Raw genomic sequence first — 54670 nt, 5'->3', positions numbered from 1 at the left:
TATGCGGCAAAAGGCCGAGCGCGCCGCGCATCAGCGTGGTCTTTCCTGCGCCGTTCGGGCCGATCAGGCCGACGAACTCGCCTTCGGCTATGGTGAGGGTGGCGCGGTCGACCACGGGGCAATCACCGCGGCGGATTGTGAGGGCGTCGAGGGTGAGGGTCATGCGCCCGCCCTCCGCGTCTTGTAGATCAGGTGGAGGAAGAGCGGCGCGCCGACGATGGCCATGAGCACGCCGAGCTTCAGGTCGCGTTCGGGCAGAACGAGGCGCACGGCGATGTCGGCCAGCAGCACCATGGCCGCGCCGCCCAGCGCCGAGGCGGGCAGGAGGACGGAGGGGCGCGCGCCGACCAGCGGGCGCAGCAGGTGCGGCACGACGAGGCCGACGAAGCCGATGGCCCCGGCCACGGCTGTGGCGGCCCCGACGCAGGCGGCGACGCCGAGGACCAGTTGCAGGCGCAGCCGGTCGAGGCGGATGCCGAGCGCGCCCGCGGCGTCTTCGCCGAGGGTCAGCGCGTCGAGGCCGCGGCCGAGCGGCAGCAGCAGCGCCCAGCCGAGCGCCATGAAGGGCAGCGCGATCCAGACATGGGAAAAGGACCGGTCGGCGAGCGAGCCCATCATCCAGAACACCGTTTCGGCGGTGGCGAAGGGGTTGGGCGAGAGGTTCAGCGCCAGCGAGGTCAGCGCGCCCGCCAGCGCCGAGATCGCGATGCCCGCAAGGATCAGCGTGAGCGATCCGCCGCGGGGGCCTGCGAGCATGAGGATCAGGAGGACGGCGACGGTCGCGCCGGTCAGCGCCGCGAGCGGCAGGGCAAGGGCAAAGGCCGCCGCCGCGCCGGTTTGCAGGGCGATGACCGCGCCCAGCGCGGCAGAGCCTGACACGCCGATCAGACCCGGTTCGGCCAGCGGATTGCGCAGGTAGCCCTGAAGCGCCGCGCCCGAGAGGCCGAGGCTGGCGCCGACCATGATGGCGAGCAGGACGCGCGGCAGGCGGATCTCGCGCATCACGAGGGTGATGGCCTCGCCCTGCCCGGTGAGAAGGGCGCGCAGGCTGTCGCCGATGCCGAAGCCCGCCGGGCCGGTGAGCAGTGACAGGAGCGCGAGGGCGAGGGTGAGCGCGGCAAGCGCGGGGAAAAGGGCGCGGGTCATGGGGCGGCCTCCAGCCGTTCGCGCATCTCGACCAGCGCGCGCAGGGCGGCCACGACGCGCGGCGTCCCGCAGGCCCAGTCGGGGCCGCTTTCGTGACCGGCCCCGGCGGCAATCAGCGCCTGCAGCGCGGGGTGGTCGAGCATCGCCTCGGCCTGGGACGCGCCGGGATAGGGGCGGTCGCGGATGATCAGGTCGGGGGCCGCCATGACGAGCAGTTCCATGGCGATCTGCCCGGTCGCGCTGGGCGCGATTTCGGTGGCGATGTTGCGGAAGCCCGCGCGCGTCAGCAGCTCATGCGCCATGGAGCCTTCGCCAAGGCTGTAGCCGTTGGGGAAGTAGATGATGGCGCGGGGTCCGGTGGTGGCGGGGGCGGCAAGGGCGGCCAGATCCGTCTCGAACCGGCGGATCAGGGTCTCGGCCTCGGCCTCGCGGCCCATGAGCGCGCCGAAGCGGCGGAGGCGGTCGGGGATGTCGGAAAGCTGCCGGACGCCCTCGACCTGCACCACCTCGACGCCGAGGCGGCGGAGCATGGAGAGGGCGGCGGGGTCCGACCATGGGTCGGCGAGGACAAGGTCGGGCCGGAGGAGAAAGATCTCCTCGGCGCTGCCGTGGTTGAGATGATGGCGCGCGGCCTCTTCGGCCATGGGGGAGGAGACGGGATTGGCGCTGATATGGGAGACGGAGACAAGCTGACCGGGCGCGGCCAGCATCAGGGCGAACTGGTCGGTGCAGAGGTTCATGGAGACGACACGGGCGGGCGCGCCTTCCGGCGCGACGCGAGCGGGCGCGCCCCCTGCGGTCGCGGGGGTCTGCGCGCCCGAAGGCCCCGCCGCGAGGGCGAGGCCGAGGAGAAGGGCGCGCAGGGCGGTCATGTCAGAACCGCGACCGAAGGCCGAGGTAAACGGCCCGGTCGGAGGTGCCGAAGCCAGGCGAGGTCTGGTACTCGGTGTCGAAGAGATTATCGACCCTCAAATAGGCTTCGACTCCGTCGCTAAGCTCGTAACCGACATTAGCATTCACGACGAAATAATCGTCGAGCTGATTGGTCGCGAAGGTAGAAACGGCGGTGTCGGCGGCCCCGATACCGGCAACCGAGAAACGCCACCCACTGTCGAGCTCACCTGCGACGCCAAGGCTGAGTTGGTGACGCGGCACCCGGGTCAGCCGGGCACCGGAGGCGGTTTCAGTGTCGGTATACGTATAGGTTCCGAAGGCGCTGATGCGCTCCGTCACGTCATAACTGGCCGCAAGTTCGACACCTTGTGTTGTCGTCTCGCCGGGGACTTGGACGTAGCAGCCGAAGGGCGAGGCGCAGAACGTTGCCGTGCCGTCGAACCCGATCAGGTCATTGACCTGTATCCAGAAGACGGTGGCGCCAAGCCTCAAGTCGCCGAAACTGCGCTCCATGCCGAGGTCGACGCTGAGGCTGGTTTCGGGCGACAGGCCCGGGTTGCCGTTGTCACTGAAGAGCTCGAAGAGCGAGGGGGCACGGGTACCTTGACCGACACTGGCCCGGATGACCGTGTCGGCGTCTGGCCGCAATGCCAGAGCGGCGCGCAGGTTGTGCTGTGTGCCGAAGCGCGAATGGTCGTCGATGCGGCCCGACAGGCTGAGATCGAGGTTGGAAGAGACCGCCCAGGCAATATCGGCGATTGCGGATGTCACATCGATCTCCGCTGACGAAACGCTGCCGAGTGAGGTGATGGACATGAACCGCTCTTTCGAGCGCTCAAGACCGAAAGACAAGGCGCTTTCGGGTGCAAATTCCCAGGTTCCGACGTAGCGCATCTCTGTCCGCTCGCCGATGAAGCGCTGGAAAAATCCCAGAGGGAAGAAACGTTCGGTCTCGTAGTCCGAGAGGCTGAATTCATGGTCGACTGCGCCGCCTTCGATTTCAGCGTAGAGGCGCGCACCGCGCTGCGTCACATCCTGTGTTTGTGGTCCATCGCCGTTGAACGGGCCGGGCGGCGCGCCGGGGCCTTCGTCGAACTCCGTGAAGCTGTCCTGCCAGAAGGTATCGACGCCAATCGTGACGGTGTCCGTCACATCGTATTCGCCCGAGAAACTGAGTGTGGTGGCGCGGTGGCCGTCAGCCTCGGTGTTCCCATCGCCTTCCTCGGCGGCCGAGAAGCCCTCGGTCACGAGACGAGTTGCCGAAAAGGCAAGCCCGCCGCGTTCGCCTCGCACCGCATAGGAGAAAGCCGCCTGTGCGGTGTCGTAGCTGCCGCCCTCGATCGAGAAGCCCAGCTCGTCACCGACCTCGTCCGGAATGGCCGTGGTGCGGATGTCGATGACACCGGCCACGGCTTCGGAGCCGTAGAGGGCGGATTGCGAGCCGTAGAGCACCTCGATCCGGCTGATGTTGGCCGTCGTGAGGCCGCCGAAATTGGTCTGGTTCTGGATCAACGAGGGATCGTTCACGTCGATCCCGTTGATGCGAACGGTGATGTAGCGTCCGTCTAGCCCGCGAATGCGGGGAAAAGAGTTTTGCCCGACAGGACCGTCACGGGTCACATTCAGACCAGGAAGCCTTGCAAGGTAGTCGGAGATCTGTACCTCGCCCGCGGCTTCGAGGTCTTCCTCGGTGATCACCTCGATGGAAAGGCCGCTACGGTCCGCGTCAAGCTCGGTCAGGTTGCCGGAAAAGACGATTTCGTCGAGCGAGAACAGGGCGGTCTGTGCCGGTGCCATGACCGGCAGAAGCAGCGCCAAAGGCAGCGCCACCGTGATCGTGTGTTTCATATGTCCCCCTCGCGGGCGCATCTGGCCCGCTTGGTCTGTTGCGATGTTCTTGAGGGGGGTCGACGGACCCCTCCCGTGAACGGTGAAGGTGTCACCACGACGGAAGGGTCCGTTGCCCATGGCGCCCACCGCGCCCGGACAGGGTGATCACTTCGGCAGGTCTCCTGACTCGCGGGTCGTCGCGGGAACCGGGCCTTCCCGGGGCAGGTCTTGCCCCAGTGGCATGTGCCGGTTTCGCTCGCCGCTTACAGTTGCGGGGGCAGTCGCGGAATTGCACCGCGTTCCCTTTTCACCGGACGGTTGAACCGTCCGGACCGAAGCACCCCTTTGGTAGCGCCGCGCGGGGGGAGTCGGCAAGGCCGGAGGCGACCTGTCGCGGTCCGTTTCCGAAAATGCCGCATGTGGCTTGTGCCCGTCTGCGCGATGCGGCTTGCTGCGGCGGAAGAGCGAGGGAGGGTGCGATGCCGATCACCGACTGGGACGATGCCTATGCCAATGCCGCGCATATTCCGGGGGCGGAGCGGTTCCTGGCCGACTGGCCCGTTCGCACCGCCGCGCTGCGGGAGCGGCGTGCGCCCGAGGGTCTGCGCTACGGGCCCGGCGCGCGTCAGGTGCTGGAGCTGTTTCGACCCGAAAGCGCCGTGCAGGGTCTGACAATCATCGTGCATGGCGGCTACTGGATGCGGTTCTCGCCGGACGAGTTCGGCTTTCTCGCCGCGGGGCCGCTGGCGCGGGGGCAGGCGGTGGCCGCGGTCCGTTACACGCTTGCGCCCGAGGCGCGGATCGCCGGGATCACGGCCGAAATCGCCGCCGCGGTCGCCGTCGCCGCCGAGGCGGTGGCGGGGCCGATCCACCTGGCCGGGCATTCGGCGGGTGGGCAGCTGGTGTCGCGGATGGGCTGCGCGGGGGTGCTGCCCGAGGCCGTGGCGGGGCGAATCGCCCATGTGCTGTCGATCTCGGGGGTGCATGACCTGCGCCCGCTGATGCGGACAGCGATGAACGAGACCCTGCGGCTGGACGCGGACGAGGCCGCGGCCGAGAGCCCCGCGTTGCTGACCCCGCGCGAGGGGCTGCGGATCACCTGCGCCGTGGGGGGCAACGAGCGGCCCGAGTTCCTGCGGCAGACCGATCTGCTGGCGAATGTCTGGACGGGGCTGGGGGCCGAGACGCGGGCCGTTCACTTGCCCGGTCTGCATCATTTCGACGTGATCGACGAATTGGCCACGCCCGAGGGCGCGTTGACGCGGCTGTTGCTGGATCAGAGCTTTTCGTAAAGCCCGCCGATGGCGGTCTTGAGGCTGGCGCGATCCTCGGGGCCGAGCTGCTGGAGCATCTTGCTCTCGACTTCGCGGGCGGCGAACTTGAGGCGCGTCACCTCTTCGTCGCCCTTGTCGCTGAGGCGCACGACCAGCCGCCGCCGGTCATCGGTGTCGCGCACGACCGAGATCATCTCGAGATCCTCGAGCCGGCGCTGGGCGCGGCTGACGCGGGCGGCGTCCATCGCGGTCAGGATGCAGAGGTCATGGCTGGAACAGGGCTGATTCGCGGGCAGGGCCATCATGATGCGCCATTCGGGCACCTGGAGGCCGGTGTCCTCCATGATCCGCTGGAACGCACGACTGGCGATCACCGACATCTGGAACAGAAGAAAGTCGGACAGGTCGAATGGAAGGGTATGGGCCTGGTCGCGCACGGTCCCTCCGATTGTGGCCGTGATGGGGGTTTCGCCTTGTAGTTTAGGGCTTTATGGCGGCCTGCCGCAAGCAATTTGTCAATCCGGTTGGACAGTTGCGCCGCTGACATATGGCAGCTTGGGTGTAGAGCGTTGTTTATGTTCGCCTAAAAGGCGAGTCGTTTTTTTGGCGCGCACCCGAAGCGCCGGGTGTTTCCGATGATGGACGCGGGCGGCCCTCTGTCGTCCGAAAGCGACGCTTCGGCCACATTTTCCGGCTTGCCGCGCTGCCGCGCGCCCCGTATGTGCAGCGGTGGGACACCCCTCCCCAACGAGGGGCGAATATCTGAGAGGGTATCAGATCATGGCACTTGACCACCCGGCGACAACGCCGGCCCAGAAACCTGTCGCCGTTCCGGCGAACCCGCGGTTTTCCTCTGGCCCTTGCGCCAAACCCCCCGTTTTCTCGCTGGACAAGCTGTCCGATGCCGCGCTTGGGCGCTCGCATCGCGCGGCGGTCGGCAAGGCCAAGCTGAAGGCCGCCATCGAAGAGACGCGGGCGATTCTCGGCGTGCCTGCCGAGTATCGCATCGGCATCGTTCCGGCCTCCGACACGGGTGCCGTCGAGATGGCGATGTGGTCGCTCCTGGGCGCGCGGCCCTGCACGATGATCGCCTGGGAAAGCTTCGGCGCGGGCTGGGTGACCGATGCGGTCAAGCAGCTGAAGCTCGACGCCAAGGTGATGACCGCCGAGTATGGCCGGATCGTCGACCTGGCGACCGTGGATTTCGACACCGATGTCGTCTTTACCTGGAACGGCACGACCAGCGGCGTGCGCGTGCCCAATGGCGACGCGATCCCCGCCGACCGTGCGGGGCTGACGATCTGCGACGCGACCAGCGCGGCCTTCGCGCAGGATCTGCCCTGGGACAAGCTGGATGTGACCACCTTCAGCTGGCAGAAGGTCATGGGCGGCGAGGCGGCGCATGGCATGCTGATCCTGAGCCCCCGCGCGGTGGAGCGGCTGGAGTCGTATACGCCCGCATGGCCGATGCCCAAGATCTTCCGCATGACCAAGGGCGGCAAGCTGATCGAAGGCATCTTCGTGGGCGAGACGATCAACACCCCCTCGATGCTGGCGGTGGAGGATTACCTTGTCGCGCTCGACTGGGGCAAATCCATCGGCGGGCTTCCGGCGCTGATGGCGCGTGCGAATGCCAATGCGCAGGCGATCTTCGAGTTCTGCGACGCGCGCGACTGGATCGACAACCTGGCCGAAGACCCGGCGACGCGGTCGAACACCTCGGTCTGCCTCAAGTTCACCGATCCGCGGATCGTGGACGGGGCCGGTTTTGCCAAGGCCGTCGCCAAGCGGCTGGAGGCCGAGGGCGTGGCGCTGGACATCGGCGCCTATCGGGACGCGCCCGCCGGTCTGCGCATCTGGTGCGGTGCGACGGTCGAGACGGCGGATATCGAGGCGATGCTGCCCTGGCTCGACTGGGCCTTCCACGCCGAGATCGCGGCACAGGCCGACGCGGCCTGACGGTGTGCCGGGCAGACCGCCCGGCTTACCCCCCAGGATAACAGATGCAGGCCGGGCTTCAGCCCGGCGTCTCTCCCCCCATTTCATCAAAGGACCACACCCATGGCCCCCAAGGTTCTCATCTCCGACAAGCTGTCGGACGCCGCCGTCCAGATCTTCCGCGACCGCGGCATCGACGTCACCTTCGACCCCTCCATCGGCAAGGACAAGGACAAGCTTCTGTCGGTGATCGGCGAGTATGACGGGCTTGCCATCCGCTCGGCGACCAAGGTCACCGAAAAGATCATCGCCGAGGCCACGAACCTCAAGGTGATCGGCCGCGCGGGCATCGGGGTCGACAATGTCGACATCCCCGAGGCGTCGAAGAAGGGCATCATCGTGATGAACACGCCCTTCGGCAACTCGATCACCACGGCGGAACACGCCATCGCCATGATGTTCGCCGTCGCGCGGCAGATCCCCGAGGCGAATGCCTCGACCCATGCCGGCAAGTGGGAAAAGTCGCGCTTCATGGGGGTCGAGCTGACCGGCAAGACGCTGGGCGTGATCGGCGCGGGCAACATCGGGTCCATCGTCTGCAACCGGGCGCTGGGGCTGAAGATGAAGGTGCTGGCCTATGACCCCTTCCTGTCCGAGGAACGCGCGACGCAGATCGGCGTGACCAAGGTCGAGCTGGACGAGCTGCTGGCCAAGGCCGATTTCATCACGCTGCATGTTCCCTATACCGAGAAGACGGCGAATATCCTGTCGGCGGAGAACCTGGCGAAGACGAAGAAGGGCGTGCGCATCGTCAACTGCGCGCGCGGCGGGCTGGTCGACGAGGCCGCGCTGGCCGAGCTGATCACGTCCGGCCATGTCGCGGGCGCCGCTTTCGACGTGTTCAAGGAGGAACCGGCGACGGAGAACCCGCTGTTCGGGCTGGAGAATGTCGTCGTCACCCCGCACCTGGGCGCGGCCACGACCGAGGCGCAGGAAAACGTCGCGCTGCAGGTGGCCGAGCAGATGGCCGATTACCTGCTGACCGGGGCCGTGTCGAACGCGCTGAACATGCCGTCCGTCACCGCCGAGGAAGCGCGGATCATGGGGCCATGGCTGAAGCTGGCCGAGCATCTCGGCGCGTTCGTGGGGCAGCTGACCGAAGAGGCGATCGAGGAGATCGAGGTCGTCTACAACGGTGTCGCCAAGGACATGAACCTCAAGGCGCTGAATTGCGCCGCCATCGCGGGGATCATGAAGGCCACGAACCCCGACGTGAACATGGTGTCTGCCCCGATCATCGCCAAGGATCGCGGGATCGAGGTGTCGACCACCACGCAGGACAAGACCGGCGTCTTCGACGGCTACATCCGGCTGGTGGTCAAGACCGAGCTGAAGACGCGGTCGATCGCGGGCACGGTCTTCAGCGACGGCAAGCCGCGGTTCATCCAGATCAAGGGCATCAACATCGACGCCGAGATCGGGGAGCACATGCTTTACACCACCAACAAGGATGTGCCGGGCATCATCGGGACGCTGGGTCAGACCATGGGCGAGAACGGCGTGAACATCGCCAACTTCACCCTCGGGCGCTCGGCCCGCGACGGGGAGGCCATCGCGCTGCTCTACCTCGACGAGCAGCCGCCGGCGTCGGTGCTGGAGGAGCTCAAGGCCACGGGCCTGTTCCAGCAGGTGCGCCCGCTGCAGTTCACTGCCGCCTGAGACGCGACGCACCGCACGGCCAAGGGCCCGCCGCATCCGCTTGCGGCGGGTCTTCGTTTTTCGCATTCTTCGCTGCAGTTGCAATGAACGGGGGCCACCCATGTCCGAGCCTTTCGTCCTTGACGGGTTCCTGCCCTACCGCATCGCCGTGCTGGCCGGTCGGCTCAGCCGGGAGTTTTCGCGGGTCTACCAGGACCGGTTCGGCCTGAGCCGTGCGGAGTGGCGCGTCATGGCGCATCTAAGCCAGGAGGCCGAGGTGTCGGTGCGCGAGATCCATGCGCGGGTGGACATGGACAAGTCCAAGGTCAGCCGTGCCGCCTCGAGGCTGGAGGAGGCGGGCATCGTCACCAAGCGCATCAGCGAGCGGGATCGCCGGTTGGTCGTGCTGGCCCTGACCGAGAAGGGCAGCGCGATGATGGCCGAACTGGCCCGTGCGGCGCAGGACTACCAGGCCGAGCTGATCGCGCGCCTGGGGCCGGGGGCCGAGGGGTTCCTGGCGGGCATGGCGGCGATGACGTCGCCGACCGAGGCCGCGACGCGACGTCATGCTGGCCCCGCGGAGGCGGCTGCGGGCCAATAGCGAAGATTCCAAGGGAGGGGAGAGAGAATGGACGATATCGTCATCCTGTCGGCTGCGCGCACCGCGATCGGCACTTTCGGAGGCAGCCTTGCCGCGACGCCGCCGACCGAGCTGGGGGCCGTGGTGGCCCGCGCCGCGCTGGAGCGTGCGGGCGTCGAGGGCGGACAGATCGGGCATGTGGTCTATGGCCATGTGATCAACACCGAACCCAAGGACATGTATCTGAGCCGCGTCGCCGCGATGGCGGCGGGCATTCCCGACACCGCGCCCGCGATGAACGTCAACCGGCTGTGCGGGTCGGGGGCGCAGGCCATCGTGTCGGTGATCCAGTCGCTTGCGCTGGGCGATGCGGAGTTCGGGCTGGCCGGCGGGGCCGAGAGCATGTCGAACGGGCCGCATATCCTTCCCGCTGCCCGCTTCGGGCAGAAGATGGGCGATGTGCGCGCGCTCGACATGATGATCGGCGCGCTGCATTGCCCCTTCGGCACCGGGCACATGGGCGTGACGGCCGAGAATGTCGCCGCCGAGCACGGGATCGACCGCGCGGCGCAGGACGCTTTCGCGCTGGAAAGCCAGCAGCGGGCGCGGCGGGCCATCGACGAGGGCCGCTTCAAGGACCAGATCGTGCCGGTCGAGGTGCGGGTGAAGCGCGACATGGTCGCCTTCGACACCGACGAGCATCCCAAGGCCACCACGGCCGAGGCGCTGGCCGGGCTGCGCCCCGCCTTCCAGAAGGACGGGAGCGTAACGGCGGGCAATGCCAGCGGCATCAACGACGGCGCGGCGGCGCTGGTTCTCGCGCGGGCCGAAGCGGCCGAGGCCGCGGGCCTCACGCCGCGGGCGCGGGTGATCGGCTACGCCCATGCGGGCGTGCGGCCCGAGGTGATGGGGATCGGGCCGGTTCCGGCGGTCGAGGCGCTTCTGGCGCGGACGGGTCTGGGCATCGGCGATTTCGACGTGATCGAATCGAACGAGGCCTTCGCCGCGCAGGCGCTGGCGGTGAACAAGGGGCTTGGCCTCGATCCGGCCCGCGTGAACCCCAACGGCGGGGCCATCGCGCTGGGGCATCCGGTGGGGGCCACGGGCGCGATCATCACCGTCAAGGCGCTGCACGAGCTGGAGCGGATCGGAGGCTCGAAGGCGCTTATCACCATGTGCATCGGCGGCGGCCAGGGCATCGCGCTCGCCATCGAGCGGGTCTGACGCGTCGCGCGGGCGATGGTGCCCAGCCTGCGCGGCGTTAACCGGTTGTTCAGCCTGTCCTGACACTCTGCCCCGCATCCGCGAGGGCGCGGGGAAGGACAGGCATGAGCATCCGGGGGTTCGACGACCGACTGGCGCGCGAACGGCGCGCGCGGCTGCAGGCCGAGCGCCTGCTGGCGCAGCGATCGGATGAGCTTTACGCCGCCAATCGCAAGCTGTCGGACCATGCTCGCGCGCTCTCGGAGCAGGTCATCGAACAGCGCGAGGAGAACGCGGCCCTCATGGGCCGGTCCACGCAGGCGCAGGCCGCGTTGCAGGCGGCGACCGAAAAGGCCGTGCTGGCCGAGCGACGGCTTTGGGACGCGCTGACCGCGGTCGAGGACGGCTTTGCCATGTTCGACCGCGACTGGCGTCTCGTCATCGCCAACCCCGCGTGGATGGCCGCCTTTGACGGCGCGGCCGATGTCGCGCCCGGCGCCAGCTACGAGGCGATCCTGCGGGTCGCCACCGAGGAGGGGCTTGTCGATCTGCAGGGCGAGCGGCCCGAGGCCTGGCGCCGCCGGATGCGCGCAAGGTGGGAGGGCGACAGCATCCCCCAGGTCGATATCCGCCTGTTCAACGGGGCCTATGTCCGGCTGATCGACAAGCGGACGCCCGAGGGCGACACGGTCAGCCTTGCCGTGGACATCACCGACACCATCCGGCGCGAGCGTGCGCTGGAGCGTGCGCTGGACAAGGCCAAGGCCGCGGCGCGGGCGAAGTCGGCCTTCCTCGCCAACATGAGCCACGAGATCCGCACGCCGATGAACGGCGTCGTCTCGATGGCGGCGCTGCTGCGCGAGACCGAGCTGTCGGAGGAGCAGCGCCTTTACGCCGAGACGATCCGCAGCTCGGGTGAGGCGCTGCTGGTCATCATCAACGACATCCTCGATTATTCCAAGATCGACGCCGGAAAGCTGGTGCTGCGGGCCGAACCCTGCGAGGTGGCGCAGCTGGTCGAGGAGATTTTCCAGCTGATGCGCCCCGGCCTGGAGGGCAAGCCGGTCGAGCTGCGGCTGGAGGTGGAGGCGGATCTGCCCACGCGGGTGATCGGCGACCGCGGGCGCATCCGGCAGGTGTTGACCAATCTCATCGGCAACGCGGTGAAATTCACCGAAGCGGGGGCGGTCACCGTGCGCGTCGCGCAGGCCCCCGAGGCCCCCGCGCCGGGCGAGGTGGCGCTGCGCGTCACGGTCGAGGACACGGGCATCGGCATCGCGCCCGAGATGCAGGCCCATGTCTTCGGCGAGTTCAACCAGGTGGAGGCCGAGACGACGCGCCGGTTCGACGGCACGGGCCTCGGGCTGGCGATCACGCGGCGGCTGGTCGAGGTGATGGGCGGCGAGATCTGGCTGCGGTCCGAGCCGGGGGTGGGGTCGTGTTTCGGCTTTGACCTCTGCCTTGGCGTCGCCCCGGAGGAGGCGGCGGGCAAGACAGCGCCCGCGCGCAGGCGGCTGCGGCTGCTGGCGGCCGAGGACAACAAGACCAACCAGCTGGTGTTCCGCGCGATGCTCAAGGGGCTCGACCTCGACCTCGAGCTGGTCGAGACCGGCTTGGCGCTTGTGGCGGCGGCGCGGCGCGACCGGCCGGACGTGATCTTCACCGACATTTCGATGCCCGAGATGGACGGGCTGGACGCCACCCGCGCGATTCGCGCGCAGGAGGCGGCGGAGGGGCTGCCGCCGGTGCCGATCATCGCCATGACCGCCCACGCGATGGACGGCGACCGGGAGCGTATCCTTTCCGCCGGGATCGACGCCTACCTGACCAAGCCCCTGAAAAAGGCCGAGGTGCAAGGGATGATCCGCGACCGCGCGCCCGAGGGGTTTTGCCCGGTCCCGGTGCTGCCGCGCATCCTGTCGGCGGGGTGACGCGCGGCGCGGTCAGAGCGCGGGGCGCCAGCCCGTCAGCGCGTCGGTCAGGCGGTAATGGCCTGTGTCGATGCCGCGGCGGTTCAGGATCGGGCCGTGGGTATACTCGCGGACCAGCGGATGCCCGGCCTCGATCAGGCCGAGGGCCGCCAGAAGCTGCGTGATCACCGCTTCGGAGGCGCGGGTCGCGCCGTCGGCAATCTTGACGGCAATGCCGATGCGATGCTCGGGCACGATCGCGCCAAAGACCGCCTCGGCCCCGGTCTTGATCGCGGCGCGGTGGCCCATCGCCTCCATCAGCCGCGTGCAGGAGCGGCCTTCGCCAGCGACCATCAGGGGGTGGGCCATCATCGCCTCGCGCAGGCGGACCATGGCGGTCTGGCGCGCATCCGCGCCGTCGTTGGCCGCAGCGAACTGCGCCAGCGCGCGGGCGAAGCCCTTGACGGTGGAGGCGAAGTTGGGGGCCGAGCAGCCGTCGATCCCGTAACCCGGGCAGGTTTCGTCGGTCAGCTCTTCCCAAGCCGTCTTCACCATGCGCTGCACGGGGTGGTCGGGGTCGACATACTCCGGCCCGGCCTTGAGGTGCCGGGTCACGGTCAGGAAGCCCGAGTGTTTGCCGGAGCAGTTGTTGTGGCACTGCCCCGGCGCGTGCTCGGCGCAGACCATCCGGTCGCGCGTCGGCTCGTGATAGGGGTAATGCGCGCCGCAGCGCAGGTCGGCGTCGCCAAGGCCGAGATCGGCCAGCCAGGCCGTGACCATGTCGCTATGCACCGTCATGCCGCTGTGCGAGGCACAGGCCAGCGCGAGATGCGCGGGGGTCAGGCCATGGGCGTCGGCGGCCCCGGTCTCGAGCAAGGGAAGCGCCTGGATCATCTTGGAGGAGGAGCGCGGCAGGAAGACCTTGTCGACATCGCCCAGACCCCAGATCAGGCCCGCATCCGCGTGCCAGACCGCGACATGCCCGCGGTGGTCGCTTTCGCAGAACTCACCGCGCCAGACCTCGACCAGACGTTCCGCCGTTTCGCCCATGATCCCATCCCCTTCACGACCCGGCGATTTTCCGCCACCGGGGCTTTTTCTGCTGACCGCTTTCCATTAGGTTCACTGTGGATAAGGTCTGCGGCTCGCCCTCTACCTGAATGAAAAACCGGGCACAGACCAGAGGCAGAAGGGGCGGAGGCTCTACTTATGAAACACTGGCTTGTCGGCGCGCTGGCGGGGACGGTGCTGATTGCCGTGGGTGGCATGGCACTGGCGCAGGAAGAATCCACCAACCGCGTGAACGCCGAGACGGATTGGTCGGTCTTCGTCGAGGATGATCCGACGCAATGCTGGGTCGTCTCGACCCCGCGCGAGACGGTCAACACCCGCGACGGGCGCGTCGTGTCGGTGCGGCGCGGTGAAATCCTGATGTTCGTCAGTTTCTGGCCCGGACAGGAGCGGCTGGGCGAACCGTCCTTCACCGGCGGCTATCCCTTTGCCGATGGCTCGACCGTGACGATGGAGATCGGCGATTCGACCTTTGAACTTTTCACTGAAAATATCCCCAACGACGAGGGTGAACTTGTGGGTTACGCTTGGCCGGCCTCTCCGCAGGATGACCAGCGCATCATCACGGCGATGAAGCGCGGCGCCGACGCGGTGCTGACCGCGCGCTCGAGCCGTGGCACGCAGACGCAGGATACGTTCTCGCTGATGGGCTTTACCGCCGCTGTCGAGGACGCCGAGGCGCGCTGCGGGAGCTGACCGGGCGCGGTCCGTCCCGGCAAAACCCTTTGCGCGGGGGCGCACATGGCTGTATGTGCCCCCAATCTTCAAAGGAATATGCCCCATGTCCGCCTCTGCGCCGATCACGCAGGATGTCCTGACCATTCCCCGCAAGCTGCCCGAGGGGCCCGTCAACCTTGTCGGGCTGACGCGTGAGGGGATGCGCGACGCGCTCATCGCCGCCGGGACACCGGAGAAACAGGCGAAGATGCGGGTCAGCCAGATCTGGCAGTGGATCTATGTCTGGGGGGTCCGCGACTTCGACGCGATGACGAACCTGTCAAAGGCCTATCGCGCCGAGCTGGCCGACCGTTTCGTGATCGAACTGCCCGAGATGGTGAAGCGCGAGGTCTCGGCCGACGGCACACGCAAGTATCTCGTGCGGATCGCGGGCGGCCACGAGGTCGAGGTGGTGTACATCCCCGAGGAAGATCGCGGGACGCTGTGCATTTCCAGCCAGGTGGGCTGCACGCTGACCTGTTCCTTCTGCCACACCGGCACGCAGAAGCTGGTGCGCAACCTGACCGCGGGCGAGATCATCGGCCAGGTCATGATGGCGCGCGACGACCTGGGCGAATGGCCCGAACCCGGCGAAGGCATGGGCGAGCGGCCGCGGCTGATCTCGAACATCGTGCTGATGGGGATGGGCGAGCCGCTTTACAACTTCGACAATGTGCGTGACGCGATGAAGATCGCCATGGATGGCGAGGGGATCGCGCTGTCGCGTCGGCGGATCACGCTGTCGACCTCCGGCGTTGTGCCCGAGATCGCCCGGACCGCCGAGGAAATCGGCTGCATGCTGGCGGTCAGTTTTCACGCCACCACGGACGAGGTGCGCGACACGCTGGTGCCGATCAACAAACGCTGGAACATCGAGACCCTGCTGGATGCGCTGCGCGCCTATCCCAAGGCCAGCAATTCAGAGCGGATCACCTTTGAATACGTGATGCTGAAGGACGTGAACGACAGCGACGAGGATGCCCGGCGGCTGGTCAGGCTGATCCGGGGCATCCCGGCCAAGATCAACCTCATTCCCTTCAACGAATGGCCCGGTGCCCCCTATGAGCGGTCGGACTGGGCGCGGATCGAGCGCTTCGCCGATATCGTCTACAAGGCCGGCTATGCCTCGCCCATCCGCACGCCGCGGGGCGAGGATATCATGGCCGCCTGCGGGCAGTTGAAATCGGCGACGGAACGCGCGCGCAAGTCGCGGGCGCAGATCGCGGCGGAAACCGGCACCGGCGGGTGAAGGTCACGCCCGTGTGGCCCCGCGACTTGCACGCGGTGCCCGGTGGTCCGCTTTCACAGCACCAGAAGACAGCGCCAGAAGCAAGAAAGGCGGCCCCGAAGGACCGCCTTTCCCGTAACCGAGTGACTTGCGTCAGATCAGTTGTTGGCTGCGACTGCAGCTGCGATCAGGATCAGTGCCAGCACCGGAACCAGGATGCCGCCAGCCGAGGAAGAGGTGTCTTCCACGATGACGACGGGCTCGATGACCGCAGGTTCGATGATGCCGCCTGCGAACGCGCCAGTGGCGACGACCGACAGAGCAGCAGCGAGAGCGAGTTTCTTCATTGTATCCTCCAAGATACGCCCATTTTCACGCACTATGCGCAAGGTCAGGGCACCCAAGACTGTACCTCGTGCCAATTCTTTAAACAGCAATGCCATGCGATTGCAATGCATCGGAAATTGGCCTGACAACAGGATTGCCCCGGTGTCGTCAAATAAGCAACACCTGAGTGGCGATGGTCGCGGGGTCGGGCGAATGCGCGGATCGGCCCTTCGAAAAGCCCTGTGCTTTCGCGCACGGCCGTGGTGTAGCCGCTGTCGCCGCGCGCGTCATCAACGAAATCTGAACGGTTTTTCGTAGGATGGGGCGGACCATGATGATGACACGCCGCCATATCCTGACCGCCTCGGTCGCGCTGCCTGCGCTGGCCGCGTTGCCCGGCTGCCTGCGGCCCGCGCCGCGGCCTGGCCCGAACGGGGTGACGCTGCCGGCGATCTACCGGATCGACCCGGCCGATGTCGCGCGCATCCGGTCGCGCGCGCGCGACGGCGTGAACGCGCAGCGCCATGCCGCGGATGCCCCGCCCGTGGCCCTCGATGCGGCGTTGAACGCGGCCGCGGCGGCCCATGCGCGGGACATGGCGGCGCGGAACCGGGCCGGGCATCTGGGCCCGGACGGCGCGACGCCGGTCGAACGGGCAGGGCGCGCAGGCTACCGCGGCACCGTTCTGGGCGAGACCATCGCGGAAAGCTACGAGGATGAGCTGCAGACCGTCACCGCCTGGTTCAACCGGGCCGATACGCGCGCGGTGCTGGTCGATCCGCGGGCGCGCGACATGGGCCTTGGTGTCGTGCAGACGGGGGGCGGCAAGATCTGGTGGTGCCTGTTGCTGGGCGATGGCGCCGACCGCGCCTGAGCGCCGGTGTCAGGCGTGAATGTCGATCACCGTTCCGTCCCGCACCGCGGCATAGATGTGCCGCATCTCGCGGTTCTTCACCGCGATGCATCCGACCGTCCAGTCGCCGCGATTCTTCCGCGGTTCGGGCGTGCCATGGATGAAGATGTCGCCCCCCGCGCTGACCCCGCGCGCCCGCGCCTGCGCGAGATCGTCGGCGTTGGGGTAACTGATTCCCAGCGACAGGTAGAAGGCGCTGTTGGGGTTGCGCCGGTCGATAAAGTAACGCCCTTCGGGCGTGCGCCCGTCGCCTTCGGTCGTCTTGTGCCCTTCGGGCGCGAAGCCCAGCGCGATGTCGTAGCTCTCCAGCAGTGTCCCGTGGTTCAGAAGGTGCATCCGCCGCGCGGATTTCTGCACCTCGATTCGGGTTACCGCGGGCCCATCATACGCGATGAAGCGCGACGGTTCGCAGGCCGCAAGCGCGGCGGACGAGGCCAGCAGGCCCAGCGTGGAACGGCGGGTGAGGACGGGGGTCATCTTGACTGCTCATGCCAATGATTTTCGCCCCGTATACCGCAGTCCGGGGGGCCTGTGCAGGGGTGTCATGCACCATCGGCGGAGAGCAGCGCAGCCAGCCCGGCGCGGTAGTCGGGATAGCGCAGCCGGATGCCCAGCTCCTCCTTCATGCGGCGGTTATCGACGCGTTTCGATTCGGCGTAGAAGCTGCGCGCCATGGGCGACAGCTCGGCTTCGTCATAGGGGACCTCGGGCGGAACGGGCAGGCCGAGCAGCTCGGCGGCATGGGCGATGACGTCCTGCGGCGGAGCCGGGTCATCGTCGCAGAGGTTGTAGACCGCACCCGCCTGCGGATGCGCCATCGAGGCGACAAGCACCTGCGCGATATCCTCGACATGGATGCGGCTGAAGACCTGCCCCGGTTTCACGATCCGCCGTGCCGTGCCCTCGCGCACCTTGGCGAAGGGGCCGCGCCCCGGCCCGTAGATGCCCGCCAGCCGGAAGATGTGCAGCGGCAGACCGTGCGCGTGGTACAGCGCCTGCCATTCGCCCTCGGCGGCGACGCGCGCGCGGCCCCGCGCGGTGGAGGGGGTGAGGGGCGTCTCCTCGTCCACCCAGCCGCCGGAATGGTCGCCGTAAACCCCCGTGGTCGAGAGGTAGCCGACCCAGACCAGCCCGTCAGCGGCGGCGACGATGGCGTCGCGCGCATGGGCAAGGACGGGATCGTGCCCGTCCTCGGGCCCCGCGGTGATCAGGACATGGGTGGCCCAATGCAGGTCCGCGGTCATGTCGGTGCCGGGGAAGACGCGGGCGGTCAGGCCCTCGGCCTCGAGCTGCGCGGCCTTGTCGGGGCTGCGCGTGGTGACACGGGTCTCGCCCGGCGCGGGGTTCATTTCGGCCACGAGGGTGCGGGCGGTGTAGCCATAGCCGAAGATCAGAAGCTTCATCTCAACCTTTCCACCGCCCAGCGGGCGGCCTCGGCGACCGTGGGGTCGGGGTCATCCATCAGGCTCTGCGCGGCTGGTTCGAGCCGTTTCTCGCCCGAGTTTCCGATCGCGTAGAGCACGTTGCGCACGAAGCGGTCGCGCCCGATCCGCTTGATGGGGCTGCCCGCGAACATCGCCCGGAACCCGGCATCGTCAAGCGCGGCCAGCTGTTCCAGCGGCGGGCTTTCCAGCTCGGCCCGCGCAGCATAGCGCAATTCCGTCGCCTCCGCCGCGAACTTGTTCCAGGGGCAGACGGCAAGGCAATCGTCGCAGCCATAGATGCGGTTGCCCATCTTCTCGCGCAGCTCGAGGTCCACAGGGCCCTTGTGCTCGATGGTCAGGTAGGAAATGCAGCGCCGCGCATCGAGCTGGAAGGGTGCGGGAAAGGCCGCGGTCGGGCAGATGTCGAGACAGGCGGTGCAGCTGCCGCAATGCTCATGCTCGGGCGGGTCCGGCTCAAGCTCGATGGTGGTGAAGATCGCGCCGAGGAAGAACCAGTTGCCCAGGTCGCGCGATAGAAGGTTGGTGTGCTTGCCCTGCCAGCCAAGGCCCGCGGCCTGCGCCAGCGGTTTCTCCATCACCGGGGCGGTATCGACGAAAACCTTGATCTGGGGCGGGGCGGAAAACTGCAGTTTTCCGGGACGCGAAACTGCAGTTTCGCGCTCGGCTGCGTCCAGCAGCCAGCGACCGACCCGCTTCAGCCGCTTCTTGACGAGGTCGTGATAGTCCCTGTTCTGCGCGTAGACACTGATCGTGGCCCGGTCGCGCCGCGTGATCGCCTCCAGCGGATCGCCCTTCGGCGTGTAGGGCTCGGCCAGCATGATGACCGAACGCGCCTCGGGCCAGAGCGCCGCGGGGTCGCTGCGCCAGCCCATGCGCTCGGCCATCCAGGCCATCTGCCCGTGCCGCCCCTGGGCCACGAACTCGGCCAGCCGCCCGGCGGCCTCGGGGATCGCGTCGGGCCGGCAGATGCCCACCCTTGCGAAGCCCGCCGCGCGGGCCTCGGTCAGGAGGGCGTGTTTCAGATCGGTCAAAAGTCGAGATTCGCGTAATGCGGCGGCTGGATGAAGCCGGGGATCTGGTCGGCGAGGATCGAGCGGAAGGCAGGCCGGGATTTCACCTTGGCATACCAGTCCTTGACCACGTCGGAGCGGTTCCAATCTACGTCCGAGATGTAATCGAGGCAGGACAGATGCGCCGCGGCGGTGAAATCGGCCATGGTCATCGCGTCGCCCGCCAGCCAACGCCGGTGATCCAGCAGCCATGCCATGTAATCGAGGTGATACTTGATCTGCTGCGCGCCGGTTTTCACGGCTTTTCCATCGGGATAGCCGCCGCGCATGATCTTCTTGTTCACGCGCTCGTAGACCAGGTTCGCCGTCACCTCGTGGTGGAACTTGTCGTCGAACCAATGCATCAGCCGCCGCACCTCGGCGCGGGCCTTGGGGTCGGAGGGCATCAGCGGCGGTTCGGGGCGTGTCTCCTCGAGGTATTCGCAGATCGCGTTCGATTCGGTCAGGTGCATGCCGTCGATCTTGAGAACCGGCACCTTGCCCGCGGGATTGCGGCGCAGGAATTCCGTGGTCGGTTCCCAGTATCTCTCGTCGATCAGCTCAACCTCGACACGTTTTTCGGCCAGGACCAGCCGGACCTTGCGGCAAAAGGGGGATAAAGCAAAATGATAAAGGCGCGCCATGGGGCTTTCGGATCCTCTCTCAGGCTGGCTCTCTATGTCGTGAAACGCCGGGAAAATTCAATTCGCAAAGCAACTGTCGCGCCCGTCAGCCGCAATCGTCGCGGCTCCGTCGGCGATGGACCGCGCGCGCCGGTCGACGAAATCCGACGGTGCGGAGGCGCTTCTCGCCTGCGGGTTTGGCAGAACGGCGGCCATTAGCGCGGCTTGCCGAAGCGTCAGATCGGCGGCGGCGATGCCGAAGTGATGCCGCGCCGCGGCCTCGGCGCCAAACACGCCCTCGCCGAACTCGGCGACGTTGAGGTAGACCTCCAGCACGCGGCGCTTGGGCCAGATCAGCTCCATCACCGGGGTGATCGCGGCCTCCAACGCCTTTCGCAGCCAATTGCGCCCGTGCCAGAGGAAGGCGTTCTTGACCGTCTGCTGGCTGATGGTCGAGCCACCGCGCAGCGCGCCATCGGCGATGGCGTCGCGGATGGCGGACATGTCGAAGCCCCAGTGCAGGCAGAAATTCGCATCCTCCGCCGCGACGGCGGCGCGTTGCAGGTGGATCGAAATCTCCTCGATCGGGACCCAGTCGCGCTCGACCCCGCCGAGGCGGCGGCTTTCGGCGATCATGTAGGCGGTCGTGGGAACAGGGACGAGGGCGTAGAGCCCGACCCAACCAAAGGTCAGCAGGACAACCGCGGCGGTGCCGCGGATCAGCCAGCGCCGCAACGTCTGCGCCGCACGGCGCAGGCGCGATGGCGGCGGCGCGGGCTTGCGCCTGCGCGTGCCGGTGTTCGCCTCTGTCGTCTTCGCCTGTGTGCCGGTCCCGGTCTCGGTCTTGCGTGCCACCCGTGCCTCTCGGGTTGTTCTGCCCCGGCGCACCCTAGCCCGGCGCGGGTGGCGAAACCAAGGCCATCCGGTGAACCACGCGGGATCAGAGCCCGCGCAGGCCCCCAAGCACCAGGTCGGTGGCCAGGTCGGCATAGGAGGCGCGGCTCATGCCCTTGTCGGGTCTATGCCACATGTAGACCCAGTTGAGCATGCCGAAGACACTCATCGTGACCGCCCCGCGGCGGGGGCCAAGACCGGGGCGGATCGCCTCGAGCGTCCGGCTCATGTCAGATACTATTCGGCGTTGCAGGGTCACAAGCGGCGTCTGCATCGGCCCGGGCAGAAGCGCCAGCGCGTCGAGCTGCAGCTTGTGCTCGGCATCGGCATCCTCGTATTCGGCGAGGATCGCGTGGATCAGGCGGCGCAGCCGCGCCTCGGGCGGGCCGTCGGGCGCGACACCCTCGACGGCGGCGGCCAGCGCGCCGAGATGCTGTTCGAGGATGTCGAACAGAAGCGCCTCTTTCCCGTCGTAATAGTGATAAAGCAGCGCCTTCGACACGCCGCAGGCCCGCGCCGCCCCCGCCATCGAGGCGCGGGCATAGCCCTCGGCCGCGAAATAGCGCGCGGCACCGGCCCGGATCGCCGCGCGCTTTTCGGCGTGGTCGCGCGCCAGCCCCCGCGCCATCAGCCGCGCGGGCGCTTGTCGATGATGCGCACCGCCTTGCCCTGGCTGCGCGGCACCCCGCCCGAGCCATGGGCCATGATCTCGACGGTCACGCCCACGCGCTCCTTGATGCGATGTTTCAGGCTCTGCGCGGCTTGTTCGAGCCTGTCTGTGCCCATAGGGCCCGAAGCGGCCTCCACATGCACGGTCATGGCGTCCATGCGCCCCTCCCGCGTCAGTTCGATCTGGAAATGCGGGCCAAGGCCCGGCGTGGCCATCAGCTGTTCCTCGATCTGGGTCGGGAAGACGTTGACGCCGCGCAGGATCATCATGTCGTCGGAGCGGCCCGTCACCTTCTCCATCCGGCGCATGTTGCGCGCGGTTCCCGGCAGAAGCCGGGTCAGGTCGCGGGTGCGGTAGCGGATGATCGGAAAGGCTTCTTTCGTGAGAGAGGTGAAGACCAGCTCCCCCTGCTCGCCATCTGGCAGGACCGCGCCGGTGGCGGGGTCGATCACCTCGGGGTAGAAGTGATCCTCCCAGATGTGCAGCCCGTCCTTCGTCTCGACGCATTCATTGGCGACGCCGGGGCCCATGACCTCGGACAGGCCGTAGATATCGACGGCGTGCATGTCGAAGGCCCGTTCGATCTCCTGCCGCATGGCGTTGGTCCAGGGCTCGGCCCCGAAGATGCCGACGCGCAGGGGGCTTTCGCGCGGGTCGCGCCCCTGGTCGCGGTATTCGTCAAGGATCGACAGCGCGTAGGAAGGGGTGACCATGATGGTCGAGGCGCCGAAATCCTCGATCAGCTGCACCTGCCGCGCCGTCATGCCGCCCGAGACAGGGACGACGGTGCAGCCCAGCCTTTCTGCGCCGTAATGCGCGCCAAGCCCGCCGGTGAACAGGCCGTAGCCGTAGGCCACATGCACCACGTCGCCCGGCCGCGTGCCGCTGGCGCGCATCGACCGCGCGACGCAGGTCGCCCATGTGTCGATGTCGCGCGCGGTGTAGCCCACCACGGTCGGCTTGCCCGTGGTGCCGGAGGAGGCATGGATGCGCGCCACCTGCTCGCGGGGCACCGCGAACATGCCGAAAGGGTAGTTGTCGCGCAGGTCCTGTTTCACGGTGAAGGGGAACTTCGACAGGTCGGACAGCTCGCGCAGGTCGTCGGGGTGGACGCCCGCCGCGTCGAAGCTGGCGCGGTAGAACGGCACGTTCTCGTAGGCGTGGCGCAGCGACCAGCGCAGCCGGTCCAGTTGCAGGCCCATGATCTCGTCGCGCGAGGCGATCTCGATCGGGTCCAGGTCCTCGCGCCTCGGGGTCCTGTCCTCCATCACGCGTCCTCCTCGAAATGTTGTCCGCTGATCTGCCGCGATGCACCGCGGAACAGCGCCACCTTGCGCCCGTCGCCGCCCGTCACTGTCACGTCTGTCAGACCCGAACGGCCTGTCAGAGCCACTTCCACGGCTTCGGCGCGCAGGATCTCGCCCGGTTGGCCGGGGCTGAGGTAGGTGATGGAATTGTGCTGCGCGACGGCAATGCGGTTGTGCGAATTGCAGGCGAAGGCGAAAGCCGAATCCGCCAGCGTGAAGATGAAGCCGCCATGGCAGATGCCATGCCCGTTGAGGTGATGATCCTGCACGGTCATCTCCATAACGGCGCGGCCCGGCCCGACGTCGATCAGGCGCAGGCCCAGCCACTGCGACGCCGCGTCCGTGGCCCACATCGCCTCGGCCGACCGGCGCGCGCGCTCCTCCTCGGTCATGCGCGACCCCTCCCTTTTTCGGAAAGCTTGACGCAAAGCCGACCGAGCGGTCAAGAATAATCCCCGAGGGAGGAACCATCATGCTTGACCTGCAGTCCTATGCCGCCGGGCGCTGGATCGGCCCGGACGACAGCGCGCGGATGATGCATTCCGCGATCACCGGCGAGGCCGTGGCGCGTGGCGGTGCGGCGCTGGATTTCGGGGCGATGATCGACCACGCGGTGCAGGTCGGCGGCCCGGCCCTGCGCGCGATGGATTTCCACCAGCGCGCCCGGATGCTCAAGGCGCTGGCGCAGTATCTCGATGCCCGAAAGGAAGAGCTTTACGCGCTGAACCCGCTGACCGGGGCCACCCGCGCCGATGGCTGGATCGACATCGACGGCGGCATCGGGACGATGTTCGCCTTCGCCTCCAAGGGGCGGCGCGAGATGGTCGAGGGGCAGATCCACATCGACGGCGGGTTGGAGCAGCTGTCGCGCAAGGGCAGTTTCCTTGGACAGCATGTCGCCGTGCCGCTGCAGGGTGTGGCGGTGCATATCAACGCTTTCAACTTTCCCGTCTGGGGGATGCTCGAGAAACTTGCCCCCGCGCTTCTGGCCGGCGTGCCCTGCATCGTGAAGCCGGCAAGCGTGACGGCCTACCTGGCCGAGGTGGCGTTTCGCATGGTGATCGAGTCGGGCCTGTTGCCCGATGGCGCGGTGCAACTGGTGATCGGTGGCACGGGCGACCTGCTTGACCGGTTGGGGCCGCAGGACGTGGTGAGCTTCACCGGCTCGGCGGATACGGGGTATGCGCTGCGCTCAAACCCCCGGCTTTTGCGCGCAGGCACGCGGTTCATCGCGGAGCAGGACAGTCTGAACGCCACGATCCTCGGCCCGGACGTGACGCGGGACGCGCCCGAGTTCGACCTCTTCGTGACGGAGGTCGCGCGCGAGATGACCACCAAGGCGGGGCAGAAATGCACCGCGATCCGCCGGATCATCCTGCCCGAGGCGATGATGGACCCGGTGGCCGAGGCGATTGCCGCGCGGCTGGCGACCACCCGCATCGGCGATCCGCGGCTCGAGACGACGCGCATGGGCGCGTTGGTGGGGCAGGAGCAGAAGGCCGATGTCATTGCGCGGCTGGCCGCATTCGCGGGCGAGGTTCAGCCGGTCTTCACCGGTGAGGCCCTGGGCATCGAGGCGGAGAACCCCGAGGCCGGGGCCTATCTGAAACCGGCTCTATACTGCTGTATAGACCCTGACGGAGCCACCCAAGTGCATGAGGTCGAGGCCTTCGGTCCCGTCGCCACCCTGATGCCCTACCGCGATCTGTCCCATGCCGCGCGGCTGGCCAATCGCGGCGGCGGCTCGCTTGTCCTGTCGGTCATCACCCATGACCCCGCGGTCGCGCGTGCCGTGGTGCAGGAGGCCGGGCCGTGGCACGGGCGGGTCTACATCAACGACTGCGACAGCATGGGCGAGGCGACCGGCCACGGCTCGCCCCTGCCGCACATGACCCATGGCGGGCCGGGCCGCGCGGGCGGGGGCGAGGAGCTGGGCGGCATCCGCGGCGTGATGCATTACATGCAACGCGTCGCAGTGCAGGGCAGCCCCCGGATGCTCACCGGCGTGACCGGCCAATGGGTGCCGGGCGCCGAGGAGATCGCGGCGCCGACCCACCCCTTCAAGCTGACCTTCGACGAGATCGAGATCGGCCACACGATCGTCACCGCCCCGCGCGAGGTCACGCTGGAGGATATCGAACACTTCGCCCATTTCACCGGCGACACGTTCTACGCCCACATGGACGAGGTCGCCGCTGCGGCGAACCCGTTCTTCCCCGGCCGGGTCGCGCATGGCTACTTGCTGCTCAGCTTTGCCGCCGGGCTGTTCGTGCAGCCCGATCCGGGGCCGGTTCTGGCGAATACCGGGCTGAACGGGCTGAGGTTCCAGAAGCCCGTCAGCCCCGGTGCCCGCCTCCATGTCCGATTGACCGCGCGGCGCAAGACGCGGCGCACCGACAGCTATGGCGAGGTGCGCTGGGCCGTCACGCTCTACGATCAGGATGACGCGCAAGTCGCGGATTACGAGCTGTTGACGATGGTGGCCTACGCGGTGTGATCCGTGGGGGCCGCGTGGCGGTCGAACGCGGCCTTGGCGCGGGCCCATGCGCCGGTGTCGATCCGGTCGAGGGTCAGCAGAGTCGGCAGAAGCTGCGCGGCGTAATCCCGCGAGCTTTCGACCGGCAGGAGCGAGGGCAGGTTGTCGATCGCCATCACGTCGAGCGGCGGGTCGTCATGGCTGCGCAGCGCGGGCGCGGCCCAATCCGTCGTGCAGTCGTAGACCTTGATCGGCGAGAAATCCGAGGTCGGGTCGCAGGCGATGTCGCCCACCACCCGCAACGCGCGGGGTGCGGTCTTCGCCGTCTCGGGCAGGAAGACCGGCACGCCGGGCATCGCAAGGATGCAGTTGAGAAAGATCTCGTGGGCCAGGATCTCGGGGAAGGGGCCGCCATGGGCGGTCTCGGCCATGTCCCAGAGCGTCGTCTCGATGCCCGTCGCGCGGCAGAAATCGGCGGCACCGGTGCCGACGCGGCCCTTCGCGCCGATGATGATGGCGCGGGGGGCGAGGGTTTCGGCACGCAGGGCCGTGGCGATCTCGTCGGTCAGGGTCTTGGCATCCGGGTAGGTCGAAACCGGGCCGCAGATGGTGCCGCGGGCCTGCGCGATCAGCGCGAGGGTCGAGACGGCGGCCCCGGCATAGCCCGCCCAGTAGCCGAAGGCGGCGAGGCGGCGGCCGGTCTCGTCCACGAGGTATTCCAGGTCGTAGAGCGTGCCGCCGCCCGCGCGGAACCGGTCGAGCAGCACACGGCCCGCGGGCTGGCCCTTGTAGGCATGTCCGAACATGATGTGCCGATGCGGCAGGGGCGTGCCGTCTTCGGGCAGTTCCTTGAGGCCGAAGATGATGGCGTCGCGCGGTGCGTCGGGCCAGCTGCCCTCCGGCGCGGTCTCGGTGCCCGCGTCGATGTAGCCTTGCAGCGGGATGCAGCGGCTGCGGCTCTCCTCGACCGTGACGCGGAAGCCCGCGTCGATCAGCGCCTTGGCCCCCTCGGGCGTCAGGCCCGTGCGATCCTCGTTCGGGCGCTGTTCCGCGCGGAGCCAGAGATGCGTCATGGCCTCAATACTCCGTCCGGGCATGGATGCGGTCGGGGGTGTCGAGATGCGGGGTCGCGTTGAAGCCCGCGAGGATCTGCGCCTGCGGCAGGACCATGACCCGGTGGATCGAGCAGTTGCGGATCGGCACCAGCAGATGCGCCATGCGCGCGATGTCGAGGTCGAGGATATGGCGCACCATCATCCCGATCACGCCGCCCGAGGTGACGCAGAGAACCCGGCGACCCGGCCGCGCGGCGATGGTCAGCATCTCGGCGACGCGGGCCTCGAAGCTGGCGTAGCTTTCCTCGCCCTGGATTTCGGCGCGGTGCCAAGCCTGCATGATGTCGATGATATGGCTGACGAAGGTGTCCGGCGTGGGGGCGGGCTTGCCCGTGGCCTTCGAATGGGCCTGGGCGAGGTTGAAATAGTCGAGCTCGTTCAGGCGGGCGTCGATCTCCGCCTCGGCGCCCATGTCGCCCATGCCTTCGGCGGTCTCCCGGTGGCGACGGAGCGAGCCCATCAGAACGCGGTCGAAGGGGGCGTCGTGGCTGCGCAGCCACTCGCCCAGCCAGCGCGCCTGTTGATGGCCCAGATCGGAGAGGCGGTCATAGCCCGTCTCGTCCTGCGCGGCGGAGTTCGCCTGCCCGTGGCGCACGAGAACCAGTTCGCCCATGTCGTTCCCCTTTTAGCTGTCGGGGTCGTGATGGGGGACGGGGGCGCGATGTGCAAGACCGGTGCGCGATGTCCGCGCGGTGGTGTGGGTGGAGAGTGCGGGAGCCTCCGGCGGGAGTTGTATTTGCCAAGATGAAGCAGGGGACGGGGCCCGTTAAGGTTAATGGCGGTTCGTGGGGCGGAGCGGATGGGCCCTGGCTTGGCCGCGGGGGCTGGACGGTCCCCTCGGGCGCGATATGAAGGGGGCATGACCAGCATTCTCGTGAACCCCGCCCGCTTTCTCCAAGACCTGCACGCGCTGCGCCGTTTCGGCGGCGACGGGGCGACCAAGGGGGTGCGCCGCCGCGCCTTTTCGGCCGAGGATATCGCCGCGCGTGACTGGCTGGCGGGGCGCATGGCCGAGGCTGGGCTGACGCCGCAAATCGACCCGGTGGGCAATCTCTTCGGCCTGGCCGAGGGGCGGTCGCTGCTGGTCGGTTCGCATTCCGACACCCAGCCCGAGGGCGGGTGGCTTGATGGCGCGCTGGGGGTCATCGCCGGGCTGGAGGTGGCGCGCGCGGCGCGTGAGCGCGGGGGGCCGCCTGTCTCCTGCGTCAGTTTCCAGGACGAGGAGGGGCGCTTCGGCGCGCTGACGGGCAGTTCGGTCTGGTCCGGCAAGCTGCCGCTCGAGGCCGCCGACGGGCTGACCGCCATCGACGGCACCGGCTTTGCCGAGGCGCGCGCGCTTCTGGGGGAACGGGCGGGGGATTTCCTCGACCCGGCGCGGTTCACCGGGTTCCTCGAGATGCATATCGAGCAGGGGCCGGTGCTGGACCAGGCCGGGGAGGCCGTGGGCGTGGTGACGGGAATCGTCGGCCTGCGGCAATTGCAGGTGACCGTGCGGGGTCAGCAGAACCACGCGGGCACCACGCCGATGCGGATGCGCAAGGACGCCTTCACCGTGGCCGCGAAGATCGCAACCCGGCTGGAGGAACGCTTCGCCAATATCGTGACGCCCGACTCGGTCTGGACCATCGGGCATATCCGCCTGCATCCCGGCTCGCAATCGGTGGTGCCGGGGCGGGCGGAGTTCTCGCTTCAATGGCGGGATATCGACGCCGGGCGGTTGGACCGGATGGAGGCCGTGATCCACCAGTTGCTGGAGGATGTGGCCGAGGAAACCGGCTGTCCCGTCACGACGGAGCGGCTGCGCCATGATCTTGCGCCGATGCCGATGGACGCTGCGATGCAGGCGGCGCTGCGGGAGGCCGCCGAGGCGGTCGCGCCGGGGCGCTGGCGGGCCATGCCCTCGGGGGCGTTGCATGACGCGTCGAACCTTGCCGGGCTGATGCCGGTGGGGATGCTCTTCGTGCCGTCGATCGGGGGGATTTCCCACGACTTCGCCGAGGATACGGGTGAGGACGACCTGGTGACCGGGCTGCAGGTGCTGGCCGACGCCGCGGGGCGGCTGGCGGGGTAGCGGAAAACTGCAGTTTTCCGATCCGCAAAACTGCAGTTTTGCGCCCGCTCAACTCCAGCTGACGTCGCCGAGAAAGATGTAGCCCGCGCCGTAGATCGTCTTGATCAGACGGGGGTTCTTCGGGTCTTCGCCCAGCTTGGTGCGCAGCCGCGAGATGCGGACATCCATCGCCCGGTCGAAGCTTTCGCCCGCCGCCCCGCCCAGGGTTTCCTGCATCTGCTGGCGCGAGATCAGGCGCTTGGGCGCCTCGAGGAACAGGCGCAGCACCTCGCCCTCGGCGTGGGAAAAGCTGACCTCGCGGCCGTCCTCGGCGGTCAGGAGGTAGCGGTCGAAATGCGCGGTCCAGCCGTTGAACCGCGCGGTGTCCTGCGCCTGACCGGCGGTCTTGGGCTGGCGCAGGCGGGCGCGGATGCGGGCCACCACTTCGGCGGGGTCGAAGGGCTTTATGATGTAATCATCGGCGCCCAGCTCCAGCCCGGTCACGCGGTCCTGCACCTGCGCGCGGCCCGAGATGATGATGATCGCCGCCCCCGATTCCAGCGCCAGCCGATGCACCAGCGCCAGCCCGTCGCGGTCGGGCAGGCCGAGATCGACGAGACAGACATCGGGCGTGGCACGCGCCAGCGCGGCCTCGAACTCGGTCGCCCGCGCGTAGGAGGCGGTGCGGAAACCGGCCTCGGTCAGGGTCTCGGAGAGAAGCGCGCGGATCTGCGGCTCGTCGTCGAGGATGGTGACGAGGGGGGCGGTCATGCGGCGGCCTCTTGCATCAGGAGAGCGTGGAGCGCCGCGCCGTCCACCGGTTTCGGCAGCACCGGCCAGCGCGCGGCCCCGTGGGTGCGGAGCGGGTCGGTTTCGGGCAGCGAGGTCATCAGCGCGAGCTTCAGCCCCGGTTGTCTTGCCGCGATCCGGCCCAGCAGCGCGACGCCGTCCTCGAGGCCGAGGCGGATGTCGGACAGGACCCAGTCGAGGCCGGGAATGTCGGTCAGCGCCAAGGCCTCTTCGGCGGTGGAGGCCTCGATCACCTGGTGGCCGAGGTCGGTCAGGCCGTCGCGGACGGCGGCCCGGATCTCGGGTTTGTCTTCCACGAGAAGAACGAGGCGCGGGCGGGCCTCGGCCTCGGCGGGCTTCAGGGGCAGGCGCAGGGTCACGCAAGCGCCGCCGGTCGCGCGGTTCTCGAGCCGCACCTGCCCGCCGGCGAGTTTCGCCGCGTCGTAGACCATGGTCAGGCCAAGCCCCGACCCCTCGTCGCCCTTGGAGGTGAAGAACGGGTCGAGCGCGCGTGCCAGCGCGGCCTCGGAAAACCCCGGCCCGGTGTCGGAGACCGCGATGTCGAGCCATGTGTCCTGCACCGCCGTCAGGCGGATCGTGATCTCGCCCTGCCTGCCGCCGATGGCGTCGCGGGCGTTCAGGACAAGGTTCAACAGGCTGTCCTGCAAGGGCCCGGTGTCGAGCATCAGTGCGGGGTGCGCGACGCGGTTCTCGATGGTCAGCGCGATCTCGGGTGGCAGGGGCGCACGGGCGAGCGGTGCAAGCGTGCCGAGGAAATCGGCCAGCACGGTTGGGGCCTCGCGCATCTCGCGCGGGCCGGTGATACGGGCGATCTTGTTCAGCAGGTCGCCGCCCCGCCGCGCTGCGGCCCGGGTCGCGCCGGTCAGTTCCTGCGCGCCCTGGGGAAGCGGCAGCTTTTCCAGCCGCCCCTGAAGCCCGAGGATGATGGTGAGCAGGTTGGCGAAATCATGCGCCAGCCCGCTGGTCAGCTGGGCGGCCAGTTCGCGCTTGTGGGTCTGGGCCAGCGCCGCGCGGGCCTGGGCCTCCTCGGTCAGGTCGGTCGAGAGCAGGTAGACGCCGGTGATCGCCTCGCCCGGCGCGGACTGGTCGGGGGTGAAGGCGGTGCGGATGCGGCGGCCGGTTTCGCCTTCGGTGAACTCGTGAACGCTGGCCTCGCCCTGCACCGCGCGGGCGAGAAAGGGCCTGAGCCGCGTGGCGGTGTCGTGCCCCAGCGCCTGCTCGAAGGTCAGGCCGACGATGTCGCTTTGCCGCCCCGGCAGCAGCGACGAGAGGCGGCGGTTGGTGTAGGTGTAGACGCCCTCGCGGTCGACGCGGGCGATATGGGCGGGCGTCATCTCGGTCGTGAGGCGGATGCGCGCCTCCATCTCGGTCAGCTCGGCCTTGGCCTCCTCCAGCTGGGCGATGGTCGCCTCGAGCGCACGGTTGGTCTGGGCCAGCTCCTCGGTGTAGCCGAGCACCTGGTCCGACAGCTCCTCGGACCGGGCGCGCAACAGCTCTTCCTGCCGCTTGATGGCGGTGATGTCGGTGTAGACCGTGACCCAGCCGCCCTCGGGCAGGGGGGAGCCCTCGACGCTGATGGTCCGGCCGTTGGCGCGGCGGCGTTCCATGTAATGCGCCTCGAAGGTGCTGGCCTGCGCGACGCGGGCGCGGATGAAGCCCTCCACGTCGTCGATCTCGCCGTATTCGCCGGTCTCCACGAGGTAGCGGATGGTGTCGTCGAACCGCGCGCCCGGCGTGACCAGCCGTTCCGGCAGGCCGAACATGGTCTGAAAGGGCCGATTGCTGACCGCAAGGCGCAGGTCGGCGTCATAGATCGACAGCGCCTGCTGGATCAGGTTCAGGCCCGCGCGCGTCAGGTGATCGGTGCCCGCCTTCTGCGGCATCTCCTGTCCTCCCTCCTTCATCGCTGCCCCCCGTTGCGTCCCCCGTCAAGCACGGGCGTGGCGATGTTACAATTCGTTAGGATTGCGCAAAACTGGGGTAAAACTTGACCGCGACCGATTGTGTGTCACGGTACGGCGACGGGAGTCGCCCGGCCCGACAAGGGCGCACCGTGGACGCCGGGAAGGAGGAAGCCCGGCGAAGGGAGGAAGAGACTTGGCTCACACAGACACGCCCCAGGGTGTTCCCCAGTCCGTGCCCGCGCTTCTGGCGCGGAACGTGGCGCAGTTCGGCTCCAAACCGGCCTACCGGGAGAAGGAGCTGGGCATCTGGCAGAACTGGACCTGGGCCGAGGCCGCCGAGGAGATCGACGCGATCGCCTATGGCCTGCTGGCGCTGGGGGTGAACCGGGGCGACCATGTCGCCGTGATCGGGCGCAATCGCCCGGCGCTGTACTGGTCCATGGTCGCGGCGCAAAAGGTCGGCGCGGTGCCGGTGCCGCTCTACCAGGACGCGGTCGCCGAAGAGATGGCCTATGTGCTGGAGCACTGCTTTGCCCGCTTCGTGATCTGCGGCGACCAGGAGCAGGTCGACAAGGTTCTCGAGGTGCAGGGCCGCGTGCCGCAGATCGAGCATATCATCTACCAGGACCCCCGCGGCCTCAGGAAATACGACCATTCCAAGCTGCACGCGCTGACCGATGTGCAGGCCGAGGGGCGCGCGGCCCGTGACCGCTTCGCGGGTGAGCTGAAGGCGCGCGAGGGCGAGCTGGATTTCGACTCGACCTGCGTGATGCTTTACACCTCGGGCACGACGGGCAAGCCCAAGGGCGTGGTCCTGTCGAACCGCAACATCATCATGACCTCCAAGGCGTCGAGCGAGTTCGACCACCTCGACCCGCATGACGAGGTGCTGGCCTACCTGCCGATGGCCTGGGTGGGCGATTTCATCTTTTCCATCGGGCAGGCGATGTGGACGGGCTTCTGCGTCAACTGCCCCGAGAGCGCCGACACCACGCTCGCCGACCTGCGCGAAATCGGGCCGACCTATTACTTCGCGCCGCCGCGCGTGTTCGAGACGCTGCTGACCAGCGTGATGATCCGGATGGAGGATGCCGGGCCGATCAAGCGGCGGCTGTTCCATTACTTCCTGGAACACGCCAAGGTTGTTGGCCCCAAGCTGCTGGACGGCAAGAGCGTGGGCGGGATGGACAAGCTGAAATACCAGCTTGGCAACCTGTTGATGATCGGGCCGCTGAAGAACGCGCTGGGCCTGACGCGCATCCGCGTGGGCTATACCGCCGGCGAGGCGATCGGGCCGGAAATCTTCGATTTCTACCGCGCCTTGGGCATCAACCTGAAGCAGCTTTACGGGCAGACCGAGGCCTCGGTCTTCATCACCCAGCAGCCCGACAACGAGGTGCGGCCCGATACGGTCGGCGTGCCCTCGCCGGGTGTGGAGCTGCGCATCGACGACACGGGCGAGGTCTATTACCGCTCGCCCGGCGTGTTCGTGGAATACTACAAGAACCCCGAAAGCACGGCCTCGACCAAGGACCCGGAGGGGTGGGTCGCCACCGGCGACGCGGGTTTCATCGAGCCGGACACCGGGCACCTGCGCATCATCGACCGCGCCAAGGACGTGGGCAAGATGGCGGACGGCAGCCTGTTTGCGCCCAAATACGTTGAAAACAAGCTGAAATTCTTCCCCAACATCCTCGAGGCCGTGGTCTTCGGGAACGGGCGGGACTACTGCACGGCCTTCATCAACATCGACCTGACGGCGGTCGGCAACTGGGCCGAGCGCAATAACATCGCCTATGCCTCCTACCAGGAGCTTGCGGGGCATCCGCGGGTTCTGGCGACGATCCAGGGCCATGTGGAGGAGGTGAACCGCTCGGTTGCGGGCGACGAGATGCTCTCGGGCTGCCAGGTGCATCGCTTCCTCGTGCTGCACAAGGAACTGGACGCCGACGATGGCGAACTGACGCGCACGCGCAAGGTGCGGCGGCGGATCATCGAGGAGAAGTTCCACGACCTGATCGACGCGCTCTATTCCGGCAAGACCTCGCAATACACCGAGACGGAAGTGACCTACGAGGACGGGCGCAAGGGCAAGATCAGCGCGACGCTCGAGATCCGCGACGCGGCGACGGTGGACGTGGGCGCGCCGGCGAAGGTGGCGGCGGAATGACGCTGGTTGCGGCTGGCCTGTTCCTGCTCGGCTTCGCGGCCTCCTGGGTCGCGGGGCGATACCTGACCACGGGGGCCGCGGCGGTGCAGGGCGGAGCCATCGGGATCTGCGGGGTTGCGGCGCTTCTGTTCGGGATGCCGCAGGTCTGGGAGGACAGTCTGATCTGGGCGCTGATCGCGTTGATGATCTACGGGCTGGTGGGGGCGCTGATCTTTCGCTCCGGCCAGGCGGCACGGGAAAGGGCCGAGTAAATGCTTGATTCCACTGAGGAAGGTTACGTCACCGCCGATGGCCGCCAGATCGGCGGGGTGGTGATGGAGATGCGTAACATCACGCTGCGTTTCGGCGGTGTGGTGGCGATCAAGGACATCAGTTTCGACATCCGCGAGGGCGAGATCCGGGCGATCATCGGGCCGAACGGGGCGGGCAAGTCGAGCATGCTCAACGTCATCTCGGGGTTCTACAACCCGCAGGAGGGCGAGGTGATCTATCGCGGGTCGAAGCGCCCGCAGATGCGGCCCTTCCAGGTGGCGCGGCAGGGCATCGCGCGGACCTTTCAGAACATCGCGCTGTTCGAGGGGATGACGGTTCTGGACAACGTGATGACCGGTCGCCTGAACCACATGAAGGCGAGCCTTCTGGACCAGGCGTTCTGGTGGGGGAAGGCGCAGCGCGAAGAGGTGGCGAACCGGCAAAAAGCCGAGGAAATCATCGACTTCCTGGAAATCCAGCATATCCGCAAGACGCCCGTGGGCCGCCTGCCTTATGGCCTGAAGAAGCGGGTGGAACTGGCCCGCGCGCTGGTGTCGGAGCCGTCCATCCTGCTGCTGGATGAGCCCATGGCGGGGATGAACGTCGAGGAGAAGGAGGACATGTCGCGCTTCATCCTCGACGTGAATGATGAATACGGCACCACCATCGTGCTGATCGAGCATGACATGGGGGTCGTGATGGACCTGAGCGACCGGGTGGTCGTGATGGATTACGGCAAGAAGATCGGGGACGGCACGCCGACCGAGGTGCGCTCGAACCAGGAGGTGATCGACGCTTACCTTGGGGTCGCCCATGACTGAGCGCCCGCGTCACATCCCGTACACACCCCGTACACACCGCGTACATACGCCGAGCCAGGGAGGCCGCGCATGCCCGACCAACTGATTTTCGCCATGGAGGTCACGATCAACGGCCTTCTGAACGGGGTGATGTATGCCCTCGTGGCGCTCGGCTTCGTGCTGATCTTCAAGGCGTCCGGCATCTTCAACTACGCGCAGGGGGTCATGGCGCTGTTCGCGGCGATGACGCTGGTGGGCATCCAGCAGGGGCGCGTGCCCTTCGGCCACCTGATCAACGAGATCTTCGGGACCGATGTCCACTATTTCGGATGGGAGGTGCCCGCGCTGGCCGCGATCCTTCTGACGGTGGTGGTGATGCTGGCCTTTGCCGTGCTGGTGCAGAAATTCGTCTTCAAGCACCTCGTGGGGCAAGAGCCGATCATCCTGTTCATGGCGACCATCGGGCTGGCCTATTTCCTCGAGGGGGTGTCGGACCTGATGTGGGGGTCCGAGATCCGCAACATGGACGTGGGCCTGCCGCAGGGGATCAACGACGCCATCGACGCGGCGACCTTCGAGATCTTCGGCTACGGGTTCTTCATCGACAATCTCGACATCTCGGCTGCGATCATCGCCGCGATCCTTGTGGGCGGGCTGATCGCCTTTGCGCAATACACCAAGCAGGGCCGCGCGATGCGGGCGGTGGCCGATGACCACCAGGCGGCGCTGTCGGTGGGCATCAAGCTGAATTACGTCTGGGTGCTGGTCTGGACCCTGGCGGGCATCGTCGCGCTGGTGGCCGGCATCATGTGGGGGTCGAAATCGGGGGTGCAGTTCTCGCTGTCGCTGATCGCGCTGAAGGCGCTGCCGGTGCTGATGCTGGGCGGCTTCACCTCGATCCCCGGGGCCATCGTGGGCGGGTTGATCATCGGCATGGGCGAGGCGCTGTTCGAGTTCTCCATCGGCCCGATGATCGGCGGCGCGACCGAAAACTGGTTCGCCTATGTGCTGGCGCTCGTCTTCCTCGTGTTCCGGCCGCAGGGCCTGTTCGGCGAGAAGATCATCGAGAGGGTGTGAGCGAGATGACCTTGACCGGCAAGCAATCCCCCCCGCCCAATGCCTTCGCAAACCAGGGCAGGCCTGTGTTCGTCACGGGCGGACGCCCCGCGCGGAAGTTCTGGGCGATCACCTGCACCGTTGGGTTCGGCGTGTTCTGGTTCGCGGGCCTGTTCCTTGTGGCCGAGCTGTTCGGCGCGCGTGACCTGACGGTCTGGCCGCTTGTGCTGACGCCGCTCGGCTTTCTCGTCGGCACGCTGGGCCGGATCATGATGACAAGGGAGACCGCCTGATGTTTTACCGTGAAGCGGGCGATTTCAAGACGTCCTACGCCGCCGACAACCAGACCTTTCCGATCGCCTTTGACCGGTATCGCTATTACATCGTGCTGCTGATCGGGTTGGGAGTGATCCCTTTCGTCATCACCGACTACTGGGCGAACGCGATCCTGATCCCCTTCCTGATCTATGCCATCGCGGCCATCGGGCTGAACATCCTGACGGGCTATTGCGGGCAGGTGTCACTGGGCACCGGCGGGTTCATGGCGGTGGGGGCCTTTACCTCCTACAAGCTGATGACGGCCTTTCCGGGGCTGGACATGGTGACGATCACGCTGTTGTCGGGGGCGATGACGGCGATGGTCGGCGTGGCCTTCGGCCTGCCCAGCTTGCGGATCAAGGGGTTCTACCTGGCGGTGGCGACACTGGCGGCGCAGTTCTTTCTCGTGTGGCTCTTCAACAAGGTGCCGTGGTTCTACAACTACTCGGCCTCGGGGCAGATCAGCGCGCCGGAGCGGACGCTGTTCGGCATCGCGGTGACGGGGCCGAACGCCGAGGCCTGGGCGAAATACCTGTTCTGTTTCGCCTTCGTCTTCGTGCTGGCCTGGATCGCGCGGAACCTGACGCGCGGATCCATCGGGCGGCAGTGGATGGCGATCCGCGACATGGACATCGCGGCCGAGATCATCGGGGTGAACCCGCTGAAGGCCAAGCTGACGGCCTTTGCGGTGTCGTCCTTCTACGTGGGCATCTCGGGGGCGCTGCTGTTCACGGTCTACCTGGGTGCGGCCGAGGTGGGCGAGGCCTATGGCATCATCAAGTCGTTCCTGGTGCTGTTCATGATCATCATCGGGGGGCTCGGCTCGATCTTCGGGGCCTTCGCGGGCGCGGCCTTCATGGTGATCCTGCCGGTGGCGCTGCGGAATTTCTTTGCCGGCAGCCTGGGATGGGACCCGGCGCTGGCGACGCATTTCGAATTCGTCATCGTGGGCGCGCTGATCATGTTCTTCCTGATCGTCGAGCCGCACGGGCTGGCGCGGCTGTGGTCGCTGGCGAAGGAGAAGCTGAGGTTGTGGCCCTTCCCGCATTGAGCGGGAGGGCCCGGCGGTGGGCGGGATCGCCCACCCTATGATTGCGGCACCGGCCGGGAGGAGGGCGGGCCGCCGAGCGAGAAACCCGGGGACAACCGGGGCGCAAGACTGAACGGACAAACCCAAAGGGAGGAACCCCCGATGAAGAAACTGGCAACATTCGCAGTGGCGGGCGTGATGGCCGCAGGCCCCGCGCTGGCGGATCTCGTGATCCCCGACCTGCACTATCGCACCGGCCCCTATGCCGCGGGCGGCATCCCGTTCTCGGACGGCTACCAGGATTACTTCAACCTGCTGAACGCGCGTGACGGCGGCATCGGCGGCGAGACGGTGCGCATCGTCAGCTGCGAAACGGCCTACAACACCGAGCGCGGTGTGGAGTGCTACGAATCGACCAAGGGCGAAGGCGCGCTGGTCTACCAGCCGCTGTCGACCGGCATCACCTACCAGCTGATCCCGCGCGCGACCGCCGACGGCATCCCGCTGCACACGATGGGCTATGGCCGGACCAGCGCCGCCAATGGCGACGTGTTCAGCCATGTGTTCAACTACCCGGCGAATTACTGGGACGCGGCGAGCGTGATCATCAACCAGCTGCTCGAGGAGAACGGCGGGTCGCTGGAAGGCAAGACCATCACGCTGCTCTACCACAACTCGGCCTATGGCCGGGAGCCGATCCGCACGCTCGAGACGCTGTCGGAGATGCACGGGTTCGAGCTGTCGCAGCTGGCGGTGGACCATCCGGGCCAGGAGCAGGGCAACCAGTGGCTGACGATCCGCCGCGAGCGTCCCGATTATGTCGTGATGTGGGGCTGGGGCGTGATGAACCAGGTCGCGGTGCAGGAAGCCATCAACACCCGTTTCCCGATGGAGAATTTCATCGGCAACTGGTGGGCGGGCGCCGATCATGACGTGGCGCAGGCCGGTGCGGATGCGGCGGGTTACCGCGCGCTGAACATGAACCGGCTGGGCGACATGCCGGTCTTCGACGAGATCCGCACCCATGTCCACGAGGCCGGGCTGGCCGCGGGCGACGGGACCAACGTGGGTTCGGTGCTGTATACCCGTGGGATGTATGCCGCGATGCTGGCCGCCGAGGCGATCCGCACCGCGCAGGAGATCCATGGCGTCGCCGCGATCACGCCCGCGATGATGCGCGACGGGATGGAGGCGCTGGAGATCACCAACGCGCGGATGGAAGAGCTGGGCATGCCGATGATCGGGCCGGAGTTCGCGGTCAGCTGCGAGGATCACGGCGGCACCGGCATGGCGATCATGACGCAGTGGAACGGGACGGAGTGGGTCACGCTGACCGACTTCATCGCGCCTGACGACAGCGTCACGCAGCCGCTGATCGAGGAGGATTCGGCGCAGTTCGCGGCCGAGAACAACATCTCGAGCCAGTGCGGCGAGAGCTGATCCAGGACCCCCGGCGGCGGCGCGGGTGTCGCCGCCGGGATTTCCGTATTTTCGGGAAGATGAAGGCGGGGCGTGGGCCTTGGGGGCGCGCGCGTTAACCTTAACGGGATATCAACGGGGCTTGTGACGGGCGCCGTGGCAGGGGAGAGCCGGGAGATGCTGGACCAGCCTTTGGAGACCCATGGCGATGGCGTGGCGCCGGAGCTGGACGGGGCGGAGACGCTTCTGGAGGTCAACAATATCGAGGTCATCTACAATCACGTGATCCTCGTGCTGAAGGGTGTCAGCCTGAAGGTGCCGAAAGGGGGCATCACCGCGCTTCTGGGCGGTAACGGGGCAGGCAAGACGACGACGCTGAAGGCGATCTCGAACCTGCTGCATTCCGAGCGCGGCGAGGTCACGAAGGGGTCGATCCTCTATCGCGGCGAGCCGGTGGCCGATCTGACGCCGTCGGACCTTGTCGACCGGGGCGTGATCCAGGTGATGGAAGGGCGGCATTGTTTCGAGCACCTGACCGTCGAGGAGAACCTGCTGACCGGGAGCTACACGCGCAAGGACGGGCGTGGCGCGATCGCCGCCGACCTGGAGATGGTCTATGATTATTTCCCGCGGCTGAAGGAGCGGCGGGGGAGCCAGGCGGGTTATACCAGCGGTGGCGAGCAGCAGATGACGGCGATCGGGCGGGCGTTGATGAGCCGGCCCGAGACGATCCTGCTGGACGAGCCGTCGATGGGGCTGGCGCCGCAGCTGGTGGAGCAGATCTTCGGCATCGTGAAGCGGCTGAACGAGGAGCAGGGGGTGACCTTCCTGCTGGCCGAGCAGAACACCAACGTGGCGCTGCGCTTTGCGCATTACGGCTACATCCTGGAATCGGGACGGGTGGTGATGGACGGGCCCGCAGCCGATCTGCGCGAGAACCCGGATGTGAAGGAGTTTTACCTCGGCATGTCCGAGGAGGGCCGGAAATCGTTCCGTGACGTGCGGAGCTACCGGCGGCGCAAGAGGTGGCTGAGCTGATGCTGGACGAGAACCGCAAACATTACGACGCGCTCGAGACGCGCAGCGCCGATGCGCGGGCCGCGGACCAGTTGGCGCAGCTGAACGCGCAGCTGGCCTCGAACGGTATGGCGGCGGTGGCGTCGCTGGACGAGCTGGCCGGGCTACCGGTGCTGCGCAAGTCGGAGCTGGTGGCGCGGCAGGCCGAGCATCCGCCCTTCGGCGGATTGCCGGTGCGCAACCTGGCCCATGTGTTCCAGAGCCCCGGCCCGATCTACGAGCCGGGCGGCGTGAGCCATGACTGGTGGCGCATGGGCCGTTTCCTGCATGCCGTGGGGATCGGGGCGGGCGACGTGGTGCAGAACTGCTTCGGCTATCACCTGACGCCGGCGGGCATGATCTTCGAGAGCGGGGCGCGGGCGGTGGGGGCCGCGGTGTTGCCAGCCGGTGTGGGGCAGACCGAGTTGCAGGTGCGCGCGGCGAAGGACGTGGGCTGCACCGCCTATGCGGGGACGCCGGATTACCTGAAGGTGATCCTCGACAAGGCGGACGAGATGGGGGTGGAGCTGGCCTTTGCCCGCGCCGCCGTCGGGGGGGGCGCGTTGTTCCCCTCGCTCAGGACGGAATATGCGGATCGCGGCATCGCCTGCCTGCAGTGCTATGCGACCGCCGACCTGGGCAACATCGCCTACGAGAGCGAGGCGATGGAGGGGATGATCGTGGACGAGGGCGTGATCGTGGAGATCGTGCGCCCCGGCACGGGCGACCCTGTCGCCGAGGGTGAGGTGGGCGAGGTCGTGGTCACCACGCTGAACCCCGATTACCCGCTGATCCGTTTCGCCACCGGCGACCTGTCGGCCGTGCTGCCGGGGCAAAGCCCCTGCGGGCGGACGAACCTGCGGATCAAGGGCTGGATGGGGCGTGCCGACCAGACCACGAAGATCAAGGGCATGTTCGTGCGCCCCGAGCAGGTGGCCGAGTTCGTGGGCCGTCATGCCGGGGTCGGGCGCGCCCGCGTCATCGCCACGCGCGAGGGCGAGATGGATGTGATGACCGTGCGGGTCGAGGCCGAGGGCGCCGACGCGGATGCGCTGGCCGAGAGCGTGGCCGCGGTGATGAAGCTGAAGGGGCGGGTCGAGATCGTGGCGCCCGGAAGCCTGCCGAATGATGGGCTCGTGATCGACGATCAACGAAAGTACGAGTGATCGGCGGAGTTGGTTATCGGTTAACCGGCGGGGATCGTGCTACCCCGAGGGGGAAACCGGACCCAACGGAGGTAGCCGCCATGCGCGCCCTGATTCCCGCCCTGATCCCCTTTGCCCTCGCCCTTGGCGCTGCCACGCAGGCCGGGGCGGATACCGCCCTGCTGATTGCGAATGACCGCTACGGCGCGGCGCAGAACCTGAACGGCGGCGACGAGATCCTGTCGCTGGAGGGGCCGCTGGACCGCGCGGGCTTCGACGTGATCGTGGTGGAGAACGGCACCGCCGAGGCACTGCGCGCGGCGGTGTCGGCCCTGCTGGAGGCCGAGGAGAGCGAGCGCGTTCTGGTCGCCCTGTCCGGGCACCTGCTGCATTCCGCGGTGGGGACATGGCTTCTGGGGACAGATGCGGAGCGGCCGGACCTTGCCACGGTCGGCGCGGAGGGGATCGCGCTGGACGTGCTGTTCGAGATCGCGGCGCGTGCGCCGGGGCGGGCCGTGGTGTTGCTGGGGCAGGAGATGCGGCGGATCGAGCCGGGCGCGGGGCTTGCCCGCGGGCTCGGGGTGCTGGAGGCCCCGCAGGGGGTGACGATCGTGACCGGGGCGACGGACGCGCTGGCCGACCTGGCGCGCGACGTGCTGTTGCGGCCGGGGGCCGACCTTGCCGAGGCGCTGGAGGAGGCGCGCGGGCTGCGCGCGGTCGGGTTCGTGTCGCCCGCGCTGCCCTTCCTGCCGGTTCCGCCGGTCGAGGCGGAGGAGCAGGGCGAGGCGGAGCCGCCCACAGGCCCCTCGGAGGAGGAAGCGGCGCTGTGGGCCGCGGTGCAGGAGTTGAACACGCCCGGGTCCTATCGCGCCTATCTCGAGCAGTTCCCGGCCGGTGTCTTTGCCGGGGAGGCGCGGGACCGGGTTGCGGCGCTGGAGGCGGAGGCCGCCGACCCGGTGGCGCGGGCGGAGGCCGCAGAGGCGGCGCTGTCCCTGGGCCGGTCGCAGCGGCAACAGATCCAGCGGGATCTGAGCCTGCTCGGTTACAACACGCGGGGGATCGACGGGATCTTCGGGCCCGGCACGCGCGGCGCGATCCGCGGTTGGCAGGGCGCGCGCGGCTTCGAGGTGACCGGGTTCCTGACCGGGCCGCAGATCGCCGTGCTGCGCGAGGCGGCCAGCCGACGCGCCGCCGAGCTGGAGGAAGAGGCGCGGCTTCAGCGCGAGGCCCAGGCGCAGGCGGATCGCGCCTTTTGGCAGGCGACGGGACAGGGCCGGGACGAGGCGGCGCTGCGCGCCTATCTCTCGCGTTATCCCGACGGGCTGTTCTCGGAGGTGGCGCAGGCGCGGCTGGACGAGATCGACGCGGCGCGCATGGCCGAGGTGGAAGCCCAGGAAGAGCGCGTCTGGGAGGAGGTCCGGGCCGCCGATTCGGTGGCGGCCTACCGGCGGTATCTCGAGCTGTATCCGGGCGGACAGTTCGCCGATGTCGCGCAATCGCGGCTGTCGGTGCTGGAAACCGGGCTGACCCCGCGCGAGCTGTCGCTGGCCGAGGCGCGCGAGGCGGCGCTGAACCTGACGCCGCAGATGCGGCAGCTGGCCGAGCAGCGGCTGGCGGCGCTGGGGATCGATCCGGGCCGGGTGGATGGACGCTTCGACGGGCGCGCGCGGGCGGCGATCCGCGAGTATCAGCGGTCGCGGGGCATGGGCGCGACCGGGTATCTTGACCAGATGACGGTTGTGCGCTTGCTTGCGGAGGCCATCGGAGGAAGGATTTTCGAGTGAAGCAGTTTACGAGTGGTGGGGTGGCCTGTGCCCTGTTGGCCGTTGGTCTGGCAGGCGGGGCCCTTGCTCAGGACCCTGCCGAGCTGGAGGTTGCGCGGGAGATCCTGATGGATCTGCAGCCGCGCAGCTTCGCGGAGAATCGCGAGTATTGCGGCTATATCGGGCTGTTGCCGGATGGCGGTTACATGGCGACCGAGGTCACGCGGGGCGACGCGTGGTCCTGCCTCAGCCGGGGTGACGAGAGCCGGTTCCTCGAGGTGACGGCCTCGTTCCACACCCATGCGGCCTTCGACAGCGGGGCCGACAGCGAGGTGCCGTCGAGCACCGATCTGCTGGGTGACATGGAGGAGGGCGTGAACGGGTACGTGGCCACGCCCGGCGGGCGGCTGTGGTACATCGACGGCGAAGAGGGCCTCGCGGTGCTGGTCTGCGGGCTGGGCTGCATGGGGCAGGACCCCGATTTCATCGCGGGCGACGCCGGGCCGATCGAAGCGCGCTACACGCTGGATGACCTGCTGCGCCGCGAGGCGGGCGACTAGGCGCGCGCCGCTCGCACATGCGCGTGGCGGGTGGGCCTGGCGGGTGGGCAGACCGAAAAAAGCCGCCCCGAGGGCGGCCTTTCCGATCAGCTTGCGCTGCGGTCTCAGCCCTGGCGGGCCTTGAAGCGGCGCTGGGTCTTGTTGATCACGTAGACCCGGCCCTTGCGGCGCACGACGCGGCAATCGCGGTGGCGCTGCTTGAGCGAGCGGAGCGAGTTCTTGACCTTCATGGCCTTCTCCTTCGTCGCGGCGCGGCGATGCGCCTTGGGTTGTTGTCTGGCCCCGCGGGGGACCGGCGAATTCCTTGCCACGGGACCCGACGCTGCCGCGCTGTCCCCGTCGCTGCCCCCTTTCAAGAAAAGGGAAGATGGTGGGCGGTACTGGGATCGAACCAGTGACCCCTACGATGTCAACGTAGTGCTCTACCGCTGAGCTAACCGCCCGAACCCGACCGGGACCTTGCAGGTGTCACCCGCCGAAAGGCCAGGTGCCGCGCCGCCGCCGCTTGGGTGTGCGGTCTATAGAAGGAAGATCGGAGGGGTTCAAGGGCTTTTGGCCTCGCGCGAAAACCCGCTATATCTTTGCGGAACGGACAGACCCGGAGTGCGCATGCCGCCTGCCTATCGCCTAGATCGCCCGCGCGACCTGTTGACCCCCGTCGTCGTGGCGACGCCGCATTCGGGGCGCTACTATCCGCCGGAGTTCCTTGCGGCGACAGTGCTCGATTCGCAGGGCATCCGCTCGTCCGAAGATGCGTTCATGGACATGCTCGTGGCAGAGGCGCCGCGCCTGGGAGCGCCGCTGATCGCCGCGGAATATCCGCGCGCCTGGCTGGACCTGAACCGAAGCCCCGACGAGATGGACCCCGCCGTGGTCGAGGGCGTGCCGCGGGGTCTGCAGACGCCGCGCATCTCGTCCGGGCTGGGCGTGATTCCGCGGGTCGTGGCCAATGGGCGCGCGATCTACCGCGGCAAGATCAGCCGCGCCGAGGCCGAGACCCGAATCGCCGAGGTCTGGCGGCCCTACCATGCCGCCCTGGGCGGGCTGATGGGCGAGGCGCAACACCTTTACGGCGAGGCGGTGCTGCTGGATTTCCACTCGATGCCGCACGAGGCGCTGGACGGGGTCACGCGCGGAGGTCAGCGCCGGCCCGATGTCGTGCTGGGCGACCGGTTCGGCGCGTCGGCCGCGGCCGAGCTGGTGGATGTGCTGGAAGCGGCCTTCGTCGCCGAGGGGTTGAGCGTGATCCGCAACGCGCCCTTCGCGGGGGCGTTCGTCACGCAGCATTACGGACGGCCCGCGCGCGGGCGGCACGCGGTGCAGATCGAGATCGACCGGGCGCTTTACATGAACGAGCGGCTGCTGCGGCCCTCGGGCAATTTCGACACGATGAAGCGGATCGTCACCAATGTGATCGACCGGGTGATCGCCACGCGCCCCGGTCGCGTTCCGCTGGCCGCCGAATGATGCGCCGCTGACCAAAAGGAGCGGCTTGGGCCGCGTTTCTTTCAGGTCGCTTCGCTCCGTGAGTCTTTTGTTTGCGCTTCGCGCGTGGGGGGCTCCGCCCCCGTCCCTTCGGGACTCCCCCGCCATATTTGAAGGATGAAGATGCGGTGGGCGCGCGCGTGCTGCATCTCTATCCCGAAAATATGGCCGCCGGAGGCATCGACCCTTGCGTGACCCTCACGTGAGAGATGCCCTCCGAGGTCCGCACCAGCGCCGGCCAAGGGGTTCGGAAAACCTTGTTTTCCGCCACGGGCGACGGCGCAGCCGGCGCAATCCCCGGATCTCAGCGCAACGCGCGGCCCTTGAGGATCGCGTCTTCACCGAAGCGCGCGCGGATCGCGTCGGTGGCGCGCTCGGCCTTGATCCGGCGGGCGGCCTGCGGGTCGAGCAGGTCGCCGGAACGGTCGGCGGCCTCGGCCGGGATCAGCTCGGAGAGGCCCACGCCGATGAGGCGGTAGGGGCGCGGGTGGTCGGCCTGGTCGTAGAGCGTGCGGGCGCTTCGGTAGAGGCGGTCGGCGACCTGGGTGCCGTCGGGCAGCGACAGGCGGCGGGTCAGGAGCCTGAAATCGTCGCGCTTGAGTTTCAGCGTGACGGTGCGGCCCGCCAGCCCCTTGGCCTTGGCGCGGTCGGCGACCTTTTCGGCCAGGCGCCAGATGTGGCCGTCGAGGATGTCGGGGTCGGATATGTCCTCGGCGAAGGTGGTTTCGTTCGAGATCGACTTGACGGCACGGTCGGGGGCGACGCGGCGGGTGTCTTCGCCGCGGCAAAGGTGCCAGAGGCGTTCGCCCATCGTGCCGAAACGCTCGTGCAGGTCGCGCCTGTCCCAGCGGCGAAGGTCGGCGAAGCTGCGGATGCCGACCGCCTCGAGGCTGGCCTGTCCGGCGGCGCCGATGCCCCAGATCATGCGCACGGGCTTGTCGCTGAGGAAATCGAGGGTTTCCGCCTGGCCGATCACGGAAAAGCCGCGCGGCTTGTCGAGGTCGGAGGCGAGTTTCGCCAGGAACTTGTTGTGCGACAGGCCGATGGAGCCGGTGATGCCCAACTCGGTCTGCATCCGTTTCACGAGCCGCGCCAGCAGGACCGCGGGGGGCGCGCCGTGGAGCCGCGCGGTGCCGGTGAGGTCGAGAAACGCCTCGTCGAGCGAGAGGGGTTCGATGGCGGGTGTCATGTCCTCCATCATCGCGCGGATCTGTCGGGAGACCCGGGCGTAGACCTCCATCCGGCCCTTCACGACGACGGCCTCGGGGCAGAGTTTCAGGGCCTGGAACATCGGCATAGCCGAGCGGACGCCCTTGATGCGGGCGATGTAGCAGGCGGTGGAGACGACGCCGCGGCGGCCGCCGCCGATGATGACGGGCTTGTCGCGCAGGGCGGGGTTGTCGCGTTTCTCGACGCTGGCGTAGAAGGCGTCGCAATCCATGTGGGCGATGCCGAGATCGAACAGCTCGGGATGCGCGGTGATCCGCGGGCTGCCGCAGGCGGGGCAGCGGCGTCCGGTCTCGAAAGGATGCAGGCAATCGCGGCACAGGGCGGGCATGGCGTGAAGATAGGCGCTTTGCCGGGGGCGGGGAAGGTGGCGGCGATCCGGGGAACGGCGGAAATCCACCGGTGGGGCATGGCGTTTATGCCTAGCCTTGGGCGGGATTGCCCCGCATATCTTCGGGTATGAAGCCCGACAGCCAACAGACGAGTATCGACATGGACCAATTGCTTGCCGATCTTCTTGGCGGGAACCTCGTGATCCTGCTGCTCGCCCTTTTCCTCATCCTTTGCATCTTCCTTGCGATCCGGATCGTGCCGCAGTCCGAGCAGCATGTCGTGGAGCGCTTCGGGCGGCTGAAGGCCGTGCTGGGGCCGGGGATCAACTTCATCGTGCCCTTCCTCGACCGGGTGGCGCACAAGGTCTCGATCCTCGAGCGGCAGCTGCCGACGGCGAGCCAGGACGCGATCACCGCCGACAACGTGCTGGTGCAGGTCGAGACGAGCGTCTTTTACCGCATCCTCGAGCCGGAAAAGACGGTCTACCGCATCCGCGATGTCGATGCCGCGATTGCCACGACGGTGGCGGGGATCGTGCGGGCCGAGATCGGCAAGATGGAGCTGGATGAGGTGCAATCGAACCGCGCCACGCTGATCGCCACGATCAAGACCAGCGTCGAGGATGCCGTCGACAACTGGGGGATCGAGGTGACGCGGGCGGAAATCCTGGACGTGAACCTCGACCAGGCGACGCGGGACGCGATGTTGCAGCAGCTGAACGCCGAGCGTGAGCGGCGCGCCGCGGTGACGCGGGCCGAGGGGCAGAAGCGGGCGGTGGAGCTGAACGCCGACGCCGAGCTTTACGCCGCCCGACAGGCCGCCGAGGCGCGGCGGGTCGAGGCCGATGCCGAGGCCTATGCCACGGGCGTGGTGGCCGAGGCGATCGCGCGGGGCGGGCTGGAGGCGGTGCAATACAACATCGCGCTCAAGCAGGTCGAGGCGATCGGGTCGGTCGCCAACGGGCAGGGCAACCAGACGATCATCGTTCCCGCGGATGCCGTCGATGCCTTCGGCAAGGCGTTCCAGATGCTGAAGGGGCGCGGCTGATGTGGGCCGCGTGGTGGGTCTGGGGTGTTGCGGCGGTGATGCTGGCCATCGCCGAGGTGCTGGTTCCGGGCTTCGTGCTGCTGGGGTTCGCCGTGGGCGCGGGTGTCGTTGCGCTGCTCTTGCTGGTGGGTGGGCCGCTGGCGGTGTGGCTGGGCGGCTCGCTGCCGGTGCTGCTCTTGGTCTTCGCGGTGGTGTCGCTGGTCTCGTGGCTGGGCTTGCGCCGCTGGGCGGGCGTCTATCGCGGGCAGGTGAAGACCTTTGACCGGGATATCAACGACGGGTGACCGCGTCGCGGTTCAGGCCAGTTCGGCCGTGATCGCCTGCGCCGCGGTGCGGGGGTCGTCCGCTTGCCAGACGGGGCGGCCGACAACGATGTGATCGGCCCCGGCGGCGATGGCGGCGGCGGGGGTGGCGATGCGCTTCTGGTCGCCGGTGGCGCTGCCCGCGGGGCGGACGCCGGGAGTGACGATCAGGCGGCCCGCCGATTGCGGAAGCGCGCGGATCATCGCGGCCTCGTGCGGGGAGGCGATGACGCCATCGGCCCCCGCCTCGAAGGCGCGGGCGGCGCGGGCGGCAACGATCTCGGCCATGTCGCCCGGCACGATCAGGTTGGCATCGAGGTCGGCGCGGTCGTTGGAGGTCAGGATCGTGACGGCGAGGATCTTGAGCGGCTTGCCCGCGGCCCCCTCCTTGGCGGCGCGCACCACCTGCGGGTCGCCGTGGACGGTCAGGAAATCGAGGTCATAGGCCGCGATGCCGCGCACGGCCTTTTCCACGGTGGCGCCGATGTCGAAGAACTTCATGTCGAGGAAGATGCGCTTGCCGTGTTCCTGCTTGAGCTCGTTGGCGAGCGCGAGGCCGCCGCCCGTGAGCATCCCCAGCCCGATCTTGTAGAACGAGACCGCGTCGCCGATCCGCCCGGCCAGTTGCAGGCCCTGAAGGGCGTTGTCGACATCGAGGGCGACGATCAGGCGGTCATCGGCGGGGCTGGTCATGGAGGCTGGCCTTTCGGAACGTATGGTCCGCCCGTTCCTAGGCCTGCGCGCCCGATCTGTCCATTGGAGTCGGGGGGCGCGGGTACCGCGAGATGCGCCCCCCTTACGCGGCCAGAAACACACGCGGCCGCCTGGCGTTTTGTGACAGATTCCCGGCCGTCGTCCTAGCGTAATGTTTCCACTGTGGATTTCGGTGTGACTTGCAGGGCATGCCCATGCATCCCACATAAATGCACGAGGCCCACAGGCCGCCATGCCGCGTAGCCGGGTGGTGGCAGACCGGGTGCTTTGAAAAGGAGAAAGACCATGAACTTGGAGAAGTTCACCGATCGCGCCCGCGGGTTCCTTCAGGCCGCGCAGACGATCGCACAGCGCGAGGACCACCAGAAGCTGGCCCCCGAGCATGTCCTGAAGGCCCTCATGGATGACGAGCAGGGGTTGGCGTCGAACCTGATCGCGCGGGCGGGCGGTGCGCCGCAGCGCGTGCTGGAGTCGGTCGACCTGGCGCTGGCGAAGATGCCGAAGGTGACCGGCGATGCCGGGCAGACCTATCTCGACAAGCAGACGGCCAAGGTGCTCGATGAGGCCGAGAAGATCGCGCAGAAGGCGGGCGACAGTTTCGTCGCCGTCGAACGGCTGCTGACCGCGCTGGCCGTGGTGAAATCGGGCGCGAAGGACGCGCTGGATGCGGGCGCGGTGAACGCGCAAAGCCTGAACGCGGCGATCAACGATCTGAGGAAGGGGCGCACGGCGGATAGCGCCGGGGCCGAGGACAGTTACGAGGCGTTGAAGAAATACGCCCGCGACCTGACCGAGGCCGCGCGCGAGGGCAAGATCGACCCGATCATCGGGCGTGACGAGGAGATTCGCCGCGCGATGCAGGTGTTGAGCCGTCGGACCAAGAACAACCCGGTGTTGATCGGGGAACCCGGCGTCGGCAAGACGGCGATTGCCGAGGGGTTGGCCCTGCGCATCGTGAACGGGGATGTTCCCGAAAGCCTGAAGAACAAGACGCTGATGGCGCTCGACATGGGGTCGCTGATCGCGGGCGCGAAGTATCGCGGCGAGTTCGAGGAGCGTCTGAAGGCCGTTCTGGGCGAGATCACGGCGGCGGCTGGCGAGATCATCCTGTTCATCGACGAGATGCACACGCTGGTGGGTGCGGGCAAGACGGATGGCGCGATGGACGCGGCCAACCTGATCAAGCCTGCGCTGGCGCGGGGTGAGTTGCATTGCGTGGGCGCCACGACGCTGGATGAATACCGCAAGTATGTCGAGAAGGACGCGGCGCTGGCCCGGCGGTTCCAGCCCTTGATGGTGGAGGAGCCGACGGTGGAGGACACCGTCTCGATCCTGCGCGGCATCAAGGAGAAATACGAGCTGCACCATGGCGTGCGGATCTCGGATGCTGCGTTGGTCGCGGCGGCGACGCTGTCGCATCGCTACATCACGGACCGGTTCCTGCCCGACAAGGCGATCGACCTTGTCGACGAGGCTGCCAGCCGGTTGCGGATGGAGGTGGACAGCAAGCCCGAGGAGCTGGACGCGCTGGATCGGCAGATCCTGCAGATGCAGATCGAGGCCGAGGCGCTGAAGAAGGAGGACGACCAGGCCTCGAAGGACCGGCTGGAGAAGCTGGAGAAGGAGCTGGGCGACCTGCAGCAGCAATCGGCTGAGATGACGGCGAAATGGCAGGCGGAGCGCGACAAGCTGGAGTCGGCGCGGACGATCAAGGAGCGGCTCGATACCGCGCGCGCGGAACTGGACCAGGCGAAGCGTCAGGGTGACCTCGCCCGCGCGGGGGAGCTGTCTTACGGCGTGATCCCGCAGCTCGAGAAGGAGCTGGCCGCGGCGGAGGAACAGGACGAGGACGTGATGGTCGAAGAGGCCGTCCGCCCCGAACAGATCGCCGCGGTGGTCGAGCGTTGGACCGGCATTCCGATGTCGAAGATGCTTGAAGGCGAGCGCGAGAAGCTTCTGAAGATGGAAGAGGAGCTTGGCCGCCGCGTGATCGGCCAGCGGCAGGCGGTCGAGGCCGTGAGCCGGGCCGTTCGGCGCGCGCGGGCGGGGTTGCAGGACGAGAACCGGCCGCTCGGCTCGTTCCTGTTCCTCGGGCCGACCGGCGTCGGCAAGACCGAGCTGACCAAGGCCTTGGCCGAGTACCTGTTCGACGACGACCAGGCGATGGTGCGGATCGACATGAGCGAGTTCATGGAGAAGCACTCGGTCGCGCGGCTGATCGGCGCCCCGCCGGGCTATGTCGGGTATGACGAGGGCGGCGTCCTGACCGAAGCCGTGCGGCGCAGGCCCTACCAGGTGATCCTGTTCGACGAGGTCGAAAAGGCGCATCCGGAGGTGTTCAACGTGCTGTTGCAGGTGCTGGACGACGGCATCCTGACTGATGGTCAGGGGCGGCGCGTTGACTTCAAGCAGACGCTGATCGTGCTGACCTCGAACCTCGGGTCGCAGGCCCTGAGCCAATTGCCCGACGGGTCGGATGCGGCGCAGGCCAAGCGCGATGTCATGGACGCGGTGCGGGCGCATTTCCGGCCCGAGTTCCTGAACCGGCTGGACGACATGATCGTCTTCGACCGGCTGACGCGGGTCGACATGGACGGGATCGTTCGTATCCAGCTGAAGCGGCTGGAGCGGCGGCTGGCGCAGCGGAAGATCACGCTGGAGCTGGACGAGGCCGCGTTGAGCTGGCTGGCCGACGAGGGGTATGACCCGGTCTTCGGCGCGCGCCCGCTGAAGCGGGTGATCCAGCGCAGCCTGCAGGACCAGCTGGCCGAGATGATCCTTGCCGGCGAGATCATGGACGGCAGCGCGGTCTCGGTTCATGCCGGGGTCGACGGGCTGATCGTTGGGGACCGCGTCGCGCCCTCGACTCGGCCCAAGCCGGATGATGCCGTGGTGCATTGAGTGCGCGCGGGTGTGACAGGCAAGGCCCCCGGTCCGGTGACCGGGGGTTTTCTTTAGGGAAATCCTATCAATATTGGGTGAGTGATAGTATTTAACGTGATTGGCTCCGTCCTACTTCTGCCCTGTGTCACAGCAAGGATCAGGACCATGACGGAACAGACGGAAGACAAGGGGCCTTCGCAGACGGACCGTCTGCGCGGTTGGTTGAAATCGGACGTGACGGTGACGCTGCCCGGCTGGGCGGTGGCGCTGGGCGGGGTGGCGGCGGTTGTCCTGCTGCTCGTCGCGCTGGATTGAGGGGGGCTGCGATGAAGGTGATGCTTCTGGGTGCCGCGCTGGCGCTTGCCCTGCCGGGTGCGGCGCTGGCCAAGGTGACCGCGGTCGAGGACCTGCGCCGCGGAATGGCGGTGACGGTCGAGGGCACGGTCGAGCGGATCACCGACGAGGACGAGTTCCTGTTGGCCGACGCGACGGGGCGCGTTCTGGTCTACATCGGGCCGAACGCCATGCCGGTGCGCGACGGTGAAAAGATCCGCGTGGCGGGGCGGGTCGATGATGACGGCCCGCTCGAGATCTACGCGACCGAGATCACGCTCGAGACCGGTCAAACTGTGGGATTGTCCTACCGCTACTGACGGCCTGCGGTGCCGTGCGACGCGAAAACGCCCCCGGTGCCTGTGCGCCGGGGGCGTTTCCGTGACGTCCTGTCGTCCGATCAGTGCGGCAGGAGCACGCGGTCGATCAGGTGAACCACGCCGTTCGAGGCGAAGACGTTGGGGGTGGTGACGCGGGTGTTGCCGTTCAGGTGGACCGCCGAGCCGGTGGCGTTCACGTTGATGAAGCCGCCCTGGAGCGTCGGCACGCGGCCGTGCTGACCGAGCAGGGCTTCGGCCGGGTAGTAGCTGCCCGAGACGTGGTAGGTCAGCACGCTGGTCAGCGCCGCGGTATCGGCCAGGAGCCCGTCCAGCACACCATGGGGCAGGGCGGCAAATGCATCGTTCGTCGGCGCGAACACGGTGAGGCTGCCCGGCGCTGCAAGCGCATCGACAAGGCCCGCGGCCTGAACGGCGGTCACGAGCGTCGACAGCTGCGGCGTGGCGACGGCAAGCTCGACGATGTTGCTGGTGCCGGTGACGGCGCGCGCCGGCACGGTCGACATCAGGCCGGTGGTGGCGGTCGCGGCAAGGCCGAGAGCGGAGGTGGTGAGGAATTTACGGCGGTCCATGGCAGATCTCCTTTACTGGACAGTTACACCCGGTCGTTATGGGTCTTGGAACAATGGCGCGCGCCCGGGACCGGCCCGGGCACGCGCCGGGTACCGATTACATCGGGGGCATGATCACGCTGTCGATGACATGGATGACGCCGTTCGACGCCTCGATGTCGGCGGTCACGACGGTCGCGTCGTTGACCATCACCCCGTTGTCGAGGTCGATGGTGATCTCGCCGCCCTGAACGGTGGCCGCCATCATGCCGTCGCTGAGGTCGGTGGACATCACCGCACCGGGCACGACGTGGTAGGTCAGGATGGCGACCAGCTGGTCACGGTTCTCGGGAAGCAGAAGCGACTCGACCGTGCCCTCGGGCAGGGCCGCGAAGGCTTCGTCGGTCGGTGCGAAGACGGTGAACGGGCCTTCGCCCGAAAGCGTCTCGACGAGACCTGCCGCCTCGACAGCTGCAACCAGCGTGGTGAAGCTGCCGGCACCGACAGCGGTTTCCACGATGTTCATGCCGTGGCCGCCGGCAAAGGCCGGTGCCGACAGGGCGGTGGTGGCAGCGAGAGCAAGGATCATCTTACGCATTTTGCGATCTCCTCAGTATGGTTTGGCGCGAGAGCGGTTGCCCTCGTCGAGCGGCGATGTGGCTGCGGCGCATACCGTTTCAAGCAAGGCGATTTTTCGCGGAGCGGCTTGACGAAGCGGGTTCTGCGCCTAAGCCGCGGCGCGCGCCGCCTTCCAGTAAAATGCGCGTGAGATCATTTGAGAGGCCGTGACCGAAAGGGTGTGAATTGTTTCAAGGCGGTGCCGCGCCGGTCGCGCATCGCTCGCGGTCCTTGAACAGTTTCGTGAGATCGCGTGTCACGGGTTGGGCCGGGACCCATATTCGGCAAAGCTCGAACCGCCACCGATCAAGGAGATACGCATGGCCCGCCGTTACACCTCCGACCTGACATGGGATGATGTGACCCCGAAGGAGACTTACCTCAACCGCCGTCAGATCATGGCGGGCGCGGGGGCGATGCTGGGCGCCGGCCTGATCGGGGGGGCTGCGCGGGCGCAGGATGCTCTCGAACCCAACACGTTCGAAGAGATCACGACCTACAACAACTTCTACGAGTTCGGCACCGGCAAGAACGATCCGGCCCGCAACGCGCACATGATGACGACCGAGCCGTGGTCCATCGTGATCGACGGCATGGTCGACAACCCCGGCACCTATTCCTTCGACGAGATCGTCGCGGGCATGACCATCGAGGAGCGCATCTATCGCTTCCGCTGTGTCGAGGCCTGGTCGATGGTGATCCCGTGGAACGGGTTCGAGCTGGCCGATCTGCTGACGCGGGTCGGCGTGCAGGAGGGCGCGCGCTATGTCGCCTTCGAGACGCTGCTGCGCCCCGAGGAGATGCCGGGCGTGCGGGTGCCGGTGCTGGAGTGGCCCTACCGCGAGGGGCTGCGGCTGGACGAGGCGATGCATCCGCTGACGATCATGGCGACGGGGCTCTACGGGGAACCGATGCCGAAGCAGAACGGCGCGCCGATCCGGCTGGTGGTGCCGTGGAAATACGGCTTCAAGTCGATCAAGTCGATCGTGCGGATCACGCTGACCGACGAGGAACCCTATGCCAGCTGGAACGCCGCGCAGCCGCGCGAATACGGGTTCTATTCCAACGTGAACCCGAACGTGAACCATCCGCGCTGGTCGCAGGCAAGCGAGCGGCGGATCGGCGGCGGGTTGTTCGCACCGCGCATCGATACGCTGATGTTCAACGGCTACGAGGACGAGGTCGCCTCGCTCTACGAGGGCATGGACCTGGCGGAGTTCTTCTGACGTCATGGCCGGCGCATCCGACATCCCGGCGAAACCGCCCCTGATGAGCCGCGTGAACGCGGGGCTGCGACGGGTGCCCCCGTGGACCCTTTATGTGGTGGGCGCCGCGTGGGGCGGCTGGCTCTTTTGGCTGGGCGCGACCGGGGGCCTCGGCGTCGAGCCCATCGAGGCGCTGGAACACCGCTACGGCGAATTGGCATTGCAACTGATCGTGGCGGGGCTGGCGGTGACGCCGCTCCGGCACTGGGCGGGGCTGAACCTGATGCCGTTCCGCCGGGCGATCGGGGTGCTCGCCTTCTTCTTCGTGCTGGCGCATTTCCTTGTCTGGGCGGTGCTGGACGTGCAGCGCCTGTCGGCGATCTGGGCGGATATCCTCGAACGGCCCTATGTCACCATCGGGATGGCGGGGTTCATGATGCTGATCCCGCTGGCCGTGACGTCGAACAACTGGGCGGTGCGCAAGCTGGGCGGCATCGCGTGGCGCAAGCTGCACCGGCTGGTCTACCCGGCGGCGCTGTTGGGGGCGGTGCATTACGTCTGGCTTGCAAAGGGCTTCCAGCTCGAGCCGCTGGTCTACCTTGGTGTGATCATCGGGCTGATCGTCCTGCGGGGACGCCGGCCCGAACGCCGCGCGGCCCCTTGAGTCGGCCGTGATTTCCGGCCCGGTGCCCCATATCTGGGGGTGCAGTTTTGCCTGGCCACAAGACAGCTGCGCATGGGCAGTTCCGGCTTGGCAGAGGCGTCGCCGGTGACGGCCTCAAACCGGCCTCCGGCGACCGAAGGGCGTGGTGCAACTGCATGAAAACAAACCGTTTTAGGGTGTGTCCGCAAAAAATGTCACCAATCTGCAAAAAAGCACTTGCGGGTGTCGTGAGGTATCCGTAGAAGCCCCTTCACCGGCGGCGCTGAGGCGCGGCGGGGCGCTGGACGGGGTCGCGGTTTACGGATCGTGACGCGGATGGCGGACACACT

54 protein-coding genes, 1 tRNA gene and 1 riboswitch (1 of these 56 cut by a window edge) are annotated in these 54670 nt (G+C 67.7%); of the genes, 30 read left to right on the top strand and 25 right to left on the bottom strand.

The window, feature by feature from the left end:
- The 4 genes in view from QQK83_RS09025 to QQK83_RS09010 are tightly spaced (at most 1 nt apart) and all read right to left on the bottom strand, a layout consistent with a single transcriptional unit that may run on beyond the window.
- On the bottom strand, positions 1-163 hold the beginning of the coding sequence (locus QQK83_RS09025; RefSeq protein WP_284263534.1) for an ABC transporter ATP-binding protein. The gene continues 593 nt to the left of window position 1, outside the view; 163 of the gene's 756 nt are visible here — the first part of the coding sequence; it begins with the start codon at positions 161-163; its stop codon lies beyond the left edge, outside the window.
- A complete protein-coding gene (locus tag QQK83_RS09020) occupies positions 160-1146 on the bottom strand; it encodes a FecCD family ABC transporter permease (RefSeq protein WP_284263532.1) in 987 nt (328 codons plus the stop codon). Before QQK83_RS09020 ends, QQK83_RS09025 begins: the two co-directional genes overlap by 4 nt.
- Positions 1143-2018 carry an ABC transporter substrate-binding protein gene (locus QQK83_RS09015; protein WP_284263530.1) on the bottom strand — a complete coding sequence of 292 codons (876 nt, stop codon included), beginning with the start codon at positions 2016-2018 and terminating at the stop codon, positions 1143-1145. Before QQK83_RS09015 ends, QQK83_RS09020 begins: the two co-directional genes overlap by 4 nt.
- Before the next feature lies 1 nt (position 2019).
- Entirely contained in the window at positions 2020-3888 is a 1869-nt protein-coding gene (locus QQK83_RS09010) for a TonB-dependent receptor plug domain-containing protein (RefSeq protein WP_284263529.1), read from the bottom strand.
- Between the two features lie 137 nt (positions 3889-4025).
- Positions 4026-4222: riboswitch (cobalamin riboswitch) on the bottom strand.
- 127 nt (positions 4223-4349) lie between these two features.
- Here QQK83_RS09010 and QQK83_RS09005 point away from each other — a divergent pair.
- Complete coding sequence (locus tag QQK83_RS09005; protein WP_284263528.1) at positions 4350-5162, top strand: alpha/beta hydrolase; 813 nt, start codon at positions 4350-4352, stop codon at positions 5160-5162.
- Here the strand turns inward: QQK83_RS09005 and QQK83_RS09000 are convergent.
- The gene (locus QQK83_RS09000; RefSeq protein ID WP_284263526.1) at positions 5147-5581 is read right to left on the bottom strand and encodes a MarR family winged helix-turn-helix transcriptional regulator; all 435 of its coding nucleotides are present in this window, start codon (positions 5579-5581) and stop codon (positions 5147-5149) included. The two genes, QQK83_RS09005 and QQK83_RS09000, sit on opposite strands and share 16 nt — an antisense overlap.
- A 343-nt stretch (positions 5582-5924) precedes the next feature.
- Between QQK83_RS09000 and QQK83_RS08995 the strand changes: the two genes are divergently transcribed.
- The 5 genes from QQK83_RS08995 to QQK83_RS08975 all read left to right on the top strand — a co-directional run bounded on the left by QQK83_RS08995 (position 5925) and on the right by QQK83_RS08975 (position 12494).
- Positions 5925-7103, top strand: a complete 1179-nt coding sequence (locus QQK83_RS08995) for a phosphoserine transaminase (protein ID WP_284263525.1) — start codon at positions 5925-5927, stop codon at positions 7101-7103.
- A 102-nt stretch (positions 7104-7205) separates the two neighbouring features.
- Positions 7206-8801 (top strand): phosphoglycerate dehydrogenase, encoded by a 1596-nt coding sequence (gene serA / locus QQK83_RS08990; protein ID WP_284263524.1) that lies wholly within the window; start codon positions 7206-7208, stop codon positions 8799-8801.
- Between the two features lie 100 nt (positions 8802-8901).
- Positions 8902-9381 (top strand): MarR family winged helix-turn-helix transcriptional regulator, encoded by a 480-nt coding sequence (locus tag QQK83_RS08985; RefSeq protein ID WP_284263523.1) that lies wholly within the window; start codon positions 8902-8904, stop codon positions 9379-9381.
- A gap of 27 nt (positions 9382-9408) precedes the next feature.
- Positions 9409-10584 (top strand): acetyl-CoA C-acyltransferase family protein, encoded by a 1176-nt coding sequence (locus tag QQK83_RS08980; RefSeq protein WP_284263521.1) that lies wholly within the window; start codon positions 9409-9411, stop codon positions 10582-10584.
- A gap of 104 nt (positions 10585-10688) precedes the next feature.
- Positions 10689-12494, top strand: a complete 1806-nt coding sequence (locus tag QQK83_RS08975) for an ATP-binding protein (protein WP_284263519.1) — start codon at positions 10689-10691, stop codon at positions 12492-12494.
- Between the two features lie 12 nt (positions 12495-12506).
- Here QQK83_RS08975 and QQK83_RS08970 read toward each other — a convergent pair whose 3' ends face one another.
- Positions 12507-13523: an asparaginase gene (locus tag QQK83_RS08970; RefSeq protein WP_284263517.1), complete on the bottom strand. Its 1017-nt coding sequence runs from the start codon at positions 13521-13523 to the stop codon at positions 12507-12509.
- Between the two features lie 159 nt (positions 13524-13682).
- Between QQK83_RS08970 and QQK83_RS08965 the strand changes: the two genes are divergently transcribed.
- Both QQK83_RS08965 and rlmN read left to right on the top strand, forming a co-directional pair.
- Positions 13683-14240 carry an invasion associated locus B family protein gene (locus QQK83_RS08965; protein ID WP_284263516.1) on the top strand — a complete coding sequence of 186 codons (558 nt, stop codon included), beginning with the start codon at positions 13683-13685 and terminating at the stop codon, positions 14238-14240.
- A gap of 85 nt (positions 14241-14325) precedes the next feature.
- Complete coding sequence (gene rlmN / locus QQK83_RS08960; protein WP_284263514.1) at positions 14326-15510, top strand: dual-specificity RNA methyltransferase RlmN; 1185 nt, start codon at positions 14326-14328, stop codon at positions 15508-15510.
- A gap of 137 nt (positions 15511-15647) precedes the next feature.
- Here the strand turns inward: rlmN and QQK83_RS08955 are convergent, their stop codons facing one another.
- The gene (locus tag QQK83_RS08955; RefSeq protein ID WP_284263546.1) at positions 15648-15836 is read right to left on the bottom strand and encodes a hypothetical protein; all 189 of its coding nucleotides are present in this window, start codon (positions 15834-15836) and stop codon (positions 15648-15650) included.
- A gap of 311 nt (positions 15837-16147) precedes the next feature.
- Here QQK83_RS08955 and dalA point away from each other — a divergent pair, with 311 nt between their 5' ends.
- Positions 16148-16690, top strand: coding sequence for a divisome-associated lipoprotein DalA (dalA, locus tag QQK83_RS08950; RefSeq protein ID WP_284263512.1), 543 nt, complete (start codon positions 16148-16150; stop codon positions 16688-16690).
- A 9-nt stretch (positions 16691-16699) separates the two neighbouring features.
- Here the strand turns inward: dalA and QQK83_RS08945 are convergent, their stop codons facing one another.
- The 8 genes from QQK83_RS08945 to paaI all read right to left on the bottom strand — a co-directional run bounded on the left by QQK83_RS08945 (position 16700) and on the right by paaI (position 23109).
- Positions 16700-17206, bottom strand: coding sequence for a L,D-transpeptidase family protein (locus tag QQK83_RS08945; RefSeq protein WP_284263510.1), 507 nt, complete (start codon positions 17204-17206; stop codon positions 16700-16702).
- Between the two features lie 65 nt (positions 17207-17271).
- Positions 17272-18132: an SDR family oxidoreductase gene (locus QQK83_RS08940; protein ID WP_284263508.1), complete on the bottom strand. Its 861-nt coding sequence runs from the start codon at positions 18130-18132 to the stop codon at positions 17272-17274.
- Complete coding sequence (gene queG, locus QQK83_RS08935) at positions 18129-19205, bottom strand: tRNA epoxyqueuosine(34) reductase QueG (protein WP_284263506.1); 1077 nt, start codon at positions 19203-19205, stop codon at positions 18129-18131. Before queG ends, QQK83_RS08940 begins: the two co-directional genes overlap by 4 nt.
- The gene (fzlA, locus tag QQK83_RS08930) at positions 19202-19867 is read right to left on the bottom strand and encodes an FtsZ-binding protein FzlA (RefSeq protein WP_284263504.1); all 666 of its coding nucleotides are present in this window, start codon (positions 19865-19867) and stop codon (positions 19202-19204) included. Before fzlA ends, queG begins: the two co-directional genes overlap by 4 nt.
- 57 nt (positions 19868-19924) lie before the next feature.
- Positions 19925-20701, bottom strand: coding sequence for a monofunctional biosynthetic peptidoglycan transglycosylase (mtgA, locus tag QQK83_RS08925; protein ID WP_417750342.1), 777 nt, complete (start codon positions 20699-20701; stop codon positions 19925-19927).
- 85 nt (positions 20702-20786) lie between these two features.
- Positions 20787-21368 (bottom strand): TetR/AcrR family transcriptional regulator, encoded by a 582-nt coding sequence (locus QQK83_RS08920; protein ID WP_284263502.1) that lies wholly within the window; start codon positions 21366-21368, stop codon positions 20787-20789.
- Entirely contained in the window at positions 21368-22678 is a 1311-nt protein-coding gene (gene paaK / locus QQK83_RS08915) for a phenylacetate--CoA ligase PaaK (RefSeq protein WP_284263499.1), read from the bottom strand. The genes QQK83_RS08920 and paaK overlap by 1 nt, the downstream gene beginning before the upstream one ends.
- Positions 22678-23109 carry a hydroxyphenylacetyl-CoA thioesterase PaaI gene (gene paaI, locus QQK83_RS08910; protein ID WP_284263497.1) on the bottom strand — a complete coding sequence of 144 codons (432 nt, stop codon included), beginning with the start codon at positions 23107-23109 and terminating at the stop codon, positions 22678-22680. The genes paaK and paaI overlap by 1 nt, the downstream gene beginning before the upstream one ends.
- An 80-nt stretch (positions 23110-23189) precedes the next feature.
- Between paaI and paaZ the strand changes: the two genes are divergently transcribed.
- Positions 23190-25214, top strand: coding sequence for a phenylacetic acid degradation bifunctional protein PaaZ (gene paaZ / locus QQK83_RS08905; protein ID WP_284263495.1), 2025 nt, complete (start codon positions 23190-23192; stop codon positions 25212-25214).
- Here paaZ and QQK83_RS08900 read toward each other — a convergent pair.
- Both QQK83_RS08900 and QQK83_RS08895 read right to left on the bottom strand, forming a co-directional pair.
- Positions 25202-26266: a saccharopine dehydrogenase gene (locus QQK83_RS08900; RefSeq protein ID WP_284263493.1), complete on the bottom strand. Its 1065-nt coding sequence runs from the start codon at positions 26264-26266 to the stop codon at positions 25202-25204. The genes paaZ and QQK83_RS08900 overlap by 13 nt on opposite strands.
- Before the next feature lie 4 nt (positions 26267-26270).
- Positions 26271-26921 carry a histidine phosphatase family protein gene (locus QQK83_RS08895; RefSeq protein WP_284263491.1) on the bottom strand — a complete coding sequence of 217 codons (651 nt, stop codon included), beginning with the start codon at positions 26919-26921 and terminating at the stop codon, positions 26271-26273.
- A gap of 246 nt (positions 26922-27167) precedes the next feature.
- On the opposite strand from QQK83_RS08895, the gene QQK83_RS08890 reads away from it, so the two are divergent.
- The gene (locus tag QQK83_RS08890) at positions 27168-28379 is read left to right on the top strand and encodes a hydantoinase/carbamoylase family amidase (protein WP_284263490.1); all 1212 of its coding nucleotides are present in this window, start codon (positions 27168-27170) and stop codon (positions 28377-28379) included.
- Between the two features lie 48 nt (positions 28380-28427).
- Here the strand turns inward: QQK83_RS08890 and QQK83_RS08885 are convergent, their stop codons facing one another.
- Together QQK83_RS08885 and QQK83_RS08880 are read right to left on the bottom strand one after the other, a co-directional pair.
- On the bottom strand, positions 28428-29129 hold the full coding sequence (locus tag QQK83_RS08885) for a response regulator transcription factor (RefSeq protein ID WP_284263488.1): 702 nt from the start codon (positions 29127-29129) through the stop codon (positions 28428-28430).
- The gene (locus QQK83_RS08880; RefSeq protein ID WP_284263542.1) at positions 29126-31051 is read right to left on the bottom strand and encodes a PAS-domain containing protein; all 1926 of its coding nucleotides are present in this window, start codon (positions 31049-31051) and stop codon (positions 29126-29128) included. Before QQK83_RS08880 ends, QQK83_RS08885 begins: the two co-directional genes overlap by 4 nt.
- 214 nt (positions 31052-31265) lie before the next feature.
- On the opposite strand from QQK83_RS08880, the gene QQK83_RS08875 reads away from it, so the two are divergent.
- The 11 genes from QQK83_RS08875 (at position 31266) to QQK83_RS08825 (ending at position 42641) form a co-directional block, all read left to right on the top strand.
- Positions 31266-33242: an AMP-binding protein gene (locus QQK83_RS08875; protein WP_284263486.1), complete on the top strand. Its 1977-nt coding sequence runs from the start codon at positions 31266-31268 to the stop codon at positions 33240-33242.
- On the top strand, positions 33239-33493 hold the full coding sequence (locus tag QQK83_RS08870; RefSeq protein ID WP_284263484.1) for a hypothetical protein: 255 nt from the start codon (positions 33239-33241) through the stop codon (positions 33491-33493). The genes QQK83_RS08875 and QQK83_RS08870 overlap by 4 nt, the downstream gene beginning before the upstream one ends.
- On the top strand, positions 33494-34315 hold the full coding sequence (locus QQK83_RS08865) for an ABC transporter ATP-binding protein (RefSeq protein ID WP_284263483.1): 822 nt from the start codon (positions 33494-33496) through the stop codon (positions 34313-34315).
- Between the two features lie 69 nt (positions 34316-34384).
- The gene (locus QQK83_RS08860) at positions 34385-35371 is read left to right on the top strand and encodes a branched-chain amino acid ABC transporter permease (RefSeq protein ID WP_284263481.1); all 987 of its coding nucleotides are present in this window, start codon (positions 34385-34387) and stop codon (positions 35369-35371) included.
- Between the two features lie 5 nt (positions 35372-35376).
- Positions 35377-35643, top strand: coding sequence for a hypothetical protein (locus tag QQK83_RS08855; RefSeq protein ID WP_284263479.1), 267 nt, complete (start codon positions 35377-35379; stop codon positions 35641-35643).
- On the top strand, positions 35643-36719 hold the full coding sequence (locus QQK83_RS08850) for a branched-chain amino acid ABC transporter permease (RefSeq protein ID WP_284263478.1): 1077 nt from the start codon (positions 35643-35645) through the stop codon (positions 36717-36719). The genes QQK83_RS08855 and QQK83_RS08850 overlap by 1 nt, the downstream gene beginning before the upstream one ends.
- 141 nt (positions 36720-36860) lie before the next feature.
- Positions 36861-38138: an ABC transporter substrate-binding protein gene (locus QQK83_RS08845; protein ID WP_284263476.1), complete on the top strand. Its 1278-nt coding sequence runs from the start codon at positions 36861-36863 to the stop codon at positions 38136-38138.
- A 156-nt stretch (positions 38139-38294) separates the two neighbouring features.
- Complete coding sequence (locus tag QQK83_RS08840) at positions 38295-39155, top strand: ABC transporter ATP-binding protein (RefSeq protein WP_284263474.1); 861 nt, start codon at positions 38295-38297, stop codon at positions 39153-39155.
- Positions 39155-40339, top strand: coding sequence for a phenylacetate--CoA ligase family protein (locus QQK83_RS08835; RefSeq protein ID WP_284263540.1), 1185 nt, complete (start codon positions 39155-39157; stop codon positions 40337-40339). Before QQK83_RS08840 ends, QQK83_RS08835 begins: the two co-directional genes overlap by 1 nt.
- Positions 40340-40419: 80 nt before the next feature.
- Positions 40420-42102 (top strand): peptidoglycan-binding protein, encoded by a 1683-nt coding sequence (locus QQK83_RS08830; RefSeq protein WP_284263472.1) that lies wholly within the window; start codon positions 40420-40422, stop codon positions 42100-42102.
- Positions 42099-42641 carry a DUF4329 domain-containing protein gene (locus QQK83_RS08825; RefSeq protein WP_284263471.1) on the top strand — a complete coding sequence of 181 codons (543 nt, stop codon included), beginning with the start codon at positions 42099-42101 and terminating at the stop codon, positions 42639-42641. The genes QQK83_RS08830 and QQK83_RS08825 overlap by 4 nt, the downstream gene beginning before the upstream one ends.
- Before the next feature lie 104 nt (positions 42642-42745).
- Here QQK83_RS08825 and ykgO read toward each other — a convergent pair whose 3' ends face one another.
- Both ykgO and QQK83_RS08815 read right to left on the bottom strand, forming a co-directional pair.
- Positions 42746-42871, bottom strand: coding sequence for a type B 50S ribosomal protein L36 (ykgO, locus tag QQK83_RS08820; protein ID WP_012177066.1), 126 nt, complete (start codon positions 42869-42871; stop codon positions 42746-42748).
- A 138-nt stretch (positions 42872-43009) separates the two neighbouring features.
- Positions 43010-43084, bottom strand: a tRNA-Val gene (locus tag QQK83_RS08815).
- 166 nt (positions 43085-43250) lie between these two features.
- Here QQK83_RS08815 and QQK83_RS08810 point away from each other — a divergent pair.
- Positions 43251-44108, top strand: coding sequence for an N-formylglutamate amidohydrolase (locus tag QQK83_RS08810; protein WP_284263448.1), 858 nt, complete (start codon positions 43251-43253; stop codon positions 44106-44108).
- 322 nt (positions 44109-44430) lie between these two features.
- Here QQK83_RS08810 and QQK83_RS08805 read toward each other — a convergent pair whose 3' ends face one another.
- Entirely contained in the window at positions 44431-45684 is a 1254-nt protein-coding gene (locus QQK83_RS08805; protein ID WP_284263447.1) for a DNA polymerase IV, read from the bottom strand.
- 161 nt (positions 45685-45845) lie between these two features.
- Between QQK83_RS08805 and QQK83_RS08800 the strand changes: the two genes are divergently transcribed.
- Positions 45846-46733, top strand: a complete 888-nt coding sequence (locus tag QQK83_RS08800; protein WP_284263446.1) for an SPFH domain-containing protein — start codon at positions 45846-45848, stop codon at positions 46731-46733.
- Positions 46733-47017 carry an NfeD family protein gene (locus QQK83_RS08795; protein WP_284263445.1) on the top strand — a complete coding sequence of 95 codons (285 nt, stop codon included), beginning with the start codon at positions 46733-46735 and terminating at the stop codon, positions 47015-47017. Before QQK83_RS08800 ends, QQK83_RS08795 begins: the two co-directional genes overlap by 1 nt.
- A 12-nt stretch (positions 47018-47029) precedes the next feature.
- Here the strand turns inward: QQK83_RS08795 and pyrF are convergent, their stop codons facing one another.
- Positions 47030-47728, bottom strand: coding sequence for an orotidine-5'-phosphate decarboxylase (pyrF, locus tag QQK83_RS08790; RefSeq protein WP_284263444.1), 699 nt, complete (start codon positions 47726-47728; stop codon positions 47030-47032).
- A 306-nt stretch (positions 47729-48034) separates the two neighbouring features.
- Between pyrF and clpB the strand changes: the two genes are divergently transcribed.
- The 3 genes from clpB to QQK83_RS08775 all read left to right on the top strand — a co-directional run bounded on the left by clpB (position 48035) and on the right by QQK83_RS08775 (position 51285).
- Complete coding sequence (gene clpB, locus QQK83_RS08785; RefSeq protein WP_284263443.1) at positions 48035-50650, top strand: ATP-dependent chaperone ClpB; 2616 nt, start codon at positions 48035-48037, stop codon at positions 50648-50650.
- Between the two features lie 147 nt (positions 50651-50797).
- Entirely contained in the window at positions 50798-50947 is a 150-nt protein-coding gene (locus QQK83_RS08780; protein WP_284263442.1) for a hypothetical protein, read from the top strand.
- A gap of 11 nt (positions 50948-50958) precedes the next feature.
- On the top strand, positions 50959-51285 hold the full coding sequence (locus QQK83_RS08775) for a NirD/YgiW/YdeI family stress tolerance protein (protein ID WP_284263441.1): 327 nt from the start codon (positions 50959-50961) through the stop codon (positions 51283-51285).
- Between the two features lie 80 nt (positions 51286-51365).
- Here QQK83_RS08775 and QQK83_RS08770 read toward each other — a convergent pair whose 3' ends face one another.
- Together QQK83_RS08770 and QQK83_RS08765 are read right to left on the bottom strand one after the other, a co-directional pair.
- Positions 51366-51875, bottom strand: coding sequence for a fasciclin domain-containing protein (locus QQK83_RS08770; protein ID WP_284263440.1), 510 nt, complete (start codon positions 51873-51875; stop codon positions 51366-51368).
- A gap of 97 nt (positions 51876-51972) precedes the next feature.
- A complete protein-coding gene (locus tag QQK83_RS08765; protein ID WP_284263439.1) occupies positions 51973-52452 on the bottom strand; it encodes a fasciclin domain-containing protein in 480 nt (159 codons plus the stop codon).
- Positions 52453-52792: 340 nt separating this feature from the next.
- On the opposite strand from QQK83_RS08765, the gene msrP reads away from it, so the two are divergent.
- A complete protein-coding gene (gene msrP / locus QQK83_RS08760; protein ID WP_284263438.1) occupies positions 52793-53698 on the top strand; it encodes a protein-methionine-sulfoxide reductase catalytic subunit MsrP in 906 nt (301 codons plus the stop codon).
- A 4-nt stretch (positions 53699-53702) separates the two neighbouring features.
- Positions 53703-54341, top strand: a complete 639-nt coding sequence (gene msrQ / locus QQK83_RS08755; RefSeq protein WP_284263437.1) for a protein-methionine-sulfoxide reductase heme-binding subunit MsrQ — start codon at positions 53703-53705, stop codon at positions 54339-54341.
- Positions 54342-54670 lie beyond the last annotated feature (329 nt).

Source organism: Roseicyclus amphidinii (assembly GCF_030163755.1).
GTDB classification, from domain to species: domain Bacteria; phylum Pseudomonadota; class Alphaproteobacteria; order Rhodobacterales; family Rhodobacteraceae; genus Roseicyclus; species Roseicyclus amphidinii.
This window is presented reverse-complemented; position numbering and strand designations above follow the sequence as displayed.

Bases quoted from the DNA above. Each gene is read 5' to 3' on its own strand.
- QQK83_RS08880 (WP_284263542.1), bottom strand. From the start codon at position 31,051: ATGCCGCAGAAGGCGGGCACCGATCACCTGACGCGCGCGGGCCTGAAC.
- QQK83_RS08855 (WP_284263479.1), top strand. From the start codon at position 35,377: ATGACCTTGACCGGCAAGCAATCCCCCCCGCCCAATGCCTTCGCAAAC.
- QQK83_RS08885 (WP_284263488.1), bottom strand. From the start codon at position 29,129: ATGACCGCCCCCCTCGTCACCATCCTCGACGACGAGCCGCAGATCCGC.
- QQK83_RS09010 (WP_284263529.1), bottom strand. From the start codon at position 3,888: ATGAAACACACGATCACGGTGGCGCTGCCTTTGGCGCTGCTTCTGCCG.
- QQK83_RS08970 (WP_284263517.1), bottom strand. From the start codon at position 13,523: ATGGGCGAAACGGCGGAACGTCTGGTCGAGGTCTGGCGCGGTGAGTTC.
- pyrF (WP_284263444.1), bottom strand. From the start codon at position 47,728: ATGACCAGCCCCGCCGATGACCGCCTGATCGTCGCCCTCGATGTCGAC.
- QQK83_RS08775 (WP_284263441.1), top strand. From the start codon at position 50,959: ATGAAGGTGATGCTTCTGGGTGCCGCGCTGGCGCTTGCCCTGCCGGGT.
- QQK83_RS08955 (WP_284263546.1), bottom strand. From the start codon at position 15,836: ATGAAGAAACTCGCTCTCGCTGCTGCTCTGTCGGTCGTCGCCACTGGC.
- QQK83_RS09005 (WP_284263528.1), top strand. From the start codon at position 4,350: ATGCCGATCACCGACTGGGACGATGCCTATGCCAATGCCGCGCATATT.
- fzlA (WP_284263504.1), bottom strand. From the start codon at position 19,867: ATGGCGCGCCTTTATCATTTTGCTTTATCCCCCTTTTGCCGCAAGGTC.
- dalA (WP_284263512.1), top strand. From the start codon at position 16,148: ATGATGATGACACGCCGCCATATCCTGACCGCCTCGGTCGCGCTGCCT.
- serA (WP_284263524.1), top strand. From the start codon at position 7,206: ATGGCCCCCAAGGTTCTCATCTCCGACAAGCTGTCGGACGCCGCCGTC.
- QQK83_RS08900 (WP_284263493.1), bottom strand. From the start codon at position 26,266: ATGACGCATCTCTGGCTCCGCGCGGAACAGCGCCCGAACGAGGATCGC.
- QQK83_RS08965 (WP_284263516.1), top strand. From the start codon at position 13,683: ATGAAACACTGGCTTGTCGGCGCGCTGGCGGGGACGGTGCTGATTGCC.
- QQK83_RS08995 (WP_284263525.1), top strand. From the start codon at position 5,925: ATGGCACTTGACCACCCGGCGACAACGCCGGCCCAGAAACCTGTCGCC.
- QQK83_RS08865 (WP_284263483.1), top strand. From the start codon at position 33,494: ATGCTTGATTCCACTGAGGAAGGTTACGTCACCGCCGATGGCCGCCAG.
- msrP (WP_284263438.1), top strand. From the start codon at position 52,793: ATGGCCCGCCGTTACACCTCCGACCTGACATGGGATGATGTGACCCCG.
- paaI (WP_284263497.1), bottom strand. From the start codon at position 23,109: ATGACCGAGGAGGAGCGCGCGCGCCGGTCGGCCGAGGCGATGTGGGCC.
- QQK83_RS08795 (WP_284263445.1), top strand. From the start codon at position 46,733: ATGTGGGCCGCGTGGTGGGTCTGGGGTGTTGCGGCGGTGATGCTGGCC.
- QQK83_RS09020 (WP_284263532.1), bottom strand. From the start codon at position 1,146: ATGACCCGCGCCCTTTTCCCCGCGCTTGCCGCGCTCACCCTCGCCCTC.
- QQK83_RS09015 (WP_284263530.1), bottom strand. From the start codon at position 2,018: ATGACCGCCCTGCGCGCCCTTCTCCTCGGCCTCGCCCTCGCGGCGGGG.
- QQK83_RS08800 (WP_284263446.1), top strand. From the start codon at position 45,846: ATGGACCAATTGCTTGCCGATCTTCTTGGCGGGAACCTCGTGATCCTG.
- QQK83_RS08765 (WP_284263439.1), bottom strand. From the start codon at position 52,452: ATGCGTAAGATGATCCTTGCTCTCGCTGCCACCACCGCCCTGTCGGCA.
- QQK83_RS08945 (WP_284263510.1), bottom strand. From the start codon at position 17,206: ATGACCCCCGTCCTCACCCGCCGTTCCACGCTGGGCCTGCTGGCCTCG.
- ykgO (WP_012177066.1), bottom strand. From the start codon at position 42,871: ATGAAGGTCAAGAACTCGCTCCGCTCGCTCAAGCAGCGCCACCGCGAT.
- paaZ (WP_284263495.1), top strand. From the start codon at position 23,190: ATGCTTGACCTGCAGTCCTATGCCGCCGGGCGCTGGATCGGCCCGGAC.
- QQK83_RS08830 (WP_284263472.1), top strand. From the start codon at position 40,420: ATGCGCGCCCTGATTCCCGCCCTGATCCCCTTTGCCCTCGCCCTTGGC.
- QQK83_RS08780 (WP_284263442.1), top strand. From the start codon at position 50,798: ATGACGGAACAGACGGAAGACAAGGGGCCTTCGCAGACGGACCGTCTG.
- msrQ (WP_284263437.1), top strand. From the start codon at position 53,703: ATGGCCGGCGCATCCGACATCCCGGCGAAACCGCCCCTGATGAGCCGC.
- paaK (WP_284263499.1), bottom strand. From the start codon at position 22,678: ATGGAGGACAGGACCCCGAGGCGCGAGGACCTGGACCCGATCGAGATC.
- QQK83_RS08860 (WP_284263481.1), top strand. From the start codon at position 34,385: ATGCCCGACCAACTGATTTTCGCCATGGAGGTCACGATCAACGGCCTT.
- QQK83_RS08840 (WP_284263474.1), top strand. From the start codon at position 38,295: ATGCTGGACCAGCCTTTGGAGACCCATGGCGATGGCGTGGCGCCGGAG.
- QQK83_RS08805 (WP_284263447.1), bottom strand. From the start codon at position 45,684: ATGCCCGCCCTGTGCCGCGATTGCCTGCATCCTTTCGAGACCGGACGC.
- QQK83_RS08835 (WP_284263540.1), top strand. From the start codon at position 39,155: ATGCTGGACGAGAACCGCAAACATTACGACGCGCTCGAGACGCGCAGC.
- QQK83_RS08980 (WP_284263521.1), top strand. From the start codon at position 9,409: ATGGACGATATCGTCATCCTGTCGGCTGCGCGCACCGCGATCGGCACT.
- QQK83_RS08890 (WP_284263490.1), top strand. From the start codon at position 27,168: ATGACCAGCATTCTCGTGAACCCCGCCCGCTTTCTCCAAGACCTGCAC.
- QQK83_RS08850 (WP_284263478.1), top strand. From the start codon at position 35,643: ATGTTTTACCGTGAAGCGGGCGATTTCAAGACGTCCTACGCCGCCGAC.
- QQK83_RS08985 (WP_284263523.1), top strand. From the start codon at position 8,902: ATGTCCGAGCCTTTCGTCCTTGACGGGTTCCTGCCCTACCGCATCGCC.
- QQK83_RS08920 (WP_284263502.1), bottom strand. From the start codon at position 21,368: ATGGCGCGGGGGCTGGCGCGCGACCACGCCGAAAAGCGCGCGGCGATC.
- QQK83_RS08940 (WP_284263508.1), bottom strand. From the start codon at position 18,132: ATGAAGCTTCTGATCTTCGGCTATGGCTACACCGCCCGCACCCTCGTG.
- QQK83_RS08895 (WP_284263491.1), bottom strand. From the start codon at position 26,921: ATGGGCGAACTGGTTCTCGTGCGCCACGGGCAGGCGAACTCCGCCGCG.
- rlmN (WP_284263514.1), top strand. From the start codon at position 14,326: ATGTCCGCCTCTGCGCCGATCACGCAGGATGTCCTGACCATTCCCCGC.
- QQK83_RS08975 (WP_284263519.1), top strand. From the start codon at position 10,689: ATGAGCATCCGGGGGTTCGACGACCGACTGGCGCGCGAACGGCGCGCG.
- QQK83_RS08845 (WP_284263476.1), top strand. From the start codon at position 36,861: ATGAAGAAACTGGCAACATTCGCAGTGGCGGGCGTGATGGCCGCAGGC.
- clpB (WP_284263443.1), top strand. From the start codon at position 48,035: ATGAACTTGGAGAAGTTCACCGATCGCGCCCGCGGGTTCCTTCAGGCC.
- QQK83_RS08870 (WP_284263484.1), top strand. From the start codon at position 33,239: ATGACGCTGGTTGCGGCTGGCCTGTTCCTGCTCGGCTTCGCGGCCTCC.
- QQK83_RS08770 (WP_284263440.1), bottom strand. From the start codon at position 51,875: ATGGACCGCCGTAAATTCCTCACCACCTCCGCTCTCGGCCTTGCCGCG.
- QQK83_RS08810 (WP_284263448.1), top strand. From the start codon at position 43,251: ATGCCGCCTGCCTATCGCCTAGATCGCCCGCGCGACCTGTTGACCCCC.